General features: G+C 70.0%; 60 protein-coding genes and 2 tRNA genes (2 of these 62 running past the window's edge). 25 read left to right on the top strand and 37 right to left on the bottom strand.

What is annotated here, in order from left to right; translation table 11 throughout:
• The 4 genes from JK361_RS10340 to JK361_RS10325 form a co-directional block, all read left to right on the top strand.
• A protein-coding gene (locus JK361_RS10340) for a DUF8830 family protein (RefSeq protein WP_201815433.1) crosses the window boundary here: on the top strand, positions 1–218 show its 3' portion. The gene continues 208 nt to the left of window position 1, outside the view; the window shows 218 of its 426 coding nt (coding positions 209–426); its start codon lies off the left edge, out of view; the stop codon is at positions 216–218.
• Positions 219–516: 298 nt separating this feature from the next.
• Complete coding sequence (locus JK361_RS10335) at positions 517–1,803, top strand: glutamate-5-semialdehyde dehydrogenase (RefSeq protein ID WP_201815432.1); 1,287 nt, start codon at positions 517–519, stop codon at positions 1,801–1,803.
• Between the two features lie 152 nt (positions 1,804–1,955).
• Positions 1,956–2,522 (top strand): SCO2584 family spore wall biosynthesis protein, encoded by a 567-nt coding sequence (locus JK361_RS10330; RefSeq protein ID WP_443732160.1) that lies wholly within the window; start codon positions 1,956–1,958, stop codon positions 2,520–2,522.
• Positions 2,523–2,610: 88 nt separating this feature from the next.
• Positions 2,611–3,681 (top strand): SCO2583 family membrane protein, encoded by a 1,071-nt coding sequence (locus JK361_RS10325; protein ID WP_201815430.1) that lies wholly within the window; start codon positions 2,611–2,613, stop codon positions 3,679–3,681.
• An 84-nt stretch (positions 3,682–3,765) separates the two neighbouring features.
• Here JK361_RS10325 and JK361_RS10320 read toward each other — a convergent pair whose 3' ends face one another.
• Positions 3,766–4,845 carry a M48 family metallopeptidase gene (locus JK361_RS10320; RefSeq protein ID WP_201815429.1) on the bottom strand — a complete coding sequence of 360 codons (1,080 nt, stop codon included), beginning with the start codon at positions 4,843–4,845 and terminating at the stop codon, positions 3,766–3,768.
• A 102-nt stretch (positions 4,846–4,947) separates the two neighbouring features.
• Between JK361_RS10320 and JK361_RS10315 the strand changes: the two genes are divergently transcribed.
• The 7 genes from JK361_RS10315 to JK361_RS10285 all read left to right on the top strand — a co-directional run bounded on the left by JK361_RS10315 (position 4,948) and on the right by JK361_RS10285 (position 9,483).
• Positions 4,948–5,112: a hypothetical protein gene (locus JK361_RS10315; RefSeq protein ID WP_201815428.1), complete on the top strand. Its 165-nt coding sequence runs from the start codon at positions 4,948–4,950 to the stop codon at positions 5,110–5,112.
• 167 nt (positions 5,113–5,279) lie between these two features.
• Positions 5,280–5,444 carry a hypothetical protein gene (locus JK361_RS10310; RefSeq protein WP_201815427.1) on the top strand — a complete coding sequence of 55 codons (165 nt, stop codon included), beginning with the start codon at positions 5,280–5,282 and terminating at the stop codon, positions 5,442–5,444.
• A 56-nt stretch (positions 5,445–5,500) separates the two neighbouring features.
• Positions 5,501–6,187, top strand: a complete 687-nt coding sequence (gene nadD, locus JK361_RS10305; RefSeq protein WP_201815426.1) for a nicotinate-nucleotide adenylyltransferase — start codon at positions 5,501–5,503, stop codon at positions 6,185–6,187.
• 16 nt (positions 6,188–6,203) lie between these two features.
• Positions 6,204–8,054 carry a LytR C-terminal domain-containing protein gene (locus tag JK361_RS10300; protein WP_201815425.1) on the top strand — a complete coding sequence of 617 codons (1,851 nt, stop codon included), beginning with the start codon at positions 6,204–6,206 and terminating at the stop codon, positions 8,052–8,054.
• A 124-nt stretch (positions 8,055–8,178) separates the two neighbouring features.
• The gene (rsfS, locus tag JK361_RS10295; RefSeq protein WP_201815424.1) at positions 8,179–8,622 is read left to right on the top strand and encodes a ribosome silencing factor; all 444 of its coding nucleotides are present in this window, start codon (positions 8,179–8,181) and stop codon (positions 8,620–8,622) included.
• Complete coding sequence (locus JK361_RS10290; RefSeq protein ID WP_201815423.1) at positions 8,622–9,290, top strand: histidine phosphatase family protein; 669 nt, start codon at positions 8,622–8,624, stop codon at positions 9,288–9,290. Before rsfS ends, JK361_RS10290 begins: the two co-directional genes overlap by 1 nt.
• A 120-nt stretch (positions 9,291–9,410) precedes the next feature.
• A tRNA-Ala gene (locus tag JK361_RS10285) sits at positions 9,411–9,483 on the top strand.
• Positions 9,484–9,562: 79 nt separating this feature from the next.
• Here JK361_RS10285 and JK361_RS10280 read toward each other — a convergent pair.
• The gene (locus JK361_RS10280) at positions 9,563–10,456 is read right to left on the bottom strand and encodes a helix-turn-helix transcriptional regulator (protein ID WP_201815422.1); all 894 of its coding nucleotides are present in this window, start codon (positions 10,454–10,456) and stop codon (positions 9,563–9,565) included.
• Positions 10,457–10,749: 293 nt separating this feature from the next.
• On the opposite strand from JK361_RS10280, the gene JK361_RS10275 reads away from it, so the two are divergent.
• The 3 genes from JK361_RS10275 to JK361_RS10265 all read left to right on the top strand — a co-directional run bounded on the left by JK361_RS10275 (position 10,750) and on the right by JK361_RS10265 (position 12,594).
• Positions 10,750–12,114 (top strand): MFS transporter, encoded by a 1,365-nt coding sequence (locus tag JK361_RS10275; protein ID WP_268983139.1) that lies wholly within the window; start codon positions 10,750–10,752, stop codon positions 12,112–12,114.
• Between the two features lie 69 nt (positions 12,115–12,183).
• Positions 12,184–12,357 (top strand): hypothetical protein, encoded by a 174-nt coding sequence (locus tag JK361_RS10270; protein WP_116151156.1) that lies wholly within the window; start codon positions 12,184–12,186, stop codon positions 12,355–12,357.
• Between the two features lie 3 nt (positions 12,358–12,360).
• Positions 12,361–12,594, top strand: a complete 234-nt coding sequence (locus JK361_RS10265) for a hypothetical protein (RefSeq protein ID WP_030653820.1) — start codon at positions 12,361–12,363, stop codon at positions 12,592–12,594.
• Here JK361_RS10265 and JK361_RS10260 read toward each other — a convergent pair.
• The gene (locus JK361_RS10260; protein ID WP_201815420.1) at positions 12,563–13,795 is read right to left on the bottom strand and encodes a glycosyltransferase 87 family protein; all 1,233 of its coding nucleotides are present in this window, start codon (positions 13,793–13,795) and stop codon (positions 12,563–12,565) included. The two genes, JK361_RS10265 and JK361_RS10260, sit on opposite strands and share 32 nt — an antisense overlap.
• Positions 13,796–13,909: 114 nt before the next feature.
• Here JK361_RS10260 and JK361_RS10255 point away from each other — a divergent pair.
• Positions 13,910–13,982: transfer RNA gene (locus JK361_RS10255), tRNA-Ala, on the top strand.
• A gap of 117 nt (positions 13,983–14,099) precedes the next feature.
• Here JK361_RS10255 and JK361_RS10250 read toward each other — a convergent pair.
• Complete coding sequence (locus JK361_RS10250) at positions 14,100–15,710, bottom strand: NADH-quinone oxidoreductase subunit NuoF family protein (protein ID WP_201815419.1); 1,611 nt, start codon at positions 15,708–15,710, stop codon at positions 14,100–14,102.
• Entirely contained in the window at positions 15,707–16,990 is a 1,284-nt protein-coding gene (locus JK361_RS10245; RefSeq protein ID WP_201815418.1) for a cytochrome b/b6 domain-containing protein, read from the bottom strand. Before JK361_RS10245 ends, JK361_RS10250 begins: the two co-directional genes overlap by 4 nt.
• Positions 16,991–17,391: 401 nt before the next feature.
• Here JK361_RS10245 and leuS point away from each other — a divergent pair, with 401 nt between their 5' ends.
• The 6 genes from leuS to JK361_RS10215 all read left to right on the top strand — a co-directional run bounded on the left by leuS (position 17,392) and on the right by JK361_RS10215 (position 26,856).
• Positions 17,392–20,277: a leucine--tRNA ligase gene (leuS, locus tag JK361_RS10240; protein WP_201815417.1), complete on the top strand. Its 2,886-nt coding sequence runs from the start codon at positions 17,392–17,394 to the stop codon at positions 20,275–20,277.
• A 140-nt stretch (positions 20,278–20,417) separates the two neighbouring features.
• Entirely contained in the window at positions 20,418–21,155 is a 738-nt protein-coding gene (locus JK361_RS10235) for a hypothetical protein (protein WP_201815416.1), read from the top strand.
• A gap of 72 nt (positions 21,156–21,227) precedes the next feature.
• Positions 21,228–22,073 carry a DegV family protein gene (locus JK361_RS10230; RefSeq protein WP_201815415.1) on the top strand — a complete coding sequence of 282 codons (846 nt, stop codon included), beginning with the start codon at positions 21,228–21,230 and terminating at the stop codon, positions 22,071–22,073.
• A 150-nt stretch (positions 22,074–22,223) separates the two neighbouring features.
• Entirely contained in the window at positions 22,224–23,384 is a 1,161-nt protein-coding gene (locus tag JK361_RS10225) for a ComEA family DNA-binding protein (protein ID WP_201815414.1), read from the top strand.
• Positions 23,381–26,317 carry a ComEC/Rec2 family competence protein gene (locus JK361_RS10220; RefSeq protein WP_236052725.1) on the top strand — a complete coding sequence of 979 codons (2,937 nt, stop codon included), beginning with the start codon at positions 23,381–23,383 and terminating at the stop codon, positions 26,315–26,317. The genes JK361_RS10225 and JK361_RS10220 overlap by 4 nt, the downstream gene beginning before the upstream one ends.
• Entirely contained in the window at positions 26,308–26,856 is a 549-nt protein-coding gene (locus tag JK361_RS10215) for a hypothetical protein (RefSeq protein ID WP_201815413.1), read from the top strand. Before JK361_RS10220 ends, JK361_RS10215 begins: the two co-directional genes overlap by 10 nt.
• A gap of 69 nt (positions 26,857–26,925) precedes the next feature.
• Here the strand turns inward: JK361_RS10215 and JK361_RS10210 are convergent, their stop codons facing one another.
• The 5 genes from JK361_RS10210 to JK361_RS10195 are packed head-to-tail and all read right to left on the bottom strand — an operon-like array spanning position 26,926 to position 28,028.
• The gene (locus tag JK361_RS10210; protein ID WP_201815412.1) at positions 26,926–27,108 is read right to left on the bottom strand and encodes a hypothetical protein; all 183 of its coding nucleotides are present in this window, start codon (positions 27,106–27,108) and stop codon (positions 26,926–26,928) included.
• A gap of 8 nt (positions 27,109–27,116) precedes the next feature.
• A complete protein-coding gene (locus JK361_RS10205; protein WP_201815411.1) occupies positions 27,117–27,305 on the bottom strand; it encodes a hypothetical protein in 189 nt (62 codons plus the stop codon).
• Positions 27,302–27,424: a hypothetical protein gene (locus JK361_RS42020; RefSeq protein ID WP_268983133.1), complete on the bottom strand. Its 123-nt coding sequence runs from the start codon at positions 27,422–27,424 to the stop codon at positions 27,302–27,304. Before JK361_RS42020 ends, JK361_RS10205 begins: the two co-directional genes overlap by 4 nt.
• Entirely contained in the window at positions 27,421–27,687 is a 267-nt protein-coding gene (locus tag JK361_RS10200) for a DUF7848 domain-containing protein (protein WP_201815410.1), read from the bottom strand. The genes JK361_RS42020 and JK361_RS10200 overlap by 4 nt, the downstream gene beginning before the upstream one ends.
• A complete protein-coding gene (locus JK361_RS10195; RefSeq protein WP_201815409.1) occupies positions 27,684–28,028 on the bottom strand; it encodes a hypothetical protein in 345 nt (114 codons plus the stop codon). The genes JK361_RS10200 and JK361_RS10195 overlap by 4 nt, the downstream gene beginning before the upstream one ends.
• 146 nt (positions 28,029–28,174) lie before the next feature.
• Between JK361_RS10195 and JK361_RS41180 the strand changes: the two genes are divergently transcribed.
• A complete protein-coding gene (locus JK361_RS41180; protein ID WP_236052724.1) occupies positions 28,175–28,615 on the top strand; it encodes a GntR family transcriptional regulator in 441 nt (146 codons plus the stop codon).
• Positions 28,567–28,926, top strand: a complete 360-nt coding sequence (locus tag JK361_RS41175; protein ID WP_236052723.1) for a UTRA domain-containing protein — start codon at positions 28,567–28,569, stop codon at positions 28,924–28,926. Before JK361_RS41180 ends, JK361_RS41175 begins: the two co-directional genes overlap by 49 nt.
• 3 nt (positions 28,927–28,929) lie before the next feature.
• On the opposite strand, the gene JK361_RS10185 is transcribed toward JK361_RS41175, so the two are convergent.
• From JK361_RS10185 to JK361_RS10070, 24 genes are all read right to left on the bottom strand, one after another.
• Positions 28,930–29,436, bottom strand: coding sequence for a hypothetical protein (locus JK361_RS10185; protein ID WP_201815408.1), 507 nt, complete (start codon positions 29,434–29,436; stop codon positions 28,930–28,932).
• Positions 29,437–29,527: 91 nt separating this feature from the next.
• A complete protein-coding gene (locus tag JK361_RS10180; protein WP_201815407.1) occupies positions 29,528–30,313 on the bottom strand; it encodes a peptidoglycan-binding protein in 786 nt (261 codons plus the stop codon).
• An 83-nt stretch (positions 30,314–30,396) separates the two neighbouring features.
• Positions 30,397–30,717 (bottom strand): hypothetical protein, encoded by a 321-nt coding sequence (locus tag JK361_RS10175; protein ID WP_201815406.1) that lies wholly within the window; start codon positions 30,715–30,717, stop codon positions 30,397–30,399.
• Between the two features lie 14 nt (positions 30,718–30,731).
• Entirely contained in the window at positions 30,732–30,953 is a 222-nt protein-coding gene (locus JK361_RS10170) for a DUF7620 family protein (RefSeq protein ID WP_201815405.1), read from the bottom strand.
• 2 nt (positions 30,954–30,955) lie between these two features.
• Positions 30,956–31,294 carry a hypothetical protein gene (locus JK361_RS10165; protein WP_201815403.1) on the bottom strand — a complete coding sequence of 113 codons (339 nt, stop codon included), beginning with the start codon at positions 31,292–31,294 and terminating at the stop codon, positions 30,956–30,958.
• A 94-nt stretch (positions 31,295–31,388) separates the two neighbouring features.
• Positions 31,389–32,339, bottom strand: a complete 951-nt coding sequence (locus JK361_RS10160) for a hypothetical protein (RefSeq protein ID WP_201815402.1) — start codon at positions 32,337–32,339, stop codon at positions 31,389–31,391.
• A gap of 102 nt (positions 32,340–32,441) precedes the next feature.
• Positions 32,442–32,630 (bottom strand): MreC domain-containing protein, encoded by a 189-nt coding sequence (locus JK361_RS10155; protein ID WP_201815401.1) that lies wholly within the window; start codon positions 32,628–32,630, stop codon positions 32,442–32,444.
• Between the two features lie 32 nt (positions 32,631–32,662).
• Complete coding sequence (locus JK361_RS41170) at positions 32,663–34,003, bottom strand: hypothetical protein (protein ID WP_236052722.1); 1,341 nt, start codon at positions 34,001–34,003, stop codon at positions 32,663–32,665.
• Between the two features lie 9 nt (positions 34,004–34,012).
• Positions 34,013–35,782, bottom strand: coding sequence for a polysaccharide deacetylase family protein (locus JK361_RS10145; protein WP_236052721.1), 1,770 nt, complete (start codon positions 35,780–35,782; stop codon positions 34,013–34,015).
• A 69-nt stretch (positions 35,783–35,851) separates the two neighbouring features.
• Entirely contained in the window at positions 35,852–36,787 is a 936-nt protein-coding gene (locus JK361_RS10140) for a hypothetical protein (RefSeq protein WP_201815399.1), read from the bottom strand.
• A 17-nt stretch (positions 36,788–36,804) separates the two neighbouring features.
• Complete coding sequence (locus tag JK361_RS10135; protein WP_201815397.1) at positions 36,805–37,989, bottom strand: siphovirus ReqiPepy6 Gp37-like family protein; 1,185 nt, start codon at positions 37,987–37,989, stop codon at positions 36,805–36,807.
• A 9-nt stretch (positions 37,990–37,998) separates the two neighbouring features.
• On the bottom strand, positions 37,999–38,931 hold the full coding sequence (locus JK361_RS10130) for a phage distal tail protein (RefSeq protein WP_201815395.1): 933 nt from the start codon (positions 38,929–38,931) through the stop codon (positions 37,999–38,001).
• Between the two features lie 21 nt (positions 38,932–38,952).
• Complete coding sequence (locus JK361_RS10125; protein ID WP_201815393.1) at positions 38,953–44,349, bottom strand: transglycosylase SLT domain-containing protein; 5,397 nt, start codon at positions 44,347–44,349, stop codon at positions 38,953–38,955.
• Between the two features lie 514 nt (positions 44,350–44,863).
• Positions 44,864–45,202, bottom strand: a complete 339-nt coding sequence (locus JK361_RS10120) for a hypothetical protein (protein ID WP_201815388.1) — start codon at positions 45,200–45,202, stop codon at positions 44,864–44,866.
• A 134-nt stretch (positions 45,203–45,336) separates the two neighbouring features.
• The gene (locus JK361_RS10115; protein WP_201815387.1) at positions 45,337–45,909 is read right to left on the bottom strand and encodes a phage tail tube protein; all 573 of its coding nucleotides are present in this window, start codon (positions 45,907–45,909) and stop codon (positions 45,337–45,339) included.
• 102 nt (positions 45,910–46,011) lie between these two features.
• Positions 46,012–46,437: a hypothetical protein gene (locus tag JK361_RS10110; protein WP_201815383.1), complete on the bottom strand. Its 426-nt coding sequence runs from the start codon at positions 46,435–46,437 to the stop codon at positions 46,012–46,014.
• A gap of 9 nt (positions 46,438–46,446) precedes the next feature.
• Complete coding sequence (locus JK361_RS10105) at positions 46,447–46,683, bottom strand: hypothetical protein (protein ID WP_201815382.1); 237 nt, start codon at positions 46,681–46,683, stop codon at positions 46,447–46,449.
• Between the two features lie 2 nt (positions 46,684–46,685).
• The gene (locus JK361_RS10100) at positions 46,686–46,979 is read right to left on the bottom strand and encodes an HK97 gp10 family phage protein (RefSeq protein ID WP_201815381.1); all 294 of its coding nucleotides are present in this window, start codon (positions 46,977–46,979) and stop codon (positions 46,686–46,688) included.
• Positions 46,979–47,242: a hypothetical protein gene (locus tag JK361_RS10095; protein ID WP_307787233.1), complete on the bottom strand. Its 264-nt coding sequence runs from the start codon at positions 47,240–47,242 to the stop codon at positions 46,979–46,981. The genes JK361_RS10100 and JK361_RS10095 overlap by 1 nt, the downstream gene beginning before the upstream one ends.
• Positions 47,243–47,323: 81 nt before the next feature.
• Positions 47,324–47,713, bottom strand: a complete 390-nt coding sequence (locus JK361_RS10090) for a head-tail connector protein (protein WP_201815379.1) — start codon at positions 47,711–47,713, stop codon at positions 47,324–47,326.
• 16 nt (positions 47,714–47,729) lie between these two features.
• On the bottom strand, positions 47,730–48,065 hold the full coding sequence (locus tag JK361_RS10085) for a hypothetical protein (RefSeq protein ID WP_201815378.1): 336 nt from the start codon (positions 48,063–48,065) through the stop codon (positions 47,730–47,732).
• On the bottom strand, positions 48,065–48,277 hold the full coding sequence (locus tag JK361_RS10080; protein ID WP_201815377.1) for a hypothetical protein: 213 nt from the start codon (positions 48,275–48,277) through the stop codon (positions 48,065–48,067). Before JK361_RS10080 ends, JK361_RS10085 begins: the two co-directional genes overlap by 1 nt.
• Positions 48,278–48,280: 3 nt before the next feature.
• Positions 48,281–49,483, bottom strand: coding sequence for an SU10 major capsid protein (locus JK361_RS10075; RefSeq protein ID WP_201815376.1), 1,203 nt, complete (start codon positions 49,481–49,483; stop codon positions 48,281–48,283).
• Between the two features lie 14 nt (positions 49,484–49,497).
• Positions 49,498–50,208, bottom strand: a complete 711-nt coding sequence (locus JK361_RS10070) for a hypothetical protein (protein WP_201815375.1) — start codon at positions 50,206–50,208, stop codon at positions 49,498–49,500.
• A gap of 96 nt (positions 50,209–50,304) precedes the next feature.
• On the opposite strand from JK361_RS10070, the gene JK361_RS10065 reads away from it, so the two are divergent.
• Positions 50,305–50,529, top strand: a complete 225-nt coding sequence (locus JK361_RS10065; protein WP_201815374.1) for a hypothetical protein — start codon at positions 50,305–50,307, stop codon at positions 50,527–50,529.
• Between the two features lie 302 nt (positions 50,530–50,831).
• Here JK361_RS10065 and JK361_RS10060 read toward each other — a convergent pair whose 3' ends face one another.
• From JK361_RS10060 to JK361_RS10050, 3 genes are read right to left on the bottom strand one after another with little or no spacing between them, the layout of a single operon-like run.
• Positions 50,832–52,367, bottom strand: coding sequence for a phage portal protein (locus JK361_RS10060; protein ID WP_201815373.1), 1,536 nt, complete (start codon positions 52,365–52,367; stop codon positions 50,832–50,834).
• Positions 52,367–53,641: a PBSX family phage terminase large subunit gene (locus tag JK361_RS10055; RefSeq protein ID WP_201815372.1), complete on the bottom strand. Its 1,275-nt coding sequence runs from the start codon at positions 53,639–53,641 to the stop codon at positions 52,367–52,369. The genes JK361_RS10060 and JK361_RS10055 overlap by 1 nt, the downstream gene beginning before the upstream one ends.
• A gap of 12 nt (positions 53,642–53,653) precedes the next feature.
• Positions 53,654–54,166: a hypothetical protein gene (locus JK361_RS10050; protein WP_201815371.1), complete on the bottom strand. Its 513-nt coding sequence runs from the start codon at positions 54,164–54,166 to the stop codon at positions 53,654–53,656.
• 128 nt (positions 54,167–54,294) lie between these two features.
• On the opposite strand from JK361_RS10050, the gene JK361_RS10045 reads away from it, so the two are divergent.
• A protein-coding gene (locus JK361_RS10045; RefSeq protein WP_201815370.1) for a hypothetical protein crosses the window boundary here: on the top strand, positions 54,295–54,525 show its start. Its footprint extends 303 nt past the window's final position; only the first 231 of its 534 coding nucleotides appear in the window; the start codon lies at positions 54,295–54,297; its stop codon lies off the right edge, out of view.

The following is a 54,525-nucleotide window of genomic DNA, read 5'->3' as shown; positions in this document are numbered from 1 at the left end:
CCGATCACGCCGAGATCCGGTACTGGGAAGAGGCCCGCGACCTGCACGACGCCGCCGCCGTGGCGCTGCGTCTGTGGGGCGAGCACCGGCAGAGCGCCGGCCTGCCGCCCTGGGAGATCGTCGGCCTGGAGGTCATCGACCGCGAGACCTACCACCACCGGATCGCCGAGGGCTACGGCCCTTCGCCCGCGACACCGGTGGGCGTACACCCCTTCTGAGCCGGCCGGGGAAGAGCGAGGCCGGGAGGGGCGAGAAGGAGCGGCGGCCGGGACGGGCGAGCGGGGGAGCGGCGGCCGGGACGGTGACCGACGGGCGGCGCGCGGGACGGTGGCCGGGGGCGGCGCGCGGACGGTGATCGGGCGCGGCGCGCGGTGCGGGCGACCGGGGGAGGAGCGGGCGAGCCCCCGGGAGGGGCGGGCCGGTCGTTGGTCCGGCCGGGAGGTTCATCCCTTTTGGGGTGTCTCGGGGTATGGGACGACCGCTGAACCGCGACGCCCCGCGCACTACCCTTCCCTCATGACCTCGCTCTCGCCGTACGACTCGATGTCCCCGGTCACCCAGGCCGCCTACCGGGCCAAGGCCGCCGCCGCCGACCTCGCGCCGCTCCCGCGCGCCGTGAAGGACGACGCGCTGCTCGCCATCGCCGACGCCCTGGAGGTCCGGACCGCCGAGATCGTCGAGGCCAACGCCAAGGACGTGGCCAAGGCCCGGGAGAACGGCACCAGCGAGTCCATCGTCGACCGGCTCACCCTCACCCCCGAGCGGGTCCGCGCCATCGCCTCCGACGTCCGCGACGTCGCGAAGCTGCCCGACCCGGTCGGCGAGGTCGTCCGCGGCTCCACCCTCCCCAACGGCATCGACCTGCGCCAGGTCCGCGTGCCGCTCGGCGTCGTCGGCATCATCTACGAGGCCCGCCCGAACGTCACCGTCGACGCCGCCGCCCTCTGCCTGAAGTCCGGCAACGCCGTCCTGCTGCGCGGCTCCGGCTCCGCCTACGAGTCCAACACCGCCCTCGTCCGGGTCATCCGGGACGCCGTCGGCGGCGCCGGGCTGCCCGCCGACGCCGTGCAGCTCGTGCCCGGCGAGAGCCGCGACTCCGTCCGCGAGCTGATGCGCGCCCGCGGCCTGGTCGACGTGCTCATCCCGCGCGGCGGCGCCTCCCTGATCCAGACCGTCGTCAACGAGTCCACGGTCCCCGTGATCGAGACCGGGACCGGCAACTGCCACGTCTACGTCGACGCCCAGGCCGACATCGACACGGCCGTCGAGATCCTGATCAACTCCAAGGCCCAGCGGGTCAGCGTCTGCAACGCCGCCGAGACCCTCCTCGTCCACCAGGACATCGCCCCCGAGTTCCTGCCCCGCGCCCTGGACGCCCTCGCCGAGGCCGGCGTCACCGTCCACGCCGACGAGCGGGTCATGGCCTACGCCAAGGACTCCAAGGCCACCGTGGTCGAGGCGACCGCCGAGGACTGGGAGACCGAGTACCTCTCCCACGACATCGCCGCCGCCGTCGTCGACTCCCTCGACCGGGCCGTCGAGCACATCCGGCTGTGGACCTCCGGCCACACCGAGGCCATCGTCACGACCTCCCAGCAGGCGGCCCGCCGCTTCACCCAGCTGGTCGACTCCACCACCGTCGCCGTGAACGCCTCCACCCGCTTCACCGACGGCGGCCAGTTCGGCTTCGGCGCCGAGATCGGCATCTCCACCCAGAAGCTGCACGCCCGTGGCCCCATGGGCCTGCCGGAGCTGACCAGCACGAAGTACATCGTCACCGGCGACGGGCACGTACGCCGCTGAGATTCACCCGTTCGGCCCAGCGCGCCGGTCTGCCGTGCCCGGCGCAGGGGCCACCGTGCCCGGCGCGGGCGCACGGCCGAAAGGCGTCTCACCAGGCAGACGAATTTCCATACCGTCTGCCCAAATTGACCCCCCAGGTCTACTCTGGACCCGTGCCGGAGGACGTGGGGGGCACGCCGTTCTCTGACGGCTGGGAGCCCGACGACGACCACGACCGCGGGGTGTCGGACGAAGAGTTCGCCTCCGTGGTCTTCGACGAGGCCTTCGTGCGGGCGGCCACGGTCCACGAGCCGACCGCCGTCGAACGCCTCCTGGCGGCCGCCCAGGCCAGAGCCGAGGCATCCGAGGCGGAGGCCCGCCGGGCCCACGCCCGGGGCGAGCGCTACGACGACGGCTACGGCCCCCAGGGCGCCGCATTCGGCCAAGATCACGACGATGACGAGCTGGACGACACCTACGTCCTGGGCGACGGCCCTTACGGCCCCTACGGCAAGCAGGTCCGCTGGCACCGCCCCGTGGCCTGGGTCCTCGCCGTCGTGATGGGCATCGGCATGGTCGCCCTGGCCTTCGCCGCCGTCTACCGGGGAGGCTCCTCGGGCACCCGGGACCGGGTTCCCGCTCCCGCCTCGACCGGCCTCGGACAGGGCAGCGCGACCGCTCCCGCCGCCTCCGCCGAACACTCCCAGCCGGCCGTCTCGGCCATCCCGCACTCTCCCTGAGCACCCCGCCCGAACTTGGTGAGAACCTGTCAGAACTTGTCGTGTGACGGGGCGTTTACCCGGGGCTCCGGAGACCTACCCTGAAGGTATGGGCGGGCCTGGAGACCCACCGGAGGGGACACCCGAGGGCGGCCCCGGCGGTGCGGAGGACGAATACCGATCCGTCGTCTTCGACGAGTCGTTCGTCCGCGCTGCCCGCCTCCAGGAATTCTCCGCCGAAGAGCGGATGGCCGACCACGCGCCCGCCGTCCGCCGCCGCCCGCCCCTGCACCGCGGACTCACCCGGCAGGCCCTGATCCTGGTCATGCTGATCGCCGTCGCCTTCGGCACCGCGATCTACATGGGCATCCGCCACCCCTACAGCTCCCCGCAGGCCCGCCGGCCGGTGGAGCCCCTGCGGATGACGGTCATCCCGCTCGCCCCGCAGGGCAAGGTGCCCGGCGCGGCCGACGCCGGGCGCCTGTACGCGCACAGCCTCGCCGCCCCGTTCGCCGTCGGCGCCGAGGGCATACCCCTGCCGGCCTCGCGCAGCACCGCCCACTTCTCCGACAGCCAGGTGGTGGCCGCCCTCACCAGCGTCAAGGACTACATCGTCCGCTCCTCGCTCTACCCGGACGTCATCACCGGCCACGAGGCGCGCGCCGCCCGATCCATGATCGACTCGGAGCAGCTCGCCCAGTTCGACCAGAGCTTCGACCACCCGGCGGCGGACGGCCGGCACGCGGCCACCGGCTGGGTCGTCCGCATCGACCCCGCCCGGGCCCGGCTGTCCGACGACGGGATCCGCGTCTCGGGCAGCCTCCAGGCCGTGGAGGCCGACTCGGCGACGCTGGAGGTCTCCGCCGACCACACCTTCGTCTACGCCCTGCGCCCCACCGGCGCCGCCTCCGACGCCCCCGCCTCCCTCTTCACCGTCCGCCGCGAGCTGACCTTCCGCTTCGACCACGACGACCTGCGCACCCACCAGCTCCAGCTGGTCACGTCCTACGTCCAGGCGGGCCCCCTCGCCTGCGCCGAGGACTCCACGGCCTACCTCCGCCCCCTCCTGGCCGGCCAGAGCGCCGGGCCCGGCGGCCCCGCGGGCACCAACCCCTACGACATGGACGGTGCCACGGCCCTGTGCGGAACGCTGTCCACCAAGGCACAGCCGACGCTCTGACCGGTGCGAGGGGGCGCCGCCCGGCGGAGACGGGCGGCGGTCCGCCGGCGCGCGGCGGGAGCCCGTCCGGGACGGGCGCGGCGCCTACTTCTCGTCCCCGCCCGGGGCGTCTCCCTGGGCCGGCGGCGCGCTCCGGAAGCCGTCGAAGCCCCGCCGGACCCGGCCGCCCAGATCGCCCGCGCCGCCGGCGAGATCCGTGACCAGCTTCATCAGCGGGTCCTTGGAGTCCTTCACATCGCTCGCGTAGCTGGCCGCCGACTCACGGAAGGAGTCGCTGACGGAGGTGTCCTTGTCCTCGCTGCGCCGCGGGTAGTGGCCGTCCATGATCCGCTGGAAGTCCCGGGACTCCGCCCACTTCTTCAGTTCGGCGGCCCGCACCGTGGTGAACGGGTGCGAGCGGGGCAGCACGTTCAGGATCTTCAGCACGGAGTCGCGCAGATCGCCGCCGGAGTCGTACTCCTCCGCCTGCTCCAGGAACGCGTCCACGTTCATCTCGTGCAGATGGTTGCCGCCCGCTATCTTCATCAGGCCCCGCATCGAGGCCTTGACGTCCTGACCCACCAGCAGGCCGGCCCGGTCGGCGGACAGCTCCGACTTGCGGAACCACTCCCGCAGCGCCGTGACGATCGCCATGATCGCGAGGTTGCCCAGCGGGATCCAGGCGACCCTCAGGGCGAGGCTCGTCAGGAACAGCAGGATCGTGCGGTACACCGAGTGCCCGGACAGCGCGTGCCCGACCTCGTGTCCGACGACCGCCCGCATCTCCTCCTCGTCGAGCAGCTCCACCAGCCCCGTGCTGACCACGATGATCGGCTCGTCCAGGCCGATGCACATCGCGTTCGGCTGCGGGTCCTGCGTCACGTACATCGGCGGGACCTTCTCCAGGTCCAGGATGTAACAGGCGTCCCGCAGCATGTCGTGCAGGTGCGAGAACTGCCGCTCGGACACCCGCACCGAGTCGGACAGGAACAGCAGCCGCAGACTCCGCTCCGGCAGCAGCCCGCTCAGCGCCTTGAAGACGGTGTCGAACCCGCTGAGCTTGCGCAGCGCGACCAGGGCCGAGCGGTCCGCCGGGTGCTCGTAGGCCCGCGAGGAGATCCCCGGGAAGCGCCTGCGCTGCCTGCTCGGCACGCGCTCCGTGTGCTGGTGGCCGTCGTCGGACATGTCTTCCCCCAAGTGCGTGTAAGTGCCACTGTGCCCCCGAGGCGGGGCCCAGCCTAGGCGGAGATACCGTGGACGGGCAGTACACCCGAAGGAGTCCCCGCCATGGAGCACCACCCCGCAGCCGCCCGGCTGACCGAGGCCGCCGCAAGCGCCGTCCAGCAGCACGGGACCGGAAATCTGCTGCGCATCGTCCTGATCGTGATGGTCCTCGGCTGTGTACTGACCGCATGGTTCCTGCTGCGCGGCTACAAGCGGAAGGACGACTGACGACCGGCGGAAGTTCCCTGCTTCCCGGCGGCGCACGAACCCGCCGCGGGGTGTCCGGCCGGCGCCCTCCGGCCCCGACGGCGGAGTCGGCGTGATCGCCGCGGTGCCGCCCGCTTACGATGAGCCGACATCTTTATCCCGCCCACACGCGATAGGTCCTGCCGAAGATGAGCTTCCAGAGCACCGCAGCCCAGTTGGTCACCCTCGCCGCCGAGGGCGAGCCGCACGGCGGAAACCACGAGAGCCTCAACCCGGCCGTCACCGGCGGCAGCGCCCTGATCATCCTGCTCCTGCTGCTGTGGATCACCACCCGCTTCAACCGCGACCGCTGAGCGGGGACCCCGTCCCCGGCCGGACGTCCGAGACCGGGCCGGTAGGGTCTGCACGCATGGGAGAGCAGGACATGCCTACCGGTCCGGCGCACGAGACGGCCGACGACACGGCGAAGCACCCGCAGCACGGACCGGGCAACGGCCCCGCCCACACGGGCAAGCGGCGCCTGGGCGTCATGGGCGGAACCTTCGACCCGATCCACCACGGGCACCTGGTGGCGGCCAGCGAGGTCGCCGCGCAGTTCCACCTGGACGAGGTGGTGTTCGTTCCCACCGGCCAGCCGTGGCAGAAGTCCCACCGCGCGGTCTCCCCGGCCGAGGACCGCTACCTGATGACGGTCATCGCGACCGCCGAGAACCCGCAGTTCTCCGTCAGCCGCATCGACATCGACCGCGGCGGCCCGACGTACACCGTCGACACCCTGCGTGACCTGCGCGCCCTCAACCCCGACACCGACCTCTTCTTCATCACCGGTGCCGACGCCCTCGCCCAGCTGCTGACCTGGCGCGACTCGGCGGAACTCTTCTCCCTCGCGCACTTCGTCGGCGTCACCCGCCCCGGCCACCACCTGACCAACCCGGGGCTGCCGGAAGGCGGCGTCTCGCTCGTGGAGGTGCCGGCGCTCGCCATCTCCTCCACGGACTGCCGTGCGAGAGTCGCCAAGAAGGACCCCATCTGGTACATGGTGCCGGACGGAGTCGTGCGCTATATCGACAAGCGCGAGCTGTACCGCGGCGAGTGAGCCGAGAGGGGCACCGGTGAACGACCGATACGACGCGGGGTACGGAGACGGCCCGTACGAGCTCGTCGGCTACGACGAGTACGGCCAACCCGTGTACCGGCAGGTTCCGGCACAACAGGCTTCACAGGCACCGCAGGCCCGGCAGACGGCCTACGACCCGTACGCCCAGCAGCAGGACTACGGCTACGACCCGTACGCCACCGGCCGGCAGCCGGAGTCCTCCTACGGTTCGGACCGGCAGCCGCCCGCCTACGACCCCTACGGCTCCCCGGGCCCGTACGACCCGTACGCCACCGGCACCCAGGACGGCACGGGCTACGACCCCTACGGGCAGACGGCGGACAGCGGCCGGCAGCCGCGGATCGCCGAGCAGACCGCCTACATCCCGCAGCAGGCCGGCCCCGCGGAGTACCCGCGGACCCCGCAGGAGACCGGCCCCGCCCCGGCCGAACCGGACCACCGCGGCGCCCCGGCCGGACCGGACCACCGTCGCGCGCCGGCCGGACCGGACCACGGCACCGCCCCGGCCGAACCGGACCACGGCGCCAGGCCGGGCGAACCGGGCTACGGCACCGCGTCGAACGAACCGGACTACCGCACCGAGCAGTTCGCGTTCGTCGAGGAGCCCGACGGCGACTCCGAGGACGTCATCGACTGGCTGAAGTTCACCGAGAACCGCACCGAGCGCCGCGAGGAGGCCCGCCGCCGCGCCCGCAGCCGGCTGATCGCCCTCCTCGTCGTCCTCGCCCTCGTCGCGGTCGGCGGTGTCGGCTACCTCTGGTTCGCCGGAAAGCTGCCCGGCCTGTCCTCCTCCGACGGCAAGAACGGCACCGCGACACCCGTCGCCGCCCAGAAACGCGACGTGCTCGTCGTCCACCTGCACAACACCGCCAAGGGCGGCACCTCCACGGCGCTGCTGGTCGACAACACCACCACCAAGCAGGGCACCACCGTCCTGCTGCCCAACTCCCTGGCCCTGACCGGGGACGACGGCTCCACCACGACCCTCGCCAAATCCGTGGACGGCGACGGCACCTCCGGCACCCGGGACCAGCTCGACACGGTCCTCGGCACCAGCATCCAGGGCACCTGGCGGCTCGACACCCCCTACCTGCAGAACCTCGTCGACCTCGTCGGCAACATCGAGCTGGACACCGACGCCGACGTGCCCGACCCGGACGCCAAGAAGAAGGGCACCGCGCCGCTCGTCCACAAGGGCCGGGGCCAGACCCTCAGCGGCAAGATGGCCGTCGCCTACGCCACCTACCGCGCCGCCGGCGAGGCCCCGAACGCCCAGCTGGAGCGGTTCGGCCAGGTCATGCAGGGCGTGCTGCGCAAGCTGTCCTCCGACCCGTCGTCCGCCACCACCACCGTGCAGACGCTCGCGCAGATCCTGGACCCGCCGCTCACCGACAAGGACCTCGGCGCCTTCCTCGCCAAGCTCGCCGATCTCGCCAAGAGCGGCGACTACAGGACCGCCCTGCTGCCCGTGCAGTCCGACGGCACGCTGAGCGCGCAGACCAGCGACAGCGTGGTGAAGGACATCCTCGGCGGCACCGCCAAGAGCCCCGACGCCGGCTCCGCGGTCCGGGTCTCCGTCCAGAACGCCACCGGTGTGAAGGACGACACGGAGAAGGCCCGCGTCGTGCTCCTCAACGGCGGCTTCACCTTCCTGGAGGGCGGCAGCGCCGCCGGTACCGAGGCCACCTCGAAGGTGATCTACGCGGACGCCGCCGACAAGGCGAACGCCTCCGAGGTCGCCAAGACCCTCGGCCTGCCGGCCGGCTCCGTGACCAAGGGCAAGGTCTCCTCGGGCGCCGACGTCTCGGTGGTCCTCGGCGGCGACTACAAACCGTCCTCGTCCTGACCGCCGGCCGCCTCCCCCCGGGGAGCGCGGCCGGGGCACCCCACGTGCTGCCGTAATCACGTGGGGTGCGGCGGGCGGTCCGTGAGACCCTTGAGGTCAAAGACCGCCGACGGAAAGCCATGTAGTGACCGCCACCGACCGTTCCCTTGAGCTCATCCACACCGCCGCCCAGGCTGCTGCCGACAAGCTCGCCCACGATGTGATCGCGTACGACGTGAGCGACGTCCTGTCGATCACGGACGCCTTCCTCCTCGCGTCCGCGCCGAACGACCGCCAGGTCAAGGCCATCGTCGACGAGATCGAGGAGCGCCTGCAGAAGGAACTCGGCGTCAAGCCGGTCCGCCGCGAGGGCGACCGCGAGTCCCGCTGGGTGCTGCTCGACTACGTCGACATCGTCGTCCACGTCCAGCACAGCGAGGAGCGCGTCTTCTACGCCCTGGAGCGGCTGTGGAAGGACTGCCCCGAGCTGGACCTGCCCGCCGACGCCAAGGCCACCCGAGGCAAGGCCGAGGAGCACGCCAAGCTTCAGGCCGCCGCGGCCGACCAGGAGCCGGGCGGGGAGTGGTGATGAGCACGACCGGTGAGGTGTCCGACCGCAAGGGCCGGGGCCGCCGCATCATCCTGTGGCGGCACGGCCAGACCTCGTGGAACGTGGAGCGCCGCTTCCAGGGCACCACGGACGTCGAGCTGACCGAGACCGGTATCGGCCAGGCCCGCCGTGCCGCCCGGCTGCTCGCGTCCCTGAGGCCCGACGCGATCGTCTCCTCGGACCTGCAGCGCGCCGCTGACACGGCCGCCGAGCTGGCCGTCCTCACCGGCCTCGACATCACCCGCGAGGAGGGCCTGCGCGAGACCTACGCGGGTGTCTGGCAGGGGCTGACGCACGAGGAGATCATCGCCCGCCACGGCGAGCAGTACGCCGCCTGGAAGCGCGGCGAGGCCGTCCGCCGCGGCGGCGGCGAGCTGGAGACCGAGGTCGCCGACCGGGCCGCCCCCGTCGTGCTGCGGCACGCCGAGAAGCTGCCCGAGGACGGCACCCTGGTCATCGTCAGTCACGGCGGCACCATCCGCACCACCATCGGCCGGCTCCTCGGCCTGGAGGCCCGGCACTGGGAGAGCCTCGGCGGCCTCTCCAACTGCTGCTGGTCCGTGCTCGGCGAAGGCGCCCGCGGCTGGCGCCTGCTGGAGCACAACGCGGGCACCCTGCCGGAGCCCGTCCTCGGCGACGACGACTGACCCGTCCCGAGGCCCCCCGACCCCGGATTTCACTTTCCGGCAGGTCACAGGCTAAAGTTCTTCTTGTTCGCCCCGCCGAGCGGGGCGAGACAAGACACGCGGTTCCACCGCGTGGCGCCAGGGGCTATAGCTCAGTTGGTAGAGCGCCTGCATGGCATGCAGGAGGTCAGGAGTTCAATTCTCCTTAGCTCCACTGATCGACACTCTGTCGAGTTGTCAAAGATCGGTGATGAAGATCCCGTCCCCCGCGAGGGGGCCGGGATTTTCTGCTTTCAGCGGCGGACCGTCTCCCCGGCCCCCTCCGTCTCGCGCACCGGCAGCCCCAGCCACTCCCTCCGCTGCCGCAGCAACGCGATCTTCGTCCGTGCCTCCTCGTCGTCCGGGCTGTAGGCCACGATCCGGCACTCCGGCATCCCGTCGATCGACAGCGACTGCGAGGTCATCCGCAGCTCGCCCACGGCCGCGTGACGGAAGGTCTTCACCCGGGGCCCCGGAGGCACCACCTCACCGCTGGCCCACAGCTCCGCGAACCAGGGGCTCGCCGCCGACAGCCCGCGTATGTACTCCTCCCAGGTGGGCTCGCCCACATGTCTGCCGTAGGAGGATCGCAGGGTCGCCACCATCAGCGGCAGCTCCTCCTCCCGGTTCACCAGCGGACAGATCCCCTCCGGCAGCGTGAACAGCGTCCACAGCACGTTCGGCAGGCCGGTGTCCGGAGCCTCGGGCACCAGGAACAGGTCCCGGTAGGCCGCGTTGTTCGCCAGGACGTCGTACCGCGAGTTGTAGACCACCGCCAGCAGCGGGTCGAGGGCGTCGACGATGCCCTGCACCTGCGGGCTGATCTTCCGGATCAGGCCCTCGGGATCCGCCTGGAAGGGCACCTCCGCCAGCCGGTACAGGTGTTCACGCTCCGGCGGGTCGAGCCGCAGCGTGCGCGCGACCGCGTCCAGCACCTGCGGCGAGGCGTTGATCGGCCGGCCCTGCTCCAGCCACGTGTACCAGGTCACGCCCACACCCGAGAGCTGCGCGACCTCCTCCCGGCGCAGTCCGGGCGTGCGCCGCCGCAGGCCCGGCGGCATCCCCACGTCGGCCGGTGTGACCCGGGCCCGCCTGCCGCGCAGAAAGGCGGCCAGCTCCGGCCTGCGCCGCTGTGTCCTCGTCCCCATCGTCAACCCCCGTCGTCCCCGTCTCCATCGTCGGCGTCCGGTCCCGCCCCTGCCAGGTGCTGGCAGTACCAGCATCGACGGGCACTCGGCACCGGTACCGGTCCGTCGTCACGCTCGACGGCATGACGACGACATCCCGGCGCGGGCCGGGCACCGAGCCGGCCCCGAAACCTGCGACCAGTGAACCACCCACCACTGACAGTGACGCACCGGCCGCTCGTTCAGCCGCTCCGTCCGTCACACACAGTGAAGCACCCGCCACCGACAATCGGTCCCGCCTGCTGCTCGCCGTGCTGCTGGCCGCCCTGTTCATGGCCGCCCTCGACGTCTTCATCGTGAATGTCGCGGCCCCCGCGATCGGCTCCGACCTGCACGCCTCCGGCGCCGACCTCCAGCTCGTGATCGCCGGCTACACCATCACCTACTCCGTCCTGCTGATCACGGGAGCCCGGCTCGGCGACCGGCTCGGTCACGGCCGGGTCCACCTCGCCGGACTGGTCCTGTTCACCGTGGCCTCGCTCGCCTGCGGGCTGGCGCAAGGGTCGACCGAGCTGATCGTGTTCCGGCTGGTGCAGGGCGCGGGCTCGGCGCTGATGATCCCGCAGGTGCTCAGCCTCATCCAGCGCTCCTTCACCGGAGAGGCCCGGGCGCGGGCGCTCGGCGCCTACTCGGCGGTCCTGGCCGTCGGCGCCGCGGCCGGCCAGGTCGTCGGCGGCACGCTGGTCAGCGCCGACCTGTTCGGCGCCGGCTGGCGGCCGGTGTTCCTGGTCAACGTGCCGGTGGGCGCCGTGCTGCTCGTGCTGGGCCCGCGGGTCCTGCCGCTGGGCGGTGCGGGCGGGCGGGAGCGGACCCGGGCACTGGACCTGCCCGGACTGGTATTGCTCGGTGCCGCCGTGTCGCTGCTGACCGTGCCGCTGGTGCTCGGGCAGGAGGAGGACTGGCCGCTGTGGTCCTGGCTGTCGCTGGCGGGTGCCGCGGTGCTGTTCACCGTGTTCTGCGGCTACCAGGCCCGGCTGGCCCGGCGGGGCGGCGCCCCGCTCATCACGCCCCGGGTGCTGCGGCACCCGGGCGTCGGCGGGGCCGTGTTCCGGATCCTCGCCGTGATGTCGGTCAACGCCGGCTTCCTCTTCGCGCTGACCCTGCACATCCAGGGCGGCCTCGGCTACAGCGCCCTGCGGGCCGGGCTCAGCTTCGGGCCGACCGCCGTCGTCTTCGGCGCGGTCAGCCTCACCTGGCGGAAGTGGCCGGCCGCCTGGCAGCGGGCCCTCGCTCCGGCCGGGTTCACGCTCACCGCGGTGTCCGTCGCCGTCGTGGGACTCGCCCTCCACGGCGGCGGCGACGGGGGAGCGGTGCTGTACGCGGGGTACGCGGGCACGGGTGCCGGGCTGGCGCTCGCCTTCAGTCCGACGCTCACCGGGGCGCTGGCCACCGTGCGGCCCGAGGACGCGGCGGACGCCAGCGGCCTGCTGGCGACGGTCGCGCAACTCGGCCAGCTGATCGGTGTGGCGTCTTTCGGCACACTGTTCCTGAACCGGCTTGAGTCGTTCGGCCCGCTGCGGCCGTATACCTCCGCGGAGGCGTTCTCCGTATGCGCCTGGGCCCTGGCCGGAACCGCTGCGGTGGGAGCCGTGTCCGGACTGGTACTGAGGCGTCGCTGACCGTATTGGCCCGGTCGTGGCAGAATCAAACGGCCGGAAGGGGGCGCGGCCCGACGGGAGGGAGTAGCGATGCCTGCGAGCATCCTTGAGGAGGGCGGCCACCTCCTCGGTGCGGCGTTGATACGGGACACGACCACCCGGCTGAGCTGCCCTTCCTGCGGTTCCGCGCATGTGGCGCAAGTTCTCGGCGACAATGGCGGAATCTCCTACGTGTGCACGGCCTGCGGCCACAGCTGGAGCTGATCAATGGGTGCACACAGGCGAAAGTGCGACTGGTGCGGGAGCGGAACGCCGATCGTCCGTGACATGGAGCCGATCAATCCCGATTACCAGTACTGGTGCGAGGAATGCGCGCGGGCGCTGATCATAAAAGGCGACCCGATCGAGACGTACCGCGAACTGGAGGGCGAGCCGATCTACGGCCGGCTCCTGGAGGAGCACTGCACGCTCAAGAGGTTCTACCAGTTCGTGACGGCTTGACGCGGACCACGTCCGGTGCGGGCGTCGGCAACGATGTCCGGGCCAGCGCGAGGAAAAGCCCGCCGATCCCTCCATAGGCGGCCGACAGGAGCAAGTCCGCGCCCGCCAGGCGCAGTTCGGGCCGGCCGGTCCCGTGCGGCACCCACCAGGGGACGTACGAGCAGAAGACCAGCAGGGCGCCGAGGGCGGCCGCCCGGTGTCCGCGCGACCACAGCAGCAGCACCAGCGGCACGCACCACACCCAGTGGTGGGTCCACGACACCGGGCTGATCAGCAGCGCGGTGACCGCACAGGCGCACACCGCCCAGGCCCGCCGCTCCCGCAACTCCGCCCGCACGGCCACCGCGAGGCCCAAGGCGGCCACCCCGGCCGTGCAGACGGCCCAGAGGGCCCCCGGGTCGGGCGTGTGCAGAAACCGGGCCAGGATGCCGCGCAGGGCCTGGTTGGCGGTGTCCTCGGCCCGCCCGACCCGGCTCGCGCGAAAGACCATGCCCGTCCAGAACCGCCAGGAGTCGTACGGCAGGACGGCCGCCGCCAGCACAGTCGCCCCGGCGAACACGACGGCCGCCCCGCGCGCGTGCCGCAGCCACGGTTCGCCGCCCCCGCCCCCACGGCGGTCCGCGAGGCCGGTGGCGAGCAGGAACATCGGGAACAGCGCGGGCGTCAGCTTGACCGCCGTGGCCAGCCCGAGACCCACCCCCGACCAGCGGTCGTACCCGCCGGCGGGGCGGCGGGTCAGGTCCCACAGCACCAGGACGGCCAGCAGCAGGTTGATCTGGCCGTAGCGCAGGGTCGTCCACACCGGCTCGCACCACACGGCCGGCGCCGCGACCCAGAAGACGGTCTCCACGCGCGCGTGGCCGACGAGTTTCAGCGACAGCCGTACGAGCATCACCAGCAGCGCGAGATTGCCGGCCGTCGCCAGCGTGCGCAGCAGCGCGGGGTTAGGCAGGGACAGCGGGGCGAACAGCAGGGCCGCGAACGGCGGGTAGGTGGTCGGCAGGTGCGCCGCCGTCGCACGCAGGGCGTACAGGTCGCCGCCGGCGCGCACGGCGGCGCCCTCGGCCCGGTAGACCATCAGGTCGATCATCGACACGTGCGCGGCCTGCTGAGCTGCCCAGAACGCCGTGAACGACACGAGGCACACCCCGAGGGCGACCGCGATCCGGCGGTGGGCTGCGGGCGGCGCGATCATGGTCATGAAGCCGACATTAGCGGCCGTATCGGTTCGAAGCCGAAACCGATTTGGTGCTACGTCCTCGGGCCTGTAATGTTTACGACGTCGCCGGGGGAACCGGGCGAAACAACAAAACAAGGGGCTATAGCTCAGTTGGTAGAGCGCCTGCATGGCATGCAGGAGGTCAGGAGTTCAATTCTCCTTAGCTCCACAGAAATCGAAGGCGGATCATCCCGATGGATGGTCCGCCTTCGGCGTGTTGTGAAGGAAGACGTGGGGAACGAAGGGGCGGGTCACCCGAGCCGGGTGGCCCGCCCTCCGCGTGGGCTCAGCGGCCGAGCGCGCGCCTCCCGCGCCCCTGGGAGAGGACCGGCAGGTTGCGCGACGGCGCCTGCCCGCGCGTGTCCTCCTCGAGGCGCAGGGCGAGCGCCGGGCAGCGGCGCACCGCGCGCAGCGCCTTCGCCTCCGCGTAGCGCGGCACCTGGGCCTGGGCGACGGTCGGGAAGCCGTCGGCGCCGAGCTCGAACACCTCCGGAAGGATGTCCGCGCACAGTCCGTGGCCCCGGCACAGCGTCCAGTCGACGTAGATCTTCTGGCGGCTGGCGCCGGTCTCCGCGGGCTCACCGCCACCGGGGATGCCCGTGGGCGCCTTGCCGTCCTCGAAGAGCGGCAGAACGCCCTCCACGGGCCGTCCGCAGCCGTTCCCGAGGACATGGGCGGCCAGATCGTCGGTGAACGCCTTGATGGTCGACTCCAGGAACATCGCCGAGCCGTCCGGGTGCGAACAGGCACCGCGCCGCTTCACGTTCTTCGCGACCTGCTTCAGCGCCTCCAGGGCGGCCGGCCCGCCGCCGTTCAGGATGTCCTCCATCCCGCGCGCGGCGGCGGGCAGTCCGAGGTAGCAGGGCCCGCACTGGCCGGCGCTCTCCTCGGCCAGCCACTGCGCCACCCGCAGCGACTCGCCCAGCGGGCACGTGTCCTGGCTGATCGGCAGGATGGCGCCCGCGCCGAGCGAACCGCCCACGGCGTCGAGCGAGTTGCGGGAGACGATCGCCTCGTTGACGGTCGCCGCGTCGATCCACTTGCCGTGGTAGCCGCCGGTCAGCACGCCCTGCGGCACCGGCGGGGCGCCGGCCAGCTGGAGCACGTAGCGCAGCGGCACACCCGTGGGCACCTCGATCACCATCGGGCGGGCGACGGCGCCGGACACGGTGAGCATCACGGTGCCCGGTTCGTCGTACAGCCCCGTGTTGCCGTACCGCTCGGGGCCGATGCGGGCGGCGATGGCCAGCTGCGCGAACGTCTCCGCGTTCGACAGCAGGGTCGGCGCGCCGCCGACCCCGCTCTGCGAGGCACTGATCTTGCGGCCGGGCGGGACCGCCGGGCCGCCGTCGATCGAGCGGATCAGCGAGGCGGCGGCACCGGTGACCATGCGCACCGGATTGCGCTGCACCCACGCGCGCAGCGCCGATCTACGGCTGTTGCTCAGCCCGCGTTCGGCGAGCGCGGCCTCCATGGAGCGCTGCGTGGACTCCCGGGTGACGCCGATGACCAGGGTGCGCGCGCCGAGCGCCTCGGCGCACAGCAGCGCGCCGTCCAGGATGAGGTGCGGGGCCCGGTTGATCAGCACCGTGTCCTTGCGGCATGCCGGTTCGTCCTCGCTGCCGTTGACCACGACGACCGGCCGCACCCCGCGCTTGATCGCGGACTCGGCGACCGAGCGCAGCTTCTTGTGGAAGGGGAAGCCGGCGCCGCCGCGGCCCTTGAGGTTGATGGCTTCGGCGAGCTGGGCGAGCTGCTCGCCGCCCAGCGGGTCGAGCGGCCCGTGCACCTTCAGGTGCATCGGCAGATCGAGCCGCTCCACAAGGTCGAAGCCCGACGTGAGCTGGGGAAGTCCGACCACGCGGACTTCTGGGACGTCGGGCAGGGCCTCGTTCACTTAAAGCCTCCGGAAGGCATGTTCCAAGGTTCGCCCGAACCCGGCGCCTCGTAGGAGGAGCCGGGCAGCGTTTCGGTGGCGGGACCGCTGTTGAACGTGTCACTCGCGTTGTACGTGCCGTAGAAGCCGTTTGTCTCACGGGTGTCGTACACGTCACTTCCGCCATATCCGGCGGCGCCCGGATTGCCATAGGCGGGGATGTTGTATCCGGTGTCCTGGAGCGGGTCGTACGCGGACGGCGGTGCCTCGCCGACCGGGGGCGGGGACGGGACCGGCCAGCTGCCCGAGGTGCTGGAGGGGCCGTCCATGCGCGGGATGGCCTCCGTGGGCTGGAGATCCAGCGGCAGGTCCATGCGGGCCGTCTGGTCGCCTCCGAACGACTGCTGCGGGCGGCCCGGCGTGTTCACCGCGCGGTAGGCCGCCGCGAAGCCGGAGGCCGGCTCGGGGGCCGGGGCGACCGGGGTCTGGTAGAGCGGGGAAGCCGCCGTTCCGGCGGCCGTCGCCCTCGGCTCCCGCCGGCCCCCGAAGCCGGCCGGCGCCGACTCGGCCACCCGGGAGCGGCTGGCGTCCAGATCGTCGAGCACGGCCCGCTCGGAGCTGCCGAACAGGGCCACCAGCCGGTCGGCGACCTTGCGCTTGACCGGACGCGGCGCGGCGCGCAGCGCGAGGGCCCCCATCACGCCGAGCAGGGAGAGGCTGTAGAGGATCACGAAGATCGGTTTCGCCGTGCGACCCGCGTAGAGGCCGTGCAGCAGCGCCGCGCACCAGGCCGGATAGGCCAGCATGTGCATGGCCCGCCAGCGGGCGGCCACCGGGGCGGGCGTGGCGAAGTTGCTGCGCAGGGCACCGGTGACCCCCACGAAGATCATCAGCAGGCCCGCCAGCGAGCCCAGGCCGATCAGGCCGCCGATGCCGGAGACGCCGAGCGAGAACGGGATGACCGCGGCGATCAGCTCGGTGTGGCCGAGCGCGATCTTCGTGGTGATGTGCAGCAGCAGGAACGCGATCGAGGCGACCGCGGTCGTCCGGTGCACCGCCTGGCCCACGATCCGCTGGCGTGTGTTCAGGAAGATCCGGTCCTGGGCGAACAGGCCCCAGATCACCGAGCAGCTCAGCGAGACGAGGGACAGCACGCCCGCGCCGAAGTTCAGGAAGTCGCGGAACTGGTTGCCTCCGACCAGCACGACGACGGGTATGAGCAGCAGGACGACAGCCGATGCCACCCCATAGGCCGAGCGGCCGGGTTTGGGGAGCGAGCTGGTACTACGACGAGGGTTCATGGGGGCACTCCGAGCAGTTCCGGGAAAGCGGTCCCGCTGCCGCACTCTAAGTGGCGTCATACCGATCAGTACGAGGGTTTGCGTTATTGCGTTGTTATCAACGCACAATCTGATTGCGGCGTGTCCCTTAGGGGACGGTACGCGAAGTAATTACTGACCTCTGTTCAGTTCCGGGCGGGCTTCATGACATGTCCATCAGGGATACGGAAGCGCGTCGCGGCTTGCTCAAGGGCTGCGGTACCCTAGCGCCATGCGTGCCGTACGCCTTCTGCTTAGCGGGCCGCGCTGATCAGTACCGACCCCGGTCAGACCGTGAGGTCGGCATCGGCGCGGCGTCCCCTCCTGTGCGAGGGGATTTTTCATTTCCGCAGGCAGAGACGATCGATGGAGCTTTGAGGATCATGAGCGAGACGAACCCCGCTGCCGCCGCTGCTACGTCGGCGGAGGCCGCCCCGCACCGCTACACGGCCGCCATGGCAGCCGACATCGAGGCACGCTGGCAGGACTTCTGGGACGCCGACAACACCTACGCGGCGCCGAACCCCGAGGGCGACCTGGCGGGTGATCCCGAGCTGGCCGCCCGGCCCAAGAAGTTCATCATGGACATGTTCCCGTACCCCTCCGGTGCGGGCCTGCACGTCGGCCACCCGCTGGGCTACATCGCCACCGACGTCTACGCCCGGTTCCAGCGCATGACCGGGCACAACGTCCTGCACACCCTGGGCTTCGACGCCTTCGGCCTGCCCGCCGAGCAGTACGCCGTGCAGACCGGCACGCACCCGCGCGTGTCCACCGAGGCCAACATCGAGAACATGAAGTCCCAGCTGCGCCGGCTGGGCCTGGGCCACGACAAGCGCCGGTCGTTCGCCACGATCGACCCGGAGTACTACAAGTGGACCCAGTGGATCTTCCTGCAGATCTTCAACTCCTGGTACGACGACGAGGCGGGGAAGGCCCGCCCGATCTCCGAGCTGGTCGCCCAGTTCGAGAGCGGCGAGCGTGCCGTACGCGGTGACCACGGACGCACCTGGAACGAGCTGACCGCCGCCGAGCGCGCCGAGGTCCTGGGCGAGTACCGCCTGGCCTACGCCTCCGACGCGCCCGTCAACTGGTGCCCCGGCCTGGGCACCGTGCTGGCCAACGAGGAGGTCACCGCCGAAGGCCGTTCCGAGCGCGGCAACTACCCGGTCTTCAAGGCCAAGCTGCGCCAGTGGAACATGCGCATCACCGCCTACGCCGACCGGCTGCTGGAGGACCTGGAGGAGCTGGACTGGCCCGAGGCCATCAAGCTGCAGCAGCGCAACTGGATCGGCCGCAGCGAGGGCGCCCGCGTCGACTTCCCGATCGACGGCGAGCGCATCACGGTCTTCACCACCCGCCCGGACACCCTGTTCGGCGCGACCTACATGGTGCTGGCCCCCGAGCACCCGCTGGTCGAGAAGTTCACCCCCGAGGCGTGGCCCGAGGGCACGCACGAGGTGTGGACCGGCGGTCACGCCACCCCGGCCGAGGCCGTCGCCGCCTACCGCGCGCAGGCCGCCTCGAAGTCCGACGTCGAACGGCAGGCCGAGGCCAAGGACAAGACCGGCGTCTTCACCGGCGCGTTCGCGACCAACCCGGTCAACGGCGAGCCGGTCCCCGTCTTCATCGCCGACTACGTCCTGATGGGCTACGGCACCGGCGCGATCATGGCCGTTCCGGGCCACGACACCCGCGACTTCGCGTTCGCGCGCGCCTTCGAGCTGCCGATCCGCTGCGTGGTCGAGCCGACCGACGGCCGCGGCACCGACCCGTCCACCTGGGACGACGCCTTCGTCTCCTACGACGCGAAGATCGTCAACTCCGACGGCGACGGTGTGAAGCTGAACGGCCTGGGCGTGGTCGACGCCAAGGCGCGCATCACCGAGTGGCTGGCGCGCAAGGGCATCGGCGAGGGCACCGTCAACTTCCGGCTGCGCGACTGGCTGTTCAGCCGCCAGCGCTACTGGGGCGAGCCCTTCCCGATCGTCTACGACGAGGACGGCGTCGCCCACGCGCTGCCCGAGTCGATGCTGCCGCTGGAGCTGCCCGAGGTCGAGGACTACAGCCCGCGCACCTTCGACCCGGACGACGCCGACACCCAGCCCGAGACGCCGCTGTCGCGCAACGAGGAATGGGTCAACGTCACCCTGGACCTGGGCGACGGCCCCAGGAAGTACCGCCGCGAGACCAACACCATGCCCAACTGGGCCGGTTCCTGCTGGTACGAGTTCCGCTACCTGGACCCGCACAACGACCGCAAGCTGGTCGACCCGGAGATCGAGCAGTACTGGATGGGCCCGCGCGAGGGCCGTCCGCACGGCGGTGTCGACCTGTACGTCGGCGGCGCCGAGCACGCCGTGCTGCACCTGCTGTACGCGCGCTTCTGGTCCAAGGTCCTGTTCGACCTGGGCCACGTCTCCTCCGCGGAGCCGTTCCACAAGCTGTTCAACCAGGGCATGATCCAGGCCTACGTCTACCGCGACAGCCGTGGCATCGCGGTCCCGGCCGCCGAGGTGGAGGAGCGCGACGGCGCCTACTACCACCAGGGCGAGAAGGTCACCCGCCTGCTGGGCAAGATGGGCAAGTCCCTGAAGAACGCGGTGACTCCGGACGAGATCGCCGCCGAGTACGGCGCCGACACGCTGCGCCTGTACGAGATGGCCATGGGCCCCCTGGACGTCTCCCGGCCGTGGGACACGCGCGCGGTGGTCGGCCAGTTCCGGCTGCTGCAGCGGCTGTGGCGCAACATCGTCGACGAGAACACCGGCGAGGTCACCGCCACCGACGCCGAGCCCGACGAGGAGACCCTGCGCGCCCTGCACAAGGCGATCGACGGCGTGCGCCAGGACCTGGAGGGCCTGCGCTTCAACACCGCCATCGCCAAGGTCACCGAGCTGAACAACCACCTGACCAAGGCCGGCGGTGCGGTGCCGCGGTCCGTGGCCGAGCCGCTGGTGCTGATGGTCGCCCCGCTGGCCCCGCACATCGCCGAGGAGCTGTGGCGCAAGCTGGGGCACACCGACTCGGTCGTCCACCGGGACTTCCCGGTCGCCGACCCCGCCTACGTCGTCGACGAGACCGTAACCTGCGTCGTGCAGATCAAGGGCAAGGTCAAGGCCCGCCTGGAGGTGCCGCCCGCCATCTCCGAGGAGGAGCTGGAGAAGGTGGCGCTGGCCGACGAGAAGGTCGTCGCGGCCCTGGGCGGCGCGGGCATCCGCAAGGTGATCGTGCGTGCGCCCAAGCTGGTGAACATCGTTCCCGCGTGATCACCGCATGCCGGGTGCCACCGGCCTCGGGGTAGTCCCCTACGGGCAGGTTCGGGGTTCTTCCGGAACTCCGGGCCTGTCCGCTGCGTTTACCGTGGAGAGCACAGCGGCTGCTGCCGTACGGCCGGAGGAGGAGCGCCATGGAAGTAGTGCTGACCGTGTTCGCCCTGCTCTTCCTCGTCTTCGTCGGCCTGGCCGCCTACGCCACCGTCAGGGCGGTCGGCGCCGCCAAGCGCGGAGTGGACCGGACCATCGCGCAGGCGCGCCGCACGGTCGAGGACCACACCCTGCGCGCCAAGTCCTTCACGCAGTTCGGGCCGGCCGGTGAGATCGCCCAGCTGCGGCTCGCGCTGCGCACCTCCATGCGTGCCACGCAGGACGCGCTGCACGCGGGCGTGGCCGAGGACGAGTCGCTGAAGGAGTCCATCGGCCTCTTCGAGCGGCTCAGCGTGCACGGACACGAGCTGGACGACGACCTCAAGCGTCTGGAGTCCGAGCCGGACCGGGCCACGCTCGCCACCCGCCTGCCCGAACTGCGCAGCCGCACCGAGCGCATCACCAGGTCCGCCGACTCCCTGCGCTGGGCCGCCCGCGACCGGGCCCGCCGCTTCTCCGACGACGATCTGGACAGCCTCAGTGCCCAGATCGACATCGAGGCGGGCGCCCTGCGTCACTGGACGCGCAGCGAGCCCGGCCAGGCGGACCCGGAGTGGTCTGACGCGTCCGCCCCCGCCGACGGCCCTGCCACGGGGCGGGCCCGGCAGAGGACGGACGGGGCCCGCGCCGCCGCGCAGCCCGCTCCCGACGCCATCGACCCGCCGTCTTGGCGCCCCGCCCACCCGTGGCAGAAGAAGCCCCGCCCCGAGAGCACCGGATGAGCGTGCCGCTCCAGGCCCGCACCACCGGGGCCGGGCTGCCGCGTGAGCGCTACGCCAGGTAACCTCCAGCTCATGTCCCGCCATGTCGCGATCGTCACCGATTCAACGGCCTACCTGCCGCCCCGGACGATGGAGCACCATGGCATCACCGCGGTCCCGCTGACCGTGGTCCTCGGCGACCGAGCCCTCGAAGAGGGCACCGAGATCTCCACCCGGTCCCTGGCCCAGGCACTGCAGAAGCGCCGCTCGGTCACCACCTCGCGGCCCAGCCCGCAGGTCTTCGCGGAGACCTACCGCAGGGTCGCCGAGTCCGGCGCCACCGGCATCGTCTCCCTGCACCTGTCCGCCGAACTGTCCGGCACCTACGACGCGGCGGTCCTCGCGGCGCGCGAGGCACCGGTGCCCGTGCGGGTCGTGGACACCGGCATGGTCGCGATGGCGCTCGGCTTCTGCGCGCTCGCCGCCGCCGAGACCGCGGAGTCGGGCGGCACGATCGACGAAGCCGTCACGGCCGCCGAGAAGCGGGCCGCGGGCACGTCCGCCTACTTCTACGTCGACACCCTCGACTATCTGCGCCGCGGCGGCCGCATCGGCGCCGCCCAGGCGCTGCTGGGTTCCGCGCTCGCCGTCAAACCCCTGCTCCAGCTGGACGGCGGCCGTATCGAGCTGCTCGAAAAGGTCCGTACGGCGTCCAGGGCGATCGCGCGCCTGGAAGAGCTCGCCGCCGAGCGTGCGGGCGGCGCGGAGGTCGACATCGCCGTCCACCACCTGGCCGCCCCCGAGCGGGCCGCCGCCCTCGCCGACCGGCTGCGGACACGCGTCCCGGGCCTCGCCGACCTGCATGTCAGCGAGGTCGGAGCGGTGATCGGAGCACACACCGGCCCCGGACTGCTGGGCACGGTCGTCTCGCCTCGCTGACCCCCGAACACCGGGCCCCGCCTGGCACTTGGCTGCCGGAGGCCGGCCGGATTCACCCGTGCGGGTGGCGGAGTTTTCCACAACCGGCCGGTAGTCCACGGGAATTCGCCAAGATCATCGCCGCGCGGCGGGATGACCCATCCTCGTCGCATGGCACTTCGATCCCGTTCGCGTACCGCGACCCCGACCAGCGGCCCCGGCCGGGGCCCCGCTTCCGACGGCCGCATCCGACACCGCCGCACCCTCGAACACCGCCGCACCCTCGAACACGGCCGTGCCCACCATCGCCCGCCCGCGCCCGCGGAGGAACTGCGCCGCCGGGCGGAACTCCTCTTCGGTGAACGGGCCGCGCGGTGGCGCGAGTCGGGCAACGCGCCGCCGGATCCGGAAGAGCCCGCGAACACGGGGCCGTCGCCGGCGGCGGTGAGGGCGCCGGTGTCGGTGCCGATGCCGGCGCCGGTGCCGGGCGGTTTCGCGGAGCCCGAACCGGTCGGTGTGCGGCAGCCGGACGGGCCGGAAGGGCCCAACGGGTCGCAAGCGCTTGAGGAACTGGAGGGGGCGGGAGGGCCTCCGGAACCGGAAGGGCGGGTGGAGACCGGGGCCGCCGGCTGGCGGGTGCGTGCCGGGCTGGCGCTGCGGGAGCGGATGCCGGTGTGGCTCCAGGCGCGGTACGGAGTGGAGCGGCGCGCGGTCGCGGCGCTCGCCGTGGTGCTGGTGGCCGCCGCCGTCTTCGCCGTGCAGCACTTCTGGGCGGGCCGGCCCCAGTCCGTGAGCGCTCCCCAAGTGGTCCGGGCCCAGACGCCGTTCGCCAGGAAGACCGAGGCGGCGACGGCCGGAGCGGCCGCGGGCACGCAGGCGACACCCGGCACGGAGATCGTCGTGGACGTCAGCGGCAAGGTCCGCGAGCCCGGGATCCGGCGGCTGCCGGCCGGTGCCCGGGTGGCCGACGCATTGCGCGCCGCGGGCGGGGTCCGGCCGGGCGTGAGCACCGAAGGACTCAACCGTGCCCGCTTCCTGGTCGACGGCGAACAGGTCGTCGTCGGCGCCCCCGCGGGTTCCGCCGCCCCTCCCGGCGCACCGGCCGGGCCGCTCTCCGGCGCCGCCGGCACGGGCCGGGCGGCGCCCGTATCCCTCAACACGGCCACCGAGGACCAGCTCGACACCCTGCCCGGAGTCGGGCCGGTACTGGCCCGGCACATCATCGACTACCGCACCCGGCACGGCGGTTTCCGCTCGGTGGACGAACTGCGCGAAGTCAACGGCATCGGTGACCGCCGGTTCACCGATCTGCGCGACCTGGTACGGCCATGAGCCGCGGGCTCGACGAGGCCGCACCGCGCGCCGAGCCCGAGCGGGGCGGGACCGCGTCCACCGGCCGGACCGGCCCGATGGACCTGCGCCTGGTACCGCCCGCGCTCGCGGCCTGGGGCACGGCGGCCGTGACCCTGGACGCACCCGTGGCCTGGACCGCGGGAACGGCCGTCGTCTGCCTGGTCGGCGGAATCCTCCTGCTGGCGGTGGGGAGACCGGGACGGTCCGAGTGGACCGGACGGTCCGCGGGGACCGCGTCGACCGGGTCGACCGGGTGGACGGGGTGGGCTGGGCGGATGCGGCAGGCCGAGACGGGTGGGCAGGCCGAGAGGGGTGGGCAGGCCGCCGGGAAGGGTGGGCAGGTCGTTCGGGACGGGCGAGGCGGACAGGCCCTGCGGGACGGGCAGGCCGTTCGGGACGGGCGGGGCGGGCAGGTCGTTCGGGACGGGCAGGCCGTTCGGGATGGGCAGGTCGTTCGGGGCGGGCAGGCCGTGCGGGACGGGCGGACAGGGCGGGCCGGGTGGGTGTACGGCCGGTTCCGCTGGGCGCCCGCCACCGTCGCCGCGATGCTGCTCTGTACCGCGGCGGCAGCCGTCTCGGCCGGGCTGCACGGGGCTGACGTCAGGCGCGGGCCGGTGCCCGAGCTGGCCCGGCGGTTCACGACCGTGACCGCCGAGGTCGAGGTGAGCGGCGATCCCTGGCTGAGCAGGCCACGGGTGCGTGGCGATCACGCAGCGCCCGTCGCGGTGCTGGTGCGGGCCGAGGTGCGGAACGTGGAGGAGGCCGACGGGACACGAGCCCGGACCCGGACGCCCGTGCTGATGATCGTCGACGCGGACGTTCCGGCCCCGGAAGGCGATGCCGGGCAGGACCGGCGTCCCGGCCCGTCGCCGGCCGGCGCCGCGCAGCGGGGACCGGGTGGGCGAGCCGCATGGCTCGGGCTGCTGCCGTCCACGCGGCTGCGGGTCGGCGGACGGCTGGCACCGGCTTCGACGGGCGGTGAGCGGACGGCGGCCGTGCTGCGGGTGCGGGGCCGGCCGGGGCCCCGGATCGTGGCCGGGCCGAGCGGGCCGCAACGACTGGCGGGGCGTCTCAGGGCCGGGCTGCGGGAGGCGACCGACGACCTGCCGGAAGACGCCCGGGCCCTGCTTCCAGGGCTGGTCGTCGGGGACACCTCGCGGATCACTCCCGAACTGGACCACGCCTTCGAGGAGACGGACCTGGCGCACACGCTCGCCGTCTCCGGCAGCAACCTCACCGTCCTGCTCGCGTTGCTCATCGGCCCGCCCGGCCTGGCCCAACGGGCCGAGCGCCGTGGCCTGGCCCCGCGCCTGGGGCTCTCCCTACGCGTGACGGCCCTGGTCGCGGGAGCGCTGACGCTGGGCTTCGTGATCGTCTGCCGGCCCGACCCCAGCGTGCTGCGGGCCGCGGCCTGCGGCACGGTCGCGCTGCTCGCCCTGGCCACCGGCCGCCGCAGGTCCCTGGTCCCGGCGCTGGCCACGGCCGTCCTGCTGCTGGTGCTGTACGACCCGTGGCTGGCCCGCAGTTACGGCTTCCTGCTCTCGGTGCTGGCCACCGGCGCGCTGCTGGTGCTCGCACCCGGCTGGAGCGAGGCGTTGCGGCGGCGCCGGGTGCCGCCGCGGCTCGCCGAGGCACTGGCGGCGGCTGCCGCAGCGCAGGCCGTGTGCGCGCCGGTGGTGGCGGTGCTGTCGGCCCGGGTGAGCCTGGTGGCGGTGCCGTGCAACCTGCTGGCCGAGGTGGCGGTGGCACCGGCGACGGTGCTGGGGTTCGCGGCGCTCGCGTCGGCGCCGGTGGCGATGCCGGTGGCCAAGCTGCCGGCCTGGTGCGCCGGTTGGCCGGCCGGGTGGATCGCAGGGGTCGCCCGGGCCGGGGCGGGGCTGCCCGGCGCGGGAGTGGACTGGCCGGGGAGCTGGTCGGGTGCGCTCGCGCTCGCGGCGCTCACCGTGGCCGTGGTACTGGCCGGGCGGAGGCTGCTGCGGCACCCGGGGTGGTGCGGTCTGCTCGGGGTGCTGGTCGTGCTGCTGGTGACGCGGCCGGCACCGCTGACCCGGGTGATCACGGGCTGGCCGCCGCCGGGCTGGCGGTTCGCGATGTGCGATGTCGGGCAGGGCGACGCGACCGTGCTGGCGGCGGGCGAGGGAGCCGGGGTGGTCGTGGACGCCGGTCCCGATCCGGCGCTGGTCGACGACTGCCTGCGGCGGCTGGGCATCACCCGCGTGCCCCTGCTCGTCCTCACGCACTTCCACGCCGACCATGTGGCGGGGCTGCCGGGCGTCCTGCGGGGCCGCTCGGTGGCCGCGATCGAGACGACGGGGTTCGCGGAGCCGGCGGACCAGGCGGAGTTCGTCCGACGCCAGGCGGCCGAACGGCACATCCCGGTCACGACGGCCGTCGCGGGAGAGGAACGGCGCACCGGACCGCTCACCTGGCGGGTGCTGTGGCCACCGCCGCAGGGCCCGCGGCCGCGACTGCCCTTCCCCGCTCCGGTACCCCCTGCCCCGCCGGGTGCCTTCTTCGAACCGGAGGGCCCGAACGACGCCAGCGTCGCGCTGCTCGTGCGCACCGCCGGGCTGCGTCTGCTGCTCCTCGGAGACCTCGAACCGCCCGCCCAGCAGGCGTTGCTGCGGTCCCCGGCGGCGGCCGACCTGGCCGGGGTCGACGTCCTGAAGGTGGCCCACCACTCTTTCCTTAGAGAACATCTACTTGAGGGTTTCCGGCCTCGGGGCCCCGCTGATCAAGGTCCGCAGGAAGGGCGGGCCGGCTCGCCTCGGGGTGGGCAGGGCGAGGGTTGGCGGATCAGGCTATCGGGAGGTACTGGGCACCATCTGTATGTGCGCAGATATCCCTCGTATTGCCGAGAATGGATGGAACGGCATAGGGGCTTACCCCTAGCATTCGGCTCATGTCTTTAACGAATCCACCGGGTATCCCCGCGCGCCCTGAGCAACCTCCGGAGGGCCCGAAGAAGTCGGGTTTCTGGCGGGTGATGTCACCCCGGAAGAAGGCCGCCGCCATCGCCCTGGGCGTCGTCGCTGCTGGCGCTGTAGGAAGCCTCGTCGCAGTTCAGGCAGGTAGTGAGGGCACCGCGGCGTCCGCCTCCGGGGACGGCAAGGTCGACGTCATGGGCTCGGAGAGTGAGTCTCTCCAGGCGTGCGCGGATAGCTGGAATGACGGCAATGCGAATAAGTCCAACGTGGCCTCAATTGCCACCGCTGCACAGGACGAAAGCCCGACTGCCTACGTGCATGTCGGGTTCAGTTCTGTATTCCCGGACAGGTGTCTGATCACGGTCGCCAACCCGTCCACGATGTATGCCCAGCAATACGTTCAAGAGGGCGGAGCCGCTTGGCCCATCGCCCCCGCCTGGACCGGGTCGGTCAACGATCTCGACGGTTCGAACCTCCCGTGGAACGCGAAGATGGCGAACGACGGCACGATCATCGTTCTCTGACTCTGACCAGAGCCCCGACCGCACGGGCGGCCGGGGCTCCTCTCGACCTCACGAGGCCTGGGGGAGCCGCTAGGGCATGACCCCGTGAGGGAGCGTCGGGCTGGGCGCGTACTGGCCTACGAGGACATCGAGCGTGTGGAGGAAGGCGGTGTGGGTCCCGGCGTCATGGGCCGCCTGGATCACCTCGTCCAGGAACTCGTACGCCTGCTCGTCGGACAGCTCGCTCAGCCAGAGGAAGGCGCTGCTGTGCACGGCACTCCTCACGAACCCGAGGGCGTAGCGCCGGGAGTGGACTCCTGAGCACGGCGAGGGAAGCCGGGCTCGGAGAGCAGGTCGTCCCAGGCGAAGTCCGTCGGGTTCCACAGCAGGGTCACGCCGTGCTCCTGGCAGTAGGCCCCGGTCTCGTCCTCGACCGGGAACTCGTGCTCGCCGCTGGTGCAGAGGGTCATCGCGCCTCCCTCAGGGCCTTGCGCAGGGCGGCTCCCACGGCACAGTTCTCCGGGCAGTCCGGACAGGTCAGGGCGTGGTCGTAGAGGGCCTTGTACGCCTGCTCGTACTCCTTGGTCATCGCGCCTCCAGCTCGCGGTACGGGTTGCCCTCGGCGGGCTCGACCCGCCAGAAGCTCGTGATGATCGCTCGGTAGGTCCGGTGGGTCGGGTTGGCGCCCGTGTGCTTCAGGGCCCAGACCTCGGCGGGGAGGCGCTCCCCCTCGGTGGCGCCCGACTGCTCCATGCACCTCGTGCACTCGGCCTCGTACAGCGGCTCCTTGGGGGCGCCCTCGGCCGTCTCGGGCCCGAGCGTCCACTCCGCCGCCTTGATGATCGCTCTCACGTCTCGTCCTTCAGGGTGAGCTGGGCCCACAGTCCCTGTCCGTCGGTGTTCAGGCCGGAGAGGGACGAGAGGCCGCTGACGATGTGGAAGCCGGGACCGTGGCTGTGGTGGAGCTTCAGCTCGACCGCGCCGGCCGCCGTGATCCGGGCGCGCTGGCCCGCCGTGGAGAGCGTCATGTCGATCACGGGACTGCCGCTGGCGAGTACCGAGACGAACAGCTCGTTGGCGACCTGGGGCGCGTCCGGGTGCTCTAACCGACTGCCGACCCACCGGCGCACCAGGCGGGCCTCGGCTGGATGCGCCTCAAGCACTCGGCGCCACGTCTGTCCCGATTCGGACATGCTTGTCCCCCGGATTCGTGGCTTTCTGTGTATCAGATAGCCCTTATCTGTTGCACAGATTGGCGGGCGGGGTTGGCGCAGGTCAAGCTCCGGCGGGCAATATGTGTGCGCAGAATGGTGGCGATCACTCGAAACGGTGGTGGGGCATGGAACAGCCGGGGTACCTGCGCATCGCTGCCGACCTGCGGAATCGCATCAACTCCGGGGAGTACCGGATCGGAGATCAGATCCCGACGCTCCCGGCACTGGCCGAGGCGTACGAGGTCTCTGAGACGACGATCCGCAACGCCCTTGCCCTGCTGCGGAATGAGGGCCTGATCGAGACAAGGGCCCGTGCGGGGACCCGCGTTCGTGAGCGGCCTCCGATCCACCGGCTGACCTCCGACCGGTACCGGAACAAGCTCGGGGTCCCGTCCACGCCGTTCACCCGGGACCAGCAGATCGGCTGGAGCGAGTACCGCTTGGACAAGAAGTTCGAGCGGGTGGAGGCCACGCCGGAGCTGGCGTCCCTCTTCGAGTGCGAGGTGGGGAGCCGCTGTTGGCCCGCCACTTCGTCTTCTTCGACAACGACCAGCCCCACCAGATGAGCACCTCGTACGTGCGCTGGAGCGACGTGGAGGGGACGCCGGTGGCGGACCCGATCCACGAGCCCTGGCCGGGCGGCACACAGGCCCAGTTGGCCACCCTGGGGATCCGGGTCACCCTGATCAAGGAATCCTTCACCTGCGGCATGCCGACCGAGCAGGAGGCCAAGACGCTGAAGATCGGCTCCGGCGTCCCGGTGCTCCGCTACACGCGGCGCCACATCGCCCAGGACGGCCGGGTCGTGGAGGTGGCCTCACCGATCGTCCGCCGGGGCGACACCACCGTGGTGGAGTTCGACATCCCGCTGGTCTGATCCTCAGGCGGTGCGCTGCTGCTCCGTGACTTCCTCTTCGATGGCGGCTCGGGCTGCCTCTATGAACTTGGCGATGAGACTGTTCGTCTCTGCCGCCATGGGCATGCGGGACACGTTTTCCTCGTGGTGAATGCGTCCCGTGGCCCTGATCGCTCCCTTGACAGCCCAGGCAGCCGCAGCGGCAACTGTCGGTGGTCCCCAGATCTGAACCGTTGATTGCAGCTTCGACATCTCGTCGACCTGCGCCATGAGGGCCTCAGCGGGTTGGCCTTGGACGACTAGTTCGACGAAGTGTTCCGCACCGTTCAGAAAGTCGGCGTACGCCTTCGCGCGGGGCTCCCGCCGCTCTCGAAGGCTGTCGAAGCGCCGCTGACGTGCTGCCTCCGACTCCTGGGCCTTGAGCTGGAGCCGGGCCACCCGCAGGGTGAAGAAGCTCGTTACGACAGCCGTAAGTGCGGCTAAGCCACCACCGATGGCCGCACCGAGGACGGCCGCGAGTCCTGCATCCACACCGGGATTCTTATCAGGGAAACGAGAAGAGCGCCCCCGATCTCCGCGAGGGAGACCGGGGGCGCTGGTGTCCTGCCAGAGACACGTCTGTTCAGGCCTTGGGGACCTTGAGTTCGGCCCAGGAGGTGGGCCCCGGAGGCCAGGTGGCCGCCGAGCCGGTGAAGCCCAGCTTGCGCTGGAAGGCCTCGTACGAGGCCTTGTCGCCGGAGCCGATGGCGTCCTTGTTCGCGCTGCTCTTGTACCGGTTGCAGCCGACGGCCACCAGACGGTCGTGCATGCGGGCCACGATCGGGCTCTTCCGGCCCATGGAGAACCAGGCCGCCCCGGGGAAGGGCTCGTACTGCTTCACCGGGAGGTTGGCCGGCTCAGTGCCCTTGGGGCGGGGAGCGCCCTTCTTCACCCAGGCGTAGAGCGGGCCGCCGGGGCACGAGGTGGCGTAGCCGTCACGGTGGCCCAGGATCTCGTCCCCGGCCCCGTGCTGGCGGAGCAGCTCGATGCCGTCCCGGATCGCGCCGAGCATGGCGTCCGTGGGCTCGGTCAGGCCGGAGGAGCCCACAAGGCCCACGATCGCGTAGTGCGCAACGTTCAGGGGCTGGTTGCCGTTGGCCCCGGTGCGCTTGCCGATGCCCCGGCCCTCCAGGAGATAGCCGTGAGGGCAGGCGCCGTAGTTGTACGCGATATCGGCGTAGTGCTCCTTCGGGTTGGCCAGGTGGCTCTTGCGGATGGCCTGCCACTCCGCGATGCACGCGGCATGGTCCGCGAGGAGCTTGGTGGAGACCTTGGTCCCCTCGTAGTGGACCTTCACGCCCTTGGTGGAGGTCTGGGTCGGAGCGGCCGAGGCGGCCCATCCGAGCTGGGTCCGGGTCACGAGCTTCATGCGGGGCTCCTCGGGTTCTGGCGGGCATGAAAAAGCCCCTCCGGCGGGGGGATGAGACCGGAGGGGGCGGCTTGGGGGACGGCTCAGGAGACTGTGGGCGGGTCCTCGGGGTGGTCCCGGAGGTACCGGAGGTAGGAGACGAACCGGATCAGGAGAACGGCCGTGGTGGCCGCCAGGAGGCCGATCGAGAGGCCGGTGTCCCACCACGGACCGTGAGGAGTGCTGCCGCGGATTCCCAGCAGCACGAGCGACCGGGCGTAGATCAGGCCGATGATGATGACCCAGCCCGAAGAGTTGATCTCGGTGATCCGGAAGGGGTGCCGGGGGTGGTGCAGGACGAGAAACCCGGCCGAGGCGGCCAGGCCGACGCCCAGGAGGATGTACAGGGCGAGGGTGTAGAGCATCGAGCCTCCTTGCGTCAGCCGTCGCTGAGTCGGCCCAGGACGACGGCCTCGATCCAGTCGCTGTACCGGTTGGCTCTGTTGTGGGCGCTGAGCTGCTCCTTCACCCGGCGGCTCTCGTTGAGCTTGGCCTCCACCACGGGGAGGTGAGCCTGCGCATCATGGAGGGACTTCTCGGCGGCCCTCTTCGCGGTCTCCGCCTCGGGAGACACCTGCGTCTGTCGGGTGAAGGGCCACATGATCAGGCGCTCCCGTGCAGTTCCGGGCGGTGACCGAGCCCCGTGAGCAGCGCGGTCAGGGTCTTGCCCTGCTCGATCGCGACGTCCCCGCGCTCCTCGGCCTTGGCGAGCTGCTGCCGCGTCAGCTCGTGGGCCGCACGTTCCTTCTCGAACGCCTCACGCCAACTGTTCTTCTCGGCCATGAGGTTGTTCATGACGTACTTCGGGACGATGACGCCGACGATCAGCAGGACGACAATCAGGCCGACGACGCCGTACTGGGCGAACTGGCCTATCAGCTTGCCGACGTCAGGGCCCGTGTCCTCGGCTGCGGCGAGTCTGAGCAGCTCAGGGATCAACAAGGGGACCTCCTCGCGGGGGTGTGCGCAGGAAGGTCCGGCGCGGTCTGGGCATGCGAAAGCCCCGGCTCGGGGAGCCGGGGCCTTCGAGGGGGGGCTACTCGACTACGTCCACTTCGAGTACCGGTGGAGCAGCGGGGAGGTCATTGAGATCCGCGTGCCACGTGAACTCTTGGGCTTTGGAGAGGAGGTGTGCGCCCTCCTCTGTCACCAGAGGCACCAGGTCCGCCATGTTCGCCGCTTCCAGCTCTTCGAGCGTCCAGAGCATCAGTCCACAAACTTGGCAAGAGAACCCTTCCGGGCGGGACTGGGCGGGCTGGTCCCGCTTCACCAGCAGGATGCGGCCGAAGATGGCCCTTCCCAGGTTGGAACATGCCGGGCACTCCTGCGGCATATGGATCTCGCGGGTCGCGGTGTAAACCCGGGGCCAAGTGAACGACATGGCCATCACAAAAGCATCCAAGGAGCTGGAGGGCATCCCGGCGAACCGCCCTTCCAGGTGGTATCGCGCTGCTGCGACCTTGCGCTGGAAGTCGCGTACGGCCTTCTCCAGGGCGTTGTTCAGGGTCAGCTCAATCATGTCCGCCCACTTATCCCAGTGCCGAAGCTCAGAGAGGCCGGAGGAGGACAGAAGACTGTTGGTGGTCCTGGCGAACACCGCGAGGGCGTCAAACGAATCGTCGTCCTGGAGGACGAGGTGGGCTACCTGATTCCGTAGCTCTATCAGCTCGATGGCGGGGTCGTCCCTGACCGTAGGAAGGAGGTCCAGCCTCTGGCACCTCTTGATTGCTGCGGCAGCCCCGATGGTTCTGACGCGGTGTGGCTCTTCCAGCCCCGCGAACTGGAAGAGCACATCTTCGCTCCCCTTCAGCTCCATGAGGAGCAGAGGGCTTCGCTGGGCTAGCACGGCCTTGGCGAGGCGCTCGATGCTGATCCCTGCATGGAGCAGGAAGACCTCCTGGTCCCCCTTGGTGTACGCCTCCATGGCGGTGTGCGCGAAGCGGCGCGCACCTGGATACAGCCCCTCGAAGAGCTTCGCGATGCTCATGGATGGACGGTAACCGCCCCTGTAGTACAGGGTGATGGAATTTAAGAAGACCCGGCCCCAGAGCGAACCACACCCAGGAACTCCCGAGGCCGGGGGCTTGCGTCAGGAGCCGTGCGTGTGGCCGTCCTCCGCGTCGTGCGGGTGGCTGTGGCCCTGCTCCTCGGCCGGGGCGAGCTGGGCCCTCAGAGAGGCGTTCTCGGCCTCCAGGGCAGCGAGCCGGCGCCGGGTGAGGTGAAGCTCCAGGACGGTGTCCCGGTACTCCTCGACGAGCTGCTCGGGGGTCATCTGCATGACGTGCTCCAAGGGTGTGGTTCGAGCCCGGATCAGGCCGGGGCGATGACGGTGACGGTGCCGGAGGAGCCGCGCCATTTCAGGGCGCCGCCCTCGGCGTACAGCACGCCGCCCCCGGTGGGGTTGGCGGTCGGGACCGTGGTCGCGTTGGCGATGCCCATCACGCCGACGCCCGCTCCCACGCTGGTGGTGTTGATGAGCAGGTTCTGGGTGACCGAGAGGGAGTAGTCGGTCTTCAGGCGCCCGGCCGCAGCTCGGTAGAGATTGGCGTCGCGGGTGTTGGTCCCGTCGCCCCACTCGGTCTTGCCGTCCGCGTACACCACGTAGCGCCGGTTCACGTCGCCAGTGACGTCCGCCTGGTAGGCGCGATCGGTGGTGGCGGTCATCACGGCGTCGAATGCCGCCGCAGCGCCGGGGGATGCCGACGGCTGGGCGGAGAAGCCCTGTACGGCGTTGGTGCCCCAGACCAGGGCCAGGCGGGCTCCCTTGGCTCCTGCCGCGCCGGTGGTGATCTGACCGTCGCTGCGCTGGATGAACAGGGCGCTGCCGAGCTGGGTGCCAGTGTCGTCGTACCGAAGGATCTGGAGGTTGGTGCCAGCGCTGGACCCGGACTCGGTGTCGGTGTTGGCGCGAATGCCCCAGCGGCGGCCGGAGGTCTGCATGTCCGAGGAGATGGACAGCAGGATGTCCTTGTTCACAGTGTTGTTGCCGCCGACCCGCAGGGCTGTGTTCTGGCCCGCGTAGTCGCCGGTGGCGATGTTCTGGGCCCGGACCGAGAAGTCGGCCAGGTTGGTCCGGATGTTCGTGTAGTCGATGCCGACAACGACGTTGGCCATGTCGTCGGTCATCGCGGCCGTCTTCGTCTGGTCGATGAACGGGATCTCCAGGCGCCCCTGGAGGGCTCCCGTGGAGTCCGCGATCTCCAGCTCCCAGTGGCCGTGGACCGAGCCGTGGTCGTTCGCCTCGTAGTGGGCGCCCTGCCACACGACGGGCTTCCAGGAGACACCGGTCGCCATCGGGTCCCGGGTCGTGCCGTCGAAGCCGCCCTTCTTCGAGGACGTCTGCACCGGCATGTAGAACGCCTGCATGCTCTTCGCGTCGGACCGCATCAGGAAGTTGCGGATGGTCTCGCCGAAGGAGCCGACGTTGGCCCGCTGGTAGCTGTAGAGGTTGAGCCGGCCAGTGGAGTCGGTGCCGGTGCCGTTGTCGTCCCCGCCCGCGTAGGACGAGGCGATGACGAGGCCGGTGTTCGAGTTCGACGCCGCCTGTCCGTTCGGCAGGGTCGCGGCAGTGCCAGCGGAACCGACGGCAAGGGCCTTGGAGCTGGTGAGCGCCCCGTTGACGTACTTCAGGTCGATGTCCCGGAGGGTCATCGCGCCTCCTTAGCTGTAGTAGCGCATGGCCTCGGAGACCGTGACCACCGGGATTCCGCGCGAGTTGATCGCGTCCATCAGGGTGTTGAAGCCGGTCTGGCTGATCTCGGTCGAGTCGGCAGGCGAGCCGGTCACGATTTTGTGGAGGCAGAGGTTCAGCCAGTCGCCGTTGTTCAGGCAGCGGTCGAGCTTCCCGCCGGTGGCCGTCAGGGATGCCACCGTGACGCCGCCGATGCTCGCGCCGTCGTTGATGCCGGTGACGGCCTTGAGCCGGTACGGCATGGCGGCCGGGAAGGACTCGACGTTCTCCGAGATGATCGACCGGGCCGAGGTGAAGTACCGGGCTGCGATCTGGTCGACGGGAACGCCGTCCGTGGTCTTGCCGAACTGGCCGCCGGGATACGCGAAGTGCTCCGAGGTGAAGCCGTTCTGGACCATCCACGAGCGGAGCTTGCGGAAGTCGTCGGCCACCTGCTGCTCGGTCATCGTGGTGTACCGGGCCGCGTGAGCCGCCGTGCCGTAGGCGTGGCCGTCCATCTCCCAGCCGCTGAAGTCCTGCATGGACCGCATCTGGGTGGTGTTCAGGTACACCGCGCTGGAGCCGATGGCCTCGGCGATGTTGAACATCGTGCCGGAGAAGCCCAGGGCATCCATCTTCGGCCGGGCCAGGTCGTACACCGAGGCGTACGAGTCATCGAAGCTGATCGTGATGACGCCGTTGGGGAAGGTCTCCGTGGTGTCCGGGACCAGCTCCACGGCCTGGAGGTGGTACGTGACCGCGCCGGTGCCGTCGTCGTAGCAGTTGACTTGCATGTCCGTGAAGCCGGAGCGGACACTCGGGACGCCCGAGGAGCTGACCGAGTACGTGCCGCCCGACGCCGTGACGTCCGCCCAGTTCAGGTGGACGGTGACCCACTCGCCGGTCTGGACGTAGTTCGGGTTCGTGGCGCTGTGGGTGTGCACCGTCCACCGGTAGAAGTTGGTGAAGGTGCTGGTTCCGATCAGGAACTCCAGGCGGTTCAGGTGGGTGACGTCATCGACCTTGAAGATCAGGCGAATCAGCTTGCCCGTGAGGTCCATGGCAGAGCCGGCCAGCTTGCGGACCTGGGACTGGACGCCGTTGGCGGCCGTCGTCACCCGGATGGCCTGGGTGCCCCTGACGAAGTCCGTGGTGTCGTTCGCATTCGAGCTGGCCGTACCGGCGCCGCCCACGGTCCAGCCGTGGCCCGTCTGGAACTGCTGGGACCAGGTGGCCTTGCGGTAGGCCGGACGCCGTCCTGTCGGCATGACCACGGGCAACGCGTAGCCCCCAGCGGTGAGCCGGCCAGTGACCGCGAGGTCGCCCGTGACCGTGCCGCCGGACAGCAGGGAGACCGCAGAGGCCGCGTCGTCCACGTACCCCTTGGTGGCCGCCATGAGGTCACTGGTGGGGTCGCCGTGGAGGGTCAGGTCCCCTATGAGGGTTCCGCCCGCCAGGTCCAACTTAGCGTCGATGGTCGGGCCGAGGTCCGTGGCGGTCAGCAGGAAGCGGATGCCGAAGCCGAAGTCCACGTACAACGAGCTGACGCCGTCCGGCCCGTAGAAGCTCACCTGAGCAGTGGTGTTGTCCGCCGTCACCGAGGTGATGGGGGCGTTGTTCAGGTCCGTGAGATCGGTGATCTGGGTACCGCCAGTGAGGGCGTCCCAGACAGATCCCACTGCGCCGGGGACGAGCTGGAGCTGAACACCGACGGGCTGCATGGCGAAGTCGGCCGGGCTGAGGCCGAAGAGATGCCTCATGCGGGTCTCCCGTTCTGCGGCAGCGCCGCGCATGATGAAGCCCCGGATAGGGCCGAGGCTCGTAGTGAGTCAGAGCGAGTACGTGAACGAATCCAGGTCGCAGTACGCGGGCGAGCTGGGCTGAGGGACGAGGAACCAGCACGTCCCGTCAGAGCGGACCTCGACGCGGGCGTGGAAGAACCCCACCGATGTGCCGCCAACGGAGTAGTTGTTCCACTCGGTTGCGGTGACGGCGAACCGGGTGTACGGCGGCCTGGCCTCAGCGGGAAGCGTGGCGAACTTGGTTACGACGTTCTTGGGCAGGTCACCGGACGTCTTCTTGAAGTTGCCCCGCATGAAGACCATGCCGTCCTTCACCCGATAGCTGCACGGGGCGGAGTAGGTGGCGAAGCCGCTCGCAAGCGGCACATTCTTCCAACCCGTGTCCGAGCCGGCCGTGGCCAGGAGGTCGAAACTGACGCCGTTGCCCAGCAGGACGTCCTTACCCTCAACGATGAGCTGGCCCTTGGTGGCCGGAGGCCGGGAGCCGGAGTTGCTGAGGGCCACAGGACGGCCCAGGAACCAGCGCTGGTCCACGACTCCCGCCGGTGCCACGACAGACGCTCCAGCGGCCACTGTGACCTGTGCGAGGGGGATCTCCCAGATTCCGTTGAGCGTCTGAGTCAAAGTTGGGAAGGCCGTACCGCCGGTCTTGTACTGGACCGTGATCGAGTCGGCCGAGGGATCCCGGCGCAGGACCACCAGGTCGTTGCGCGCCGTGCCGCCCCCGGAGTTGGTCGGAACACTGACGTTCAGGCTCGCGCTGTTCGAGTAGTACGTCCCCTGAATCCAGGCCTCTCCGGCGGCCACGGCAACGGTGGAGGCGTTAGATCCCGACACCCGCAGGTTCGTTCCCGTCGGGTCGGTAGCGCGGACGCCATCCACCTGGGCCATGCGGAACATGGAGGACCACTGGTCTTCCGTGGCGATCTGGGAGGAACCGAAGGGAAAGCTGCTCTGGGCCATGGTGTACCTCTCTGGGCTCAGGACGGCTTGCGCGTCTCCAGGCGCCTCAGCCGGGTGAAGATGCGGGCGGTGTACTGGTACATCCGGGCCAGGACGTCCTGGTTGTTTGCGGCGTCTGAGGAACCGATGACGGCCTTGGCGACGTAGCCGCCCTGCGCGTCGAAGGCGATGTTGACCTCGCGGACCACGTCGGTGAAGAAGTCGTCCCTCACCTGGCACGAGACCTTGTCGCCCACCTTGTAGTCCCGCCCGAACTGGAGGCGCGGGGTGTCGATGGGGTTCATGGTCAGGTTGCCCTGGGCGGCCCCGGAGGTCAGGGCCTCGTTGGCGGCCTGGTCCATCTGGGCCGTGAGGTCGGTGGACGCGGTGTCCACGCTCGTGAGGTCCACGAACTGCTCGATCCACGGTCCGGGGAAGGCCGCGTCCGCCCGCGTGTAGACCTTGACCTGGCGGGGACTGCTGCTGCCTCCGGCGACGACCACGGCCTTGGTGCAGGTCGGGGCGGTCACCGAGTACGAGGCGTCGGTCAGGTTCCCCAGGCCGAAGGAGAACTTCGCGGAGGCCGAGAGGTCGGCCGGCTCGTAGACCTGAAACTGGAGGTTGGCCCCGACCTGCACGATCCTGAAGCCGAGCGCGGCCGTCTTGGCGATGTCCTGGAGGACGGCCAGGAGGTTGTCGAACTGATTGACCTGCTTGGTGATGCTCACCCCGTGGCCACCGTCGGCGGCCAGCGTGAGGTTCGAGATCTTCCGGGCCGCTTGGGCGCCGGGCCCGATGTTGAGATTCACCAGGGCCCTCATGGCCGCCTCGGCCGCGACACCGGAGATCTTGTACACCGAGTCCGTCTGGGAGCCCGGTGCGGCCGTGGGGTTCGGCCAGCAGGTCGCCCCGGCCAGGAGGGTCATGTCGTCCACCCCGTTGACTGTCAGGACCCCGCTGCCGCCGTCACCGTCCGAGCGCTGCCAGTTGGGCTCCCGGATGGGGCCGGACATCAGCACGTCCGAACCGCGTCTGATGATCAGGCCGTTACCCGGGATCAGGAGGTCCGCCTTGGGGGAGTCCGCCGAGATGTTCAGGACGAACGCCCCCACGGCGTTGAACCGCGGAGTGATGGTCAGTGAGGTGAAGTCGTCCACTATGCCCAGGATCTGGAGGTTCTGGTCCCGGACCTGGACGGTGATCAGGGGCGCGCCGAAGCCCATCGCCACCCCCTACGCGGTGAGGAAGCGGGGCTGATAGTCGAGCTGGACCGTGGTGTTGCTGTCCGTCCCCACGAGCGCCATCGAGACGTTGTTCGTGCCCGGCTGGAAGCTCCACAGGTCTGAGTCGGCCGCGAGGTTGGGCCACCAGTTCGTCGTGCCGTTCAAGACGGCGGTCTGGACCCGTTCACGGGCGTCCACGACCAGGACGTCCGATGAGCCGAGAGAGGCCGTCACGGAGAAGCTCAGGCCCGTGGAGTCGTTGGAGATGACCACCGACGTGGCGGGCCCGTGAATCGTCCAGACCGGGAAGGCCGATGCGTCGCCGAGGTTGTTGATGACCGTGGCGCCGAGGACCTGGGAGTCCCGGACGACCACCGGCAGCACCGGGAAGAAGTTGCCTGTGGCCCCGGCACCGTAGTCCAGGTGCACCGACTCGCCGAGCCAGTACGGGCTGGGGCAGGAGAGCGTAATCCCCATGCTCTGCCAGCGCAGTCCGGAGGAGTCCTGCCCGGTGTCGCCCTCTACGCCCGAGACGTAGTACGCCTCGATCGTGCGGTACGAGCCGTCGGCCTCGGTCATGGTCAGCGTCCCGAGCCCAAGGTAGGGGTTCATGGTCGCCAGGAAGGACCGCTTGCGGGCCACGAAGTCCGCCCTGTCTGAACCGAACAGGACGACCGGGAGAAAGATCTCTCGGGCCTGTGCATGCAGGCCCCGCATTGCGTTGCCGTCGATCTGCGGGGATGCATCCGTGTAGAAGTCGAACCCAGGCAGGTCCAGGCCCCGGGTGCCGGGCTGTAGGACCCAGCCGTTCTCCCAGTCGGACAGGAGCGTCGTGCGCCCCTGGGAGTCCGTCCAGGAGAGGCTAGGTACCTCCAGCGGTTGAATCGGCGGCGGGTTGATGACGCCAGGGAGAGACCCGGAGGAGCGTGCAAGGATCGGCATATTTGCCCCTCCAAGGTCTGATCAGAGGACGAGCGCGCCGTAGATCGCCGAGTAGTCCCGCATGGCGTCCACGACCGCCTGCCTCGTCGGCTTCTCCGTTGTCCTGGCGTGGAGATGGACGTCCCGGACCCGCTCCTGGCGGGCAGCCGGCTCGATGCCCACGCCGCGCTGAACGGCCCCCGCCATCTGGTTGGCGCTGGACACGATCGCGTGGTGGGTGGCGTCCATGCCCATGACCAGGCCCTGACCGACGTGCTCGCCGATCTCGGCCATGACCCTGGACGGGCTCTTGATCTTCAGGGCCTTCTTGATGGCCTTCTGAATCGCCTTGGCCAGGTCGGACATCTGGTTCTCGATGGCCTTCTGCTGGGCCTTGAGGCCCGTCAGGAAGCCGTCGCCCGCCTTGGTCCCCGCGTCGTACATGGCGTCGGCCGCTGTGTTCCCGTACTGCTTGCTGGCCTTGTCGATCTGCGCCTGGATGGCGTTGATCGAGCGCAGCTCCTTGGGGGTGGCGTTGACCAGGGCCTGTGCGTACGCGGCCCCCGAGTCGGGGCCCGCCGAGATGATCTGCTGGAGCAGCTCCTTGGAGAGCCCCATCTTGGACAGCTTGGCGATGTTGGCCGAGAAGGCCTTGAGCTGGCCCAGGCGGACCTTCAGGCCGTTGAGGATGCCCGCCGCGTCGAACGTGTTCCCGCCGTTCGGCAGGGACGTCATCGACGCGAAGGACTTCCCGGCGGCCGTCTGGTCCGTCGCCATCTGCTTGGCCGCCGCGATTTTCGCCGCGATCTGATCCCGCTTGGTCGCCAGCGCCTGGAGCTTGGTGCTCGAAGAGGCCAGCGACTTCAGGAGCTTGTCGTCAATGGACGACTTCACGCCTTTGAAGGCGTTCTTGATCGCGGTGGTCACCTTGGCGATGGCGTTCTTGATCCCCGTGGTGGAGCCCTGGAGACCTTCCAGGAACGCCTTGCCGATGACGGCGGCGATGCTGCCCTTGCCCGTGGCCGAGATGGTGCCGCCCTTGGCGAAGCCCGGGATGTTCGCACCCATGCCGCGCGCCATGCGCATCGACTGCTCGTGCGGGTACACCTGGGCGGGGCCGAGGAAGCGGACCAGCTCAGGGCCCTCTTCGCCCACCCACGCCAGCTCTCCCGCCGACGGGTAGCCGCCTCGGGCGTAACCGCCCGCCCGGTCGTACGCCTTGTGGAGTGACCCGTAGGCCGCCAGGGCGTACCGCATCGAGCTGTACACGTTGGAGAGCGGGTCGACCGAGGTCCCGTAGAGGAACGGGCCCTTGTTCTTGTACTTCCCCGCGTAGGACCGGAACGTGGGGCCGATGACCTGCATGAGGCCGACCGACGGGTGGCCCGCCTGCCAGTTGCTGTCCCACTTGTTGACTATCGTGGGATTGCCGCCGGACTCCTGCTGCATGCGCCGCAGGGTGGAGCTGAGGAGGCTGGCCGGCTGGCCGACCTCCTTCAGGGCTCGGAGCACCACGGAGGTCCACTGTTTTACGCCCGCCGAGGGCTTGTAGCCCTTCAGCGCCACGCTGCTTCCGGCTCCGTCGTCCTCCTTGCCGCGGATGAAGCTCACGACCTTGTTCGCGAGCATCACGGGGACGTTGCCCACCAGGCCGGACCACGTCTGCTTGCTGGGATCGACCTTCAGGGAGCTGACCCCGAGGAGGTGCTTCAGGGTCTTCTCGGCCAGGTCGGCAACGCCGCCCCGAGCCCAGTCGGCCCCCTTCTTCAGCAGGTCGACGCCATCACTCACGACGCCCTTGACCGCGTTGGTCACCGGGTTGTCGGTGATGTCGTCCCAGATGCCGCCGCCCCAGAACGCCCGACGGGGGAGTCCGTTGGCCAGGAGCGCCTGGACGCCTGCCACGCCGCCCGTACGGGCCGCCGCGTTGAGGGCGTTGATGCCGCCCCTGCCGACGGCCCGGGTGACCTCCGGCCGCATGATGGCCTCGCCGCCGGAGAGGTCCAGCACGCCGCCTGTCGGCGAGACGAACCGGTGGACGTCCCTACCCGGCGTGTAGCCCGGCAGGATGCCACCAGTCGCGAAGCCCCTGGGGAGCTTCATCTCGCCGATCTCCCCGATGCCAGGGAGCTTGGCCGCTGTGTTGTTCCAGACCTTCCGCAGGCCGTTGTTGAAGACCGTCTCCACCAGGAACCGCACGGGCTTCTTGGCGATGTCCGAGAGCTTCGACCAGGCCGTGTGGATGCCGTCGATCGCCTTCTGGAAGAAGCCGACCACCGAGTCCTTGAAGTCCCGGACCCGGCCCTCGATCGTCTTGCGCATCGAGGTGACCGTCCCGGCGACGCCGGACCACAGGCCGTTCCATTTCTCGGAGACCCAGCGCTTGGCGTCGTTGAATCGGTCGCGGACGCCTCGGGCGAACCCGGCCACCTTCTCGCCCACCGTCTTGGCCGCGCTGACGACCCGGCCGAGGGTGTTGTCCCAGACGGCGTTCCAGATGTCCTTGATCCACTGCTTGCCGGTGTTGAACCAGTCGCGGATCTTTTTGATCAGGTCCGGGATGATCGAGTGGCCAACGAGCTTGTCGTAGAGCCACTTGAACTTCTCCGCGATCCACTCGGTGACGTGCTTGACCGCGTCGATGAAGGGCTGGAGCTTGCGCCCCATGTCCTTCACGAAGTCGATCAGGCCCTGGATAGCCGGGAGGACGATCTTCTGGATCGTCCAGACGGCCAGCCGGACCAGCAGATCCACGAGCTGGAGTATCGGCGGCAGGATCGGCAGGATCGCCGGGAGGAGCGTCGTGACGAACTGCGCCCCGAGCAAGAGGATCTGGGGCAGCAGCGGCGCGATGGCCAGCAGCAGACTCCCCAGGCTCTTGGCCACGCCGACCAGCGGCGGGATGAGCTGGGGGATCACCGGTGCGAGCTGCTGGACGAGCTGGAGGAACATGTCCGCGTACTGCGTGACCAGTTGCCCCAGGACCGCGCCGAGTCCCTCCAGGATCGGGGTCAGGATCGGACCCAGTGCATCGGCCACGGTCGCGATCACCGGGGCGAGCTTCTCGATCACCTTGCCGATGACCGCAAAGACCGGACCCAGCGGCTTGAGGGCCGAGGCCAGCAGCTCCCCGATCACCGGGATCAGGGGTGAGATGGCCACCAGGATCTGGCCGACGGCGTCCGCGAGGATCACCAGGACCGGACCCAGGGCGTCAATCACCGGCTTCAGGGCGTCGCCCAGAGCCTTGACGAGGGTCTCGATCGGAGGACCGAGCTTCTCGAAGATCTGGCCCACGAACTTCAGGGCCGTGCCCAGGAGCGGCGCCACCGTCTTGGCGATCGTCCCCATCACCGAGAACAGGGCCTTCAGACCACCCTGCACCTCGGGGCTGGAGGTAATCTCCGCGATGGCCCCGGTGATCTCCTTCAGCATCCCGATGGTGCCGCCACCGGTGTCGGCCCCGGCCATGAAGATGTCGCCGAGGATCGAGAAGACGTTCTTGCCGACGTCCATCAGGTCGCCGAGGAGGTTGACCGCCTGCTCGATGGCCTTCTCCATGGCGCCGGACCCGAAGGCCTTGCCCAGCTTGTCGGTGACCCTCGTGACGACACCGGCAAGCCCTGTGGCGATCTTCTGGAACGACGGCTGGGCCGCCACGGCGATCTGACCGAAGGCCGTGACGATCTGCCCGGGAGCCTTCTCCAGCGGCTTCAGCGACTGGGTGGCCCCGTCCAGGACCTTCTTGAGCATCCCGGTCTTGGCCAGGTTGTTCACCGCGTCCAGGGCGCCCTTGCCCATCCGGTTCAGGACGCCCGCGGTGCCCTCCAGGCCGCCCCGGAGGATCGGGATGACCCGGGAGCCCACATCCGTGAGCCGGCCGCCCAGTCCTGCGAACAGACGGTCCTGGACGCCGAGCTGCATGGCGTCCCAGGCGGGCTTCAGGCCCTGCACCGAGGACACGAACGCACGAGCGTTGGGGGAGAGCTTGGCCAGCGCGTCGTTCAGCTTGTTCGTGCCGGAGACCGCAGACATCTGGGCTTCGGCCACGCGCTGCTGAGCGTCGGCGACGGCCTGCTGGGCCTGGGCGATCGACCGGGCACCGTCCCGGGCCGTCTTGGCCTGAGCCGCCCGCGCATCCGCGAGGGCCTGCTCCTTGTCCTTGACGTCCTGGTTGGCCGCCGCTTGGGCCTTCTTGGCCTCGATGACGTTCTTAGCGCCCTCGACCCCGGCCTTGTCGGCCGCCTCGACCTGCTTCTTGAGGTCCTTCTGCTTCTGGGTCTGGTCCGCGAGGTTCTGCTTGGCCTCGTCGTAGGCGAGTTGCGCCTGCTGGCGCTGAAGCTCACTCGCCTTCGGGTCGGCGAGGACCTTGTACAGGTCCTCCTGGGCCTGCTTGACCGCCAGGGTGGCCGAGCGCTGGTCCAGAGCCGAATGCGCGAGCTGCTGGTTCAGGTCCCGGAGGTTCTGGACGGCCTCCTCGCGGGCCGCATTCAAGTCCAACTGGGCCTGCTTGGCCGACTGCTGGGAGGAGGCGAGGTCCCGCTCCGCGCTGACGACCTGACGGGCTGCCGCCTGGTTCGCCGAGGCCGCGTTCTCACGGGCTACGCCGACCTGCTCGACGGCCCGCTTGACGCTCTGCTCCGCACTGGCCACCTGGTTGGCCGACTTGACGGCCTTGGTGGCGTCCGTGGGGGCGAAGGCGGCCTTGAAGGCGTCACCCAGCCCGGCCGTGCCGAGCTTGATGGCCACGAAGGCCGACCCGAGTGCCGCGACCGCAGGGACCGCCAGGGCCGCCGCCGGGGCGATGGCCGCCACGACGTTGACCAGGGAGCCCACGAGGGGCGCGGCGGAGCCGAGGAGGGCGACCTTGGAGGCCAGGCCCGCCACGGCGCTACCGGCCCCGGACGCCGCGCCGGTGATGCCGGAGATGAGCCCCGAGGCCTGCCCGGCCTGGGAGCCGTTGACGTTGGTGTGGATCGTCGCCGTGCGGTGCCGGGCGAGGGCGTCCAGTCGGGCCGTTGCCGCCGTGGTGTCCGCGCTGGCGTTGATGACGACCGTGCGCGTCCTCGTGAGGACGTCCAGGTCGGCCTGTACGGCCCGATAGGCGTGCCGGTCCATGACCGGGCGGATACGGACGTCCAGAGAGCCCTGGAGGCCGCGCAGCTCATTGGTGAGCCCAGCCTTCATGGCCTGGCCGTACCGCTTGCCGATCTGACGGCCCTTGCTGGCCGCCGTGGCCTCCGCCGCGTCCAGAGAGCGACGGAGGGCGCGGTCGATCCCGGAGAAGTCGAGCCCCCGGGTCATCGACCGGGACAGGGTCTGTCCCAGGTTCCGGCCCAGGCGATCAGCCTGCGGGGTCAGTGCGGCAGTGGCCCGGGAGGCGAAGTCCGCGACGCTGGGGACGATGGTGGCGACGACGGTTCCGACGTTGGTTGACATCGCTCCCCCTGTTCAGTTGTCCGGGCCGGCTGGCCCTGCGCCACGAGCCGGAGGTGTTCCTCACGGGCCTGGGCCAGGCGCCTGGCGTACTCGGGATCTGGTGCGGCCCCGGGGCGCGTCGCGGCGCGGTACTGGGCCCAGCGGGCCGCCTGACGGGCCTTGTGGGCCTCGTCCTCGGCGAGCTGCTCAGGGGTGCGGAGGTCCGGCTCCGCCCAGGGGGCGAGCTTGGGAGGCTTGCCCTCCAGGTGTGCCACCGAGAGGATCTGGATCGCTCTCTGCAACAGCGTCAGCTCGGCGGCCCGCATGTAGTCCGCTTCAGTCCACCGACGCCGGGCGTAGTCACCGCGCCTGGCCGCATGCGTCATGGAGTCGAGCGGGAGGGCCTGGATGAACTCCCACAGCTCCAGCCAGGACATCGAGCCGTTGCCGGACTCGTTGCGGTGGAACTCGTTCAGGGAGCGGCCGGGGAAGTACCGGGCGATGTCCGCCCGGAGTTCGGAGGGGTGCTCCTCGATCAGTTCGAGGAGCTGGTCGATTCCCCCGAGCCGACACCCATGTCACCCTGGATCGCCTCCTGGATGTCCATGAAGTCGCCCAGGGTGAGGCCCAGCTCGATGAGGCGGTCCACCTGCTCTCGGTTGGAGATCAGCGCGAGCATGTCGGTGGCGTCGCTGTTGTCGTCCTTCTCCAGAGCCCGGATCTGCTTGACGAGCTTCATCGGCCACCAGGCCGCGCACGGGAAGACGAACTTCTCGTCGCCCAGCTCGACTTCGATCTCCTTGGTGCCCTGGGCCTCCAGGCGCTGGGCGCGGAGGGTCTCCAGGTTGATGCGCTTGCGGTTCGGCTTGCTCATGATGATCTACCTCGTTCTCGCGGATCTTCGCGGGTCACAGCACTGGCCGGAGCGCAGACCCGCGAAGGACGCTCCGGCCAGTGGTCATGGGGGTGAATGCGGACTTCACGGCGTTGGCCGTGAACCACTGCACGTCAGGCAGGCAGGGTGACCAGGCCGAACTGGCGCGTGATCGAGCTGCCGCCGTTCGGGGCGGTCAGGGACGAGAAGGTCAGCTCGAAGGCCTGGTTGGTGTCCGACTTGTACGGGCGGTCGCCCTTGTCGGTGACCTCGGCTCGGGCGACGATGATCCGCGCGGGCTTGTCGCCGTCGATGACGTCCATGCCGAGCGCGTAGTACATCGGCTCCGGGGCCTGGGGCTCCTCGAAGGAGAGGAACTGGGTGGCGCCGGTGCCCGAGGAGGTCATGTCGGCGAGGTCCACGCCGTAGTAGAGCGCCAGCGTCCAGGCGCTGGTCTCCATGAACGTGATCTTGAAGGTGGACGCCCGGTCGGTCACCTGGGTCCGGACAGGACCGGTGCGGCCCCAGGCCTTGAACTCCTGGCGGTTCTCGTTGAGCGCCTCGGTCAGACCGTCCTCGGAGACGTTGCCGAGGTCGACCCACCCGGTCGGCCAGGGGGAGTACGGGTCGGTCGGGGCGGTGGTGCCGACCGGGGCCACGTAGAACGCGCCCTCGACGCCGACCCTCACCTGAGTGTCGTCAGCCATTGCTTCTCCTTGACTGGGTGACGCCTGGACGAAGATGGGCATGCGTGAGCCCCTCCGAACGGGCTGGGAATGGAGCCTGGAGAGGCCCAGGCGGATCGCGGGTCAGGCAGGTCGGACGCGGAGCCCAGCCGTGTAGCCGAGGCGCGTGACGTTGGAGTTGGGCTCCTCGGGACGGACAGCCGGCCCGGTCTCCTCCCAGGTCCGCAGCACGAAGCCGCCGTCCCTGGAGGTGCCCTGCATCTGTTCGACGGCGGCCCGGACTCGGGCCATGGCGTCGGTGGCCTCCACGCGAGAGGCGGCGTACACGTCCAGCGAGAGACGCGCTTCGTCGTGCAGTCGGCGGCCCTTGAAGGTCCCGCTGGTCCGGGTGCCGCCGATACGGGTGACCTGGACGAAGGGGAGCGCCTCGGCAAAGGCGTCGCCCTCGGGCCTCACGGTGGAGGCCTCGTACGACAGGACGTCCAGGATCTGGTGGATGACCATCTCCTCGACGTCCGGGAAGACCAGAGCGGTCAGGGGAGGGGTCACCGCAGCCTCCTACTCGGCGGGCGGCGTGTCCTGTGCCTCGGCCTTGCGCGTGCGCTTGGCCGGCTCAGGGGCGTTCTGGACGGGCTCGGAGACCTCCGGGAGCCGCCCGAGCCGAAGCACCGGCTCGGAGCCCTCCAGGTGACCGATCCCGGCCCGTACGAGGTCCTTGACGTCCTTGTCCGGCACGTCCACGACGTCGCCGGGCTGGTGGCCCTGGTAGGCGAAGGTGAGCTTGAGCTTGGCCATGGTCAGTCCCTTGCTGCATCGAGTGCGTTGGCGATGGTGTGGTGGGCGGAATGACCTGCATCCCGCGTGCCGAGTTCGACCACCGCCGCGTACTCGACGTCCGAGACGATCAGGACCGAGCCCTCGGGGCCGTCCTCGGCATGGATGGAGTCGCGGTACCGGCCGGTCTCCATAGGCGCGTTGGACTTGGCCACGTCCACCACCCGAGCAGCCCGGTCGTGCAGGTTGGCCTGGACGAACTCCGCGTAGACCAGAGAGGCGATGGCCGCCTCGTTGGGTACGAAGACCCCCGCCATCAGCCGGTCACCCGCCTAAGGGTCAGCCGCTGGTGCGCGAGGAGCTTCAGGGGGCCGTGCCCGGTGTAGACGTCGGGTTTGCCGTCGACCTCGTACGTGACGCCGTCGACCTCGGCCCGGTCGTACTCCGTGACGACCGCTGACGGGGGCAGGAAGCAGTCCAGGGTCGTGATGACCTGGTCGCCCTGCTGGACCGTCTCCGAGCTGCTGAGCGGCTCCACACGGCCCTGGTACGAGGTCCTGGCGGCCGTCGACCATTCCACGACCCGGTTGTTCTGCCGGTCCCTCGTGGGAGCTGGCCGGCTCAGGACCGTGACCGTGTGCGTGGGGAGGAGCAGCACGGCTCACCCCCAGACGTACGGGTTCACCGGCCACAGGCCCTTGGTCTGGAGCAGGACCATCAGGTCGGGGGAGACCCGGGGTGTGCCGCTGCCGACGACTGACAGAGCCCGGACGATCTGCTGGGTGCCCAGGGACATCTGGGAGACGTTGGCCATGCTCCCCGTCTCATCCCCCAAAGAGTCGATGTACTGGGCCTGGATGCAGACAGCCTCCCGGAACACCGCCGCAAGGGCAGGGTCCGCAGGGAGGCCGTCGTCATCGGTCTTGTACACCGCTCCCATCAGGAGCTGGTCGAGCTTCGTGGAGGCCCGATCCAGGAGCCGCTGGGCGTTGGCCGGGACAGGGTCCGGATCGAGGAACGCGGTGAACTCCTCGACAGTGGCGTAGGCCATGGACGCCTCCTCCGACTCAGAGCGACAGGCAGGCGACCGTGACGCTTGTGACGGCCGAGAAGTCCACGAACACGGTGTCCGTGCCGTCCGGCTGCTCGTAGTTGTCGTTGAACGGGCCGAAGAACTTCTCGGCACCGGCGGCCACCGTGGCGGTGGGAGCGGTGACGGCCTGGCCCTCGACGGTCTTGCCGATCTTCAGCGTGACGGTGATCGAGGAGCCCGAGGCGTTCTTGACGTGGAGCACCTGCTTGCCGCTGGACCGGAGGGAGACCCCCGCCACGTCCGGCGCCACGTAGGTCGGGGCGAGGCCCAGCGTGGCGAACTTCTGCGGGGTGAGGGCGGTACGCGCCATCAGCTCTTCTCCTCGGTCTTCTGGGCCGCCTTGGCGGGCCGCTTGCTCGCGGAATCCTTGGAGGCCGGCTCAAGCTCGGCGTCCTCGACGCGATGCCATCCGTCAGCGCCCTGCTCGGCCAGCGCTTCCAAGCGCTTCTCCTCAGAACCACCCGGCTCGGGCTGGACGCGCTCGGCTACGTGCGGGCCGGATCCTCGCTCGTAGATGGCCACGGATCACACCACCAGACCGGTCATGACCGCGTGGGCGCGCTCGGCGCCGTACTTCAGACCGATCTCGCCGTAGAGCTGCACCTCGTCCGAGGCACCGGTCTTGGCGAGCGGCTCCTCGAAGAAGACGCCCTTGCCGGGGACGTTCATGAAGACGGGCATGAGCTGCTCCAGCGAAACCGCGGCGATGGTGTCCTGCGGCATGTGCCGGTCCATCATCAGGTTGAGGGTGCCGAAGTCCGTCACCACGGTCGTGACGGCGACGCCGCCCACGTTGCGGGTGGTCTCGGTGTACTGGCCGTACTGGCTGGCGAACGCCTTGGTGATGGCGCGCTTCTGGATGGAGTTGCACAGCAGCGTGCCGGTGCTCTGCTCGCTGATGCCGCCGTTGTCGTAGGCGAGCTGGAGCAGGTCCGAGACGTGATCGCCGGTGAGCGCGGTCGACCAGGGCTTGGTGAACGCGATGCCCGTCGCGGTGCCGACCGTGAGGGCAGCACCACCGGAGCTGGTGGCGATCTTGAAGTTGTTCGCGTCGGCCACGTTGGTGACGTAGTAGACGCGCCCGGCCACCACGCCGGACATGGCGCCGGTCGCAGTGAACACGATCTTGTTGCCGACGGACAGGCCGTGCGAGGTGGCGGTGATCGTGTCGGTGGCCGAGGTCGCGCCGGTCACGCTGGTGCCCTTGGCGATCCGGTTGGTGGTGATGGCCTGGAGCAGGCCACGGGTCTGACGCGCGCTGCCGTTGGTCGTCGGGTTGGCGTACGAGCCGTTGATGAAGCTCCAGTTCACGTCCAGCGCGATGGCCTTCAGCTCATTGACGACCTGCCAGTCCAGCTCGTTGGTCACCGGGTTCGAGCCGTCCACGCTGCGGTACGGCGCGGAACCCGGGGTCGCGAGCTGCCCGACGGCGGCCTGCTTGGTGTAGGAGACCGAGACCTTGGACTGGTGGATCTGGCAGACGTTGCGGACGTTCGCCCGAGCGCGCTCCTGGGCGGTCGGGGCAGTCGCCCCCTCCACCTGGACGATCTGGCCCGGGTCGCGGAGGTCGTAGGTCTGCCACTCGAACTCGCTGGCAGTGGTCATGCCGCCGCCGGTGAGGCCACCGATGGCCGAGAGCAGCGGGGTGTCGTCCGGCGTGAGGGCGAACAGCTCGCCCGCGTAGTTGGGCAGGTTGAAGGTGGTGCCCATTCCGGTGATCCCGGCCATGGTGCCTCCTTAGATCAGGTCTGAGCGGCCTTCTGCCGCTTGAGTCGGATGGTGGTCGCGAAGTCGCGTCGGGACTCGGCGTCGGCGATCTGCTTGTCGAGCGAGGCGGGCTGGTCGCCCGAACCGCCGGAGAGATCGGCGCCGGAACGCCCGACTCCACGGGTGGGCGCGAGCTTGGCGAACTTCGCCACGGCGGCCTTGATGGCCTTGTCGTCGGCCTCGCCGTCATCACCCACGAACTGGGTGACGCTGATGAACTCGGCGACCTCGGAGAGGTTGACCCCGGCCTGCGCGGCTGCGGCCTCGAACCGGGCTTGGGCGAGCTTCGAGCCGTAGTCCTTGGCGGCGGTCGCGCGACCCCTCGCCTCGGCCTCCTCGACGGCCTTCTCCTGCTCGCTCTGGTTCTGCTTGCGGATCTTCTCCAGTTCGTCGGCGGCCTTGGCGTTGGCCTTGGCGCGCTTCTCCCACTCGCGGGCGTGGGCCTTCCAGTCCGTCCCGTCGCCCTGCTCGGGCGGTGCGGTCGGCTGAGTGCCCTGGCCCGAGGTATCCGGGCCCTGCGCCGGCTGGGGCGGCTGGATGGTGTCGACATCCGGATTCGTCCCAGGGACCTGGATGTCGCCCTCGCCGCTGCCTCCCGCGATGGCGTAGATCGGGGCGCCGTTGCGGCGGTACCCGAGGACCGTTCCCGGGGCGTACGTGGCGAGCGGGTGCTTGTGCTGGTGCATGGTGTTCTCCCGTTTCGGGTTGCCCGGCGGTCGCCGTGCGGCGGGTGCCGGAAGCATCTGGGCCCACGCGTGGCTGATCTTCAGTACGGTGCGCGCATGAGCGTCGAGATCAGGCTGCTGAGTGGAAAGTCCGTGACCTACGAGGACGGGCGGACGGACACAGAGATCCGTGCATACAGGTACAAAATTCACGGCAGTGGTGCCCTAGTTGTGCAGTGCACGACGACGAAGAACGACTCGGATGGGTATGCCGTGGACTACACGGACACCGTTGACGTCTTCGGCCCTGCCGCCTGGGAGAAGGTCAGCGGCGATGACTAAGAGGTCCGTGGAACCCGTAGGCGAGAAGCCGAGTGACGAGCCGGTGATGAACACCGCCTATGCGCACCACACGGTCGAAGTGTGGGCGGAACTGCATCCGGCAGGTACCGTGCAAGAACTCTTGGAGTACCTACGCGCAGAGTCCGTCACAGCGGCGGAGACGTACGTCAGTGCCTACGCAGAGCGGTATCCCGCTTCGGAAGTGGCAGGGGCAGAAGAGTTCGCTAGGACGTACGTGCGGCGGATGTTTGACTACCGGAGATCTGCACGCAAACGGATAGCTGCCGGTAGCCCTCCCACCGCTACGTAGCGCGGACGGGGGCTTCTGCTTCGGTCGTTGAGTCGATCAAGGTGCGCTTGGACTCGTTGAGGATCGCATCGACTTCCCTGGACACCTGGGGGTCGTCCCAGTCCGGATGCTGCATTCGGACGAGCGTCTCTGCGGAAGCGGCTTGAGCCCGGCGCAGCAGCTCGACCGTCTCCGCGACCTCCTTGGGAGACTCGCTGATGGAGTCCTCGAACTCCACATGAGGCGGTTCCAGGTCCAGTGCGGACACACCGAAGAGGGGGCCCGCCTCGACTGCGAGCAGAGCCGCGACGATGTCGGCCAGTGCAGGGCGCCAGTAGAGGGTCTTGCGGGCCCGGGTGCTCATCGACCGCCGCTCACGGGCCCGGATCTCCGTCGCGGTCACCGCGCTGCCGTCGCCCGTTATGCCGAACGTGGCGGCCGAGTATCCGGCCTGGCGCGCGGCCTGCTCAATAAGAGCCGAGCAGGTCTCCTTGTGCTCCTGGACGCGGATGGCGAACTGGGTCACCGTGAGCTGGTTCTCTCCCGGACGCTCCAGCATCTCCAGCCCGGCGTAAACCTCCTGGTCTTCGTTCCATGACGCCCCTTGGCCGGGGCCGTGGTCCCGGAGCATGGAGTTCGGGACGACGATCCGGCCCTTGCCGATCCGGATGTCGCGCATCCAGGAGGTCCAGGTCTCGTCCAGGGCGTCGAAGATGGGCTCGACCCCCTGGAAGTCCGACTGCCCCCAGTGGGCGGCGGAGGGGATGTGCCGCCAAGCCTTGGCGGGACGGACGTTGGGCACGTACGCGGCCGTGAGGTGAGCCGGCGCACCGGTCTCGATCCAGTCCTCGGTGACCAGGTTGGCGAACGGCTCGGTGTCCGGGTGGTCCGCAAGCGGCAGGCGTGTGCCCAGAGTTCCTACGGTGCCCCGGTAGAGCCCGTGGAGGATCCGGCCCTTCTCGTGCCGCTCCAGGTGCCTCCAGACCTCGCGGTTGTCCTGCTCCACCACGGTCCAGAAGGTCACCGCGATCAGGCGTCCGTACCGGAACTCCGGCACTGCGGCGTCTGCGGCCACGCTGTCGATCCAGGGACGGTTGCTGATCTCCTGATCCCACACCACCCGCAGGTACGCGCCTCCGAGGGCCGCGCAGACCTCTCCGGCCTCCAGCAGGGTCGGATGCAGACCGGACTCCACCAGGTCGTCCAGGCGGGCCTGAGTGCCCTTCTCGGTACTCAGGAGGACCGGGGGCTCGGAGAACAGCAGACTGCTGCTCGTACGGGCGATGTCTCCGGCGATCGGGACGTGGAGCTTGGTCCGCTTCTGGCCGGGCCCGCTGGGGATGCCCCAGAACCACCGGGCGACCCGGCCCACCATGCCGCCGCGGAACTGCGAGGGACGGAAGTCCGGGGCCTCCCGGCTCGTACGGCCGAGATACCGCTCCCCGAGACGGTCGGGGTCGGCGCTGTACCAGGCGTCCCAGTCGGCCAGGGCGGCCTGTACGCATGGGTCGGTCGGCGGCCAGGCGATGTCGTTCTGCGGCAGTGGCATCAGGCCACCTCCTCGATCTGTCTGCGCCAGAGGGACTCGGTGGTCTGGAGCGCGTACCGCAGGGCATCGAGCCCGTGGTCCGCGTTAGTCGACTTCAGCGGTTTGTCTTCGCCGAGGAGAGCGGCCTTCGGGTCCCAGACGTAGCCCTGGATCTCTCTGATCAGCTCAGTGCACGAGCGATGGATCAGGAGCTTCCCGGAGGCCAGCAGGGAGCTGACGGTGCGGATGCCGTCCAGGACCGCGTTCTCGGCCACTACCGGGGTGAGCCGGTCACGGTGGAGCTGTTGGATGAAGCTCGCGGCACTGGGGTCCACCACCACGTACTGCGGGTGCACTCCGGCCATGTGGGATCCAGGCGGCCTCAGCGAGGCGAGCCAGCCCCTCAGGCGCTCGGAGTACTCCAGGTCTGTGAGCGGGAGCATCGAGCGCCTGCCGTCGTAACGCCACTCGCTGCCGACGTAGAGCCGGCCGTCCACTCCGAGGCCTACGAGGACCGCATGCAGAGGGTTCTGCGTGCCGTAATCGATCCCCAGGGCGAACCAGGTCTGGATCGTCGGGAGGATGTCCACCACGTGGCGGGACTCGTCGAACATGCCGTACACGGCCCCCTCGGCGGCCTTCCAAAGGCCGAGGATGAACCGGTCGTACCAGAGCGTCCCCGGGCCGTACTCGGCCTTCAGAGCCGTCACGTACGCCGGATCCAGCGAGGGGTTGTCGTCCAGGGTGAAGTGCCAGTGGCCAAGGTCCAGCTCGTGGGCCCGGTCGAGATAGTTCTGCTTCAGCCAGTGCGTAGGACTGTCGGGGTTCGTGGTCCCCAGCAGTCGGCTGCCAGGCACGCTGAGACGCCCCAGGAGCTGGTTGAGGAACGCCTCCGGCAAGAGCGTCAGCTCGTCCGCCAGGGCCAGGCACGCGGTGAGACCTCGCAGACGCCCTTCTGCTCGTGCGTCCGATGCGCCGATGAGGTGGACGACCCTGCCGAGGATGACGGCCGTCGTGGCGCCTCTGGTGTGCTGCACGTGCCTCGCCAGGGGGCCGAACAGCGCCGGGTCCTGAAGCGGATCGAGGATGTTGCGCTCGATGGTCTGGAGAGACCGCCCGACGATCAGCACCAGCCCGGAAGACGGTGCGGCGGCGATGGCGATCAGGAAGGCGACCAGCGAGGCGATGGTCTTGCCCGAGCGCACGGCACCGCTCCACAGGGAGATGCGGTGCCGTGCGGACTCGGCGATGGAGCGGATCTGCTTAGGGCTGAGGGGGAGGCTGCTGAGATCCATCAGGACCTCCCGTCAGGCACTGTCCCCGTCGCCCTCGCCCATCTGCTCTGCGGCGGCCGTCAGGGCCTTGCCGAGATCTCCGAGCATCGAGCGGGCCTCCGAGACCCCCTCGTCCCCGGTGTCGTCCTTGGCCTTCGCATCGAACCGGGCCAGCGCGCTCATCGCGGCGGCCGTCAGGTCCTTGGTTTCCCGGGCCGGGGGCTGCTGGAGCCACTCGGCGGTCATCTCACCGGTGTGCGAGAAGCCCGTCAGGAGGTACCGGCTCTGGGTCCGCTCGATGGACCGCTCGGCCAGCTCCAGGAGCTGTTCCTGGATCCGCTGGCGCCTGTCCTTCAGATCGACCTGACGGGCGTCAGTGGCGGCCCTGACGGCCTCCCTGTCGAAGGAGAGCCCGAGCCGGTTCGCGTGGTTCGTGATGGTGCCGACGGCCCATCCCATCTGACGGGCGATCTCGTTCCTGCTGACGCCGTCAGCGTGGAGCTGACGGAGCCGCTCCTCGTCCTCTGCGGAGAAGGTTCGGGCCACGGCCGGCTCACCCCCTCACACGCGTGTGGTGACGGGTGACCGGTCAGGCTCTGACGGCCGTCAGGTGCGCTCACTCAAGCGGACCAAGCGCAGTAGCGCGAAGCTCCGGGTTGGCATGCGATGGACTCATGCCCCAGGTCATCACTGCTGCGTACGTGTGGGACACCTGGTGGTTCGGCGTGGCCGCGATCAGTCAGGCCGTCGTCGCAGGTGGCGTACTGCTCGGGCTAGTTGGTCTGAAGCAGGCCCGCAAGTTGCGGATCCGCGGTTATGAGGACCGCTTCGAGGAGCGGTACCAGGCCCTGATGGAACGGTTGAGCCTCGCAGCCTTGAGGGGGGCCACCCAGGATCCGCCGCCC

Origin of the sequence: Streptomyces musisoli (assembly GCF_016741855.1) — a bacterium.
Lineage (GTDB): Bacteria > Actinomycetota > Actinomycetes > Streptomycetales > Streptomycetaceae > Streptomyces > Streptomyces musisoli.
Note: the sequence above shows the minus strand (reverse complement) of the source record. Positions and strands in the feature narration are given on the sequence as shown.

Excerpts from the sequence above, each read along its gene's own strand:
- JK361_RS10220 (WP_236052725.1), top strand. The coding sequence starts at position 23,381 with ATGAGCCGCGGGCTCGACGAGGCCGCACCGCGCGCCGAGCCCGAGCGG.
- JK361_RS10245 (WP_201815418.1), bottom strand. The coding sequence starts at position 16,990 with ATGAACCCTCGTCGTAGTACCAGCTCGCTCCCCAAACCCGGCCGCTCG.
- nadD (WP_201815426.1), top strand. The coding sequence starts at position 5,501 with ATGGGAGAGCAGGACATGCCTACCGGTCCGGCGCACGAGACGGCCGAC.
- JK361_RS10130 (WP_201815395.1), bottom strand. The coding sequence starts at position 38,931 with ATGCCGATCCTTGCACGCTCCTCCGGGTCTCTCCCTGGCGTCATCAAC.
- JK361_RS10320 (WP_201815429.1), bottom strand. The coding sequence starts at position 4,845 with ATGTCCGACGACGGCCACCAGCACACGGAGCGCGTGCCGAGCAGGCAG.
- JK361_RS10105 (WP_201815382.1), bottom strand. The coding sequence starts at position 46,683 with ATGGCCAAGCTCAAGCTCACCTTCGCCTACCAGGGCCACCAGCCCGGC.
- leuS (WP_201815417.1), top strand. The coding sequence starts at position 17,392 with ATGAGCGAGACGAACCCCGCTGCCGCCGCTGCTACGTCGGCGGAGGCC.
- JK361_RS10160 (WP_201815402.1), bottom strand. The coding sequence starts at position 32,339 with ATGAGCATCGCGAAGCTCTTCGAGGGGCTGTATCCAGGTGCGCGCCGC.
- JK361_RS10315 (WP_201815428.1), top strand. The coding sequence starts at position 4,948 with ATGGAGCACCACCCCGCAGCCGCCCGGCTGACCGAGGCCGCCGCAAGC.
- JK361_RS10180 (WP_201815407.1), bottom strand. The coding sequence starts at position 30,313 with ATGAAGCTCGTGACCCGGACCCAGCTCGGATGGGCCGCCTCGGCCGCT.
- JK361_RS10060 (WP_201815373.1), bottom strand. The coding sequence starts at position 52,367 with ATGCCACTGCCGCAGAACGACATCGCCTGGCCGCCGACCGACCCATGC.
- JK361_RS10230 (WP_201815415.1), top strand. The coding sequence starts at position 21,228 with ATGTCCCGCCATGTCGCGATCGTCACCGATTCAACGGCCTACCTGCCG.
- JK361_RS10145 (WP_236052721.1), bottom strand. The coding sequence starts at position 35,782 with ATGAGGCATCTCTTCGGCCTCAGCCCGGCCGACTTCGCCATGCAGCCC.
- JK361_RS10325 (WP_201815430.1), top strand. The coding sequence starts at position 2,611 with ATGGGCGGGCCTGGAGACCCACCGGAGGGGACACCCGAGGGCGGCCCC.
- JK361_RS41170 (WP_236052722.1), bottom strand. The coding sequence starts at position 34,003 with ATGACCCTCCGGGACATCGACCTGAAGTACGTCAACGGGGCGCTCACC.
- JK361_RS10125 (WP_201815393.1), bottom strand. The coding sequence starts at position 44,349 with ATGTCAACCAACGTCGGAACCGTCGTCGCCACCATCGTCCCCAGCGTC.
- JK361_RS10280 (WP_201815422.1), bottom strand. The coding sequence starts at position 10,456 with ATGGGGACGAGGACACAGCGGCGCAGGCCGGAGCTGGCCGCCTTTCTG.
- JK361_RS10140 (WP_201815399.1), bottom strand. The coding sequence starts at position 36,787 with ATGGCCCAGAGCAGCTTTCCCTTCGGTTCCTCCCAGATCGCCACGGAA.
- JK361_RS10310 (WP_201815427.1), top strand. The coding sequence starts at position 5,280 with ATGAGCTTCCAGAGCACCGCAGCCCAGTTGGTCACCCTCGCCGCCGAG.
- JK361_RS10100 (WP_201815381.1), bottom strand. The coding sequence starts at position 46,979 with ATGGCGGGGGTCTTCGTACCCAACGAGGCGGCCATCGCCTCTCTGGTC.
- JK361_RS10115 (WP_201815387.1), bottom strand. The coding sequence starts at position 45,909 with ATGGCTGACGACACTCAGGTGAGGGTCGGCGTCGAGGGCGCGTTCTAC.
- JK361_RS10235 (WP_201815416.1), top strand. The coding sequence starts at position 20,418 with ATGGAAGTAGTGCTGACCGTGTTCGCCCTGCTCTTCCTCGTCTTCGTC.
- JK361_RS10265 (WP_030653820.1), top strand. The coding sequence starts at position 12,361 with ATGGGTGCACACAGGCGAAAGTGCGACTGGTGCGGGAGCGGAACGCCG.
- JK361_RS10195 (WP_201815409.1), bottom strand. The coding sequence starts at position 28,028 with ATGTCCGAATCGGGACAGACGTGGCGCCGAGTGCTTGAGGCGCATCCA.
- JK361_RS42020 (WP_268983133.1), bottom strand. The coding sequence starts at position 27,424 with ATGACCAAGGAGTACGAGCAGGCGTACAAGGCCCTCTACGACCACGCC.
- JK361_RS10120 (WP_201815388.1), bottom strand. The coding sequence starts at position 45,202 with ATGAGCAAGCCGAACCGCAAGCGCATCAACCTGGAGACCCTCCGCGCC.
- JK361_RS10215 (WP_201815413.1), top strand. The coding sequence starts at position 26,308 with ATGTCTTTAACGAATCCACCGGGTATCCCCGCGCGCCCTGAGCAACCT.
- JK361_RS10090 (WP_201815379.1), bottom strand. The coding sequence starts at position 47,713 with ATGGCCTACGCCACTGTCGAGGAGTTCACCGCGTTCCTCGATCCGGAC.
- JK361_RS10205 (WP_201815411.1), bottom strand. The coding sequence starts at position 27,305 with ATGACCCTCTGCACCAGCGGCGAGCACGAGTTCCCGGTCGAGGACGAG.
- JK361_RS10175 (WP_201815406.1), bottom strand. The coding sequence starts at position 30,717 with ATGCTCTACACCCTCGCCCTGTACATCCTCCTGGGCGTCGGCCTGGCC.
- JK361_RS10085 (WP_201815378.1), bottom strand. The coding sequence starts at position 48,065 with ATGGCGCGTACCGCCCTCACCCCGCAGAAGTTCGCCACGCTGGGCCTC.
- JK361_RS10260 (WP_201815420.1), bottom strand. The coding sequence starts at position 13,795 with ATGACCATGATCGCGCCGCCCGCAGCCCACCGCCGGATCGCGGTCGCC.
- JK361_RS10070 (WP_201815375.1), bottom strand. The coding sequence starts at position 50,208 with ATGCACCAGCACAAGCACCCGCTCGCCACGTACGCCCCGGGAACGGTC.
- JK361_RS10225 (WP_201815414.1), top strand. The coding sequence starts at position 22,224 with ATGGCACTTCGATCCCGTTCGCGTACCGCGACCCCGACCAGCGGCCCC.
- JK361_RS10075 (WP_201815376.1), bottom strand. The coding sequence starts at position 49,483 with ATGGCCGGGATCACCGGAATGGGCACCACCTTCAACCTGCCCAACTAC.
- JK361_RS10135 (WP_201815397.1), bottom strand. The coding sequence starts at position 37,989 with ATGGGCTTCGGCGCGCCCCTGATCACCGTCCAGGTCCGGGACCAGAAC.
- JK361_RS10065 (WP_201815374.1), top strand. The coding sequence starts at position 50,305 with ATGAGCGTCGAGATCAGGCTGCTGAGTGGAAAGTCCGTGACCTACGAG.
- JK361_RS10290 (WP_201815423.1), top strand. The coding sequence starts at position 8,622 with ATGAGCACGACCGGTGAGGTGTCCGACCGCAAGGGCCGGGGCCGCCGC.
- JK361_RS41180 (WP_236052724.1), top strand. The coding sequence starts at position 28,175 with ATGGAACAGCCGGGGTACCTGCGCATCGCTGCCGACCTGCGGAATCGC.
- JK361_RS10335 (WP_201815432.1), top strand. The coding sequence starts at position 517 with ATGACCTCGCTCTCGCCGTACGACTCGATGTCCCCGGTCACCCAGGCC.
- JK361_RS10270 (WP_116151156.1), top strand. The coding sequence starts at position 12,184 with ATGCCTGCGAGCATCCTTGAGGAGGGCGGCCACCTCCTCGGTGCGGCG.
- JK361_RS10055 (WP_201815372.1), bottom strand. The coding sequence starts at position 53,641 with ATGGATCTCAGCAGCCTCCCCCTCAGCCCTAAGCAGATCCGCTCCATC.
- JK361_RS10155 (WP_201815401.1), bottom strand. The coding sequence starts at position 32,630 with ATGCAGATGACCCCCGAGCAGCTCGTCGAGGAGTACCGGGACACCGTC.
- JK361_RS10170 (WP_201815405.1), bottom strand. The coding sequence starts at position 30,953 with ATGTGGCCCTTCACCCGACAGACGCAGGTGTCTCCCGAGGCGGAGACC.